The sequence below is a fragment of the Burkholderia sp. AU16482 genome (genome assembly GCF_002223285.1).
Taxonomy (GTDB): domain Bacteria; phylum Pseudomonadota; class Gammaproteobacteria; order Burkholderiales; family Burkholderiaceae; genus Burkholderia; species Burkholderia semiarida.
The window spans coordinates 689,568-747,238 of the sequence record NZ_NKEY01000009.1 but is presented as its reverse complement, the minus strand read 5'-3'; the positions used below and the strand labels follow the sequence as shown (position 1 = coordinate 747,238).

General features: G+C 65.7%; 47 protein-coding genes (2 of these 47 cut by a window edge). 22 read left to right on the top strand and 25 right to left on the bottom strand.

The window, feature by feature from the left end; genetic code table 11:
* On the top strand, nucleotides 1-478 hold the final stretch of the coding sequence (locus CFB35_RS33770) for a YadA-like family protein (protein ID WP_089466229.1). The gene continues 3,761 nt to the left of window position 1, outside the view; only the last 478 of its 4,239 coding nucleotides appear in the window; the start codon falls outside the window, past its left edge; the stop codon is at nucleotides 476-478.
* 124 nt (nucleotides 479-602) lie between these two features.
* Nucleotides 603-1,265: an OmpA family protein gene (locus CFB35_RS33765; RefSeq protein WP_060313971.1), complete on the top strand. Its 663-nt coding sequence runs from the start codon at nucleotides 603-605 to the stop codon at nucleotides 1,263-1,265.
* 204 nt (nucleotides 1,266-1,469) lie between these two features.
* Here the strand turns inward: CFB35_RS33765 and CFB35_RS33760 are convergent, their stop codons facing one another.
* The gene (locus tag CFB35_RS33760; RefSeq protein ID WP_059583815.1) at nucleotides 1,470-1,658 is read right to left on the bottom strand and encodes a hypothetical protein; all 189 of its coding nucleotides are present in this window, start codon (nucleotides 1,656-1,658) and stop codon (nucleotides 1,470-1,472) included.
* 193 nt (nucleotides 1,659-1,851) lie between these two features.
* On the opposite strand from CFB35_RS33760, the gene CFB35_RS33755 reads away from it, so the two are divergent.
* Nucleotides 1,852-2,067, top strand: coding sequence for a DUF3820 family protein (locus CFB35_RS33755; RefSeq protein WP_089466228.1), 216 nt, complete (start codon nucleotides 1,852-1,854; stop codon nucleotides 2,065-2,067).
* A gap of 54 nt (nucleotides 2,068-2,121) precedes the next feature.
* Here the strand turns inward: CFB35_RS33755 and CFB35_RS33750 are convergent, their stop codons facing one another.
* Nucleotides 2,122-2,592 (bottom strand): MaoC family dehydratase, encoded by a 471-nt coding sequence (locus CFB35_RS33750; RefSeq protein WP_089466227.1) that lies wholly within the window; start codon nucleotides 2,590-2,592, stop codon nucleotides 2,122-2,124.
* Nucleotides 2,593-2,652: 60 nt separating this feature from the next.
* Nucleotides 2,653-3,750, bottom strand: a complete 1,098-nt coding sequence (locus CFB35_RS33745) for a carboxymuconolactone decarboxylase family protein (RefSeq protein WP_089466251.1) — start codon at nucleotides 3,748-3,750, stop codon at nucleotides 2,653-2,655.
* 245 nt (nucleotides 3,751-3,995) lie between these two features.
* Here CFB35_RS33745 and CFB35_RS33740 point away from each other — a divergent pair, with 245 nt between their 5' ends.
* From CFB35_RS33740 to CFB35_RS33720, 5 genes are all read left to right on the top strand, one after another.
* Nucleotides 3,996-4,754: an SDR family NAD(P)-dependent oxidoreductase gene (locus tag CFB35_RS33740; protein ID WP_060010714.1), complete on the top strand. Its 759-nt coding sequence runs from the start codon at nucleotides 3,996-3,998 to the stop codon at nucleotides 4,752-4,754.
* A 45-nt stretch (nucleotides 4,755-4,799) separates the two neighbouring features.
* Complete coding sequence (ccrA, locus tag CFB35_RS33735) at nucleotides 4,800-6,077, top strand: crotonyl-CoA carboxylase/reductase (RefSeq protein WP_060010711.1); 1,278 nt, start codon at nucleotides 4,800-4,802, stop codon at nucleotides 6,075-6,077.
* 32 nt (nucleotides 6,078-6,109) lie between these two features.
* Nucleotides 6,110-9,988 carry a type I polyketide synthase gene (locus CFB35_RS33730; RefSeq protein ID WP_089466226.1) on the top strand — a complete coding sequence of 1,293 codons (3,879 nt, stop codon included), beginning with the start codon at nucleotides 6,110-6,112 and terminating at the stop codon, nucleotides 9,986-9,988.
* Between the two features lie 80 nt (nucleotides 9,989-10,068).
* Nucleotides 10,069-10,398, top strand: a complete 330-nt coding sequence (locus CFB35_RS33725; protein WP_060010709.1) for an acyl carrier protein — start codon at nucleotides 10,069-10,071, stop codon at nucleotides 10,396-10,398.
* A gap of 66 nt (nucleotides 10,399-10,464) precedes the next feature.
* Nucleotides 10,465-11,457 carry a beta-ketoacyl-ACP synthase III gene (locus tag CFB35_RS33720; RefSeq protein ID WP_089466225.1) on the top strand — a complete coding sequence of 331 codons (993 nt, stop codon included), beginning with the start codon at nucleotides 10,465-10,467 and terminating at the stop codon, nucleotides 11,455-11,457.
* A gap of 309 nt (nucleotides 11,458-11,766) precedes the next feature.
* Here the strand turns inward: CFB35_RS33720 and CFB35_RS33715 are convergent, their stop codons facing one another.
* Nucleotides 11,767-12,567, bottom strand: coding sequence for an EAL domain-containing protein (locus CFB35_RS33715; protein ID WP_089466224.1), 801 nt, complete (start codon nucleotides 12,565-12,567; stop codon nucleotides 11,767-11,769).
* Between the two features lie 714 nt (nucleotides 12,568-13,281).
* On the opposite strand from CFB35_RS33715, the gene CFB35_RS33710 reads away from it, so the two are divergent.
* Nucleotides 13,282-15,381 carry a sensor histidine kinase KdpD gene (locus CFB35_RS33710; protein WP_089466223.1) on the top strand — a complete coding sequence of 700 codons (2,100 nt, stop codon included), beginning with the start codon at nucleotides 13,282-13,284 and terminating at the stop codon, nucleotides 15,379-15,381.
* Nucleotides 15,382-15,406: 25 nt separating this feature from the next.
* On the opposite strand, the gene CFB35_RS33705 is transcribed toward CFB35_RS33710, so the two are convergent.
* From CFB35_RS33705 to CFB35_RS33690, 4 genes are all read right to left on the bottom strand, one after another.
* Complete coding sequence (locus tag CFB35_RS33705; protein ID WP_179231830.1) at nucleotides 15,407-16,216, bottom strand: NYN domain-containing protein; 810 nt, start codon at nucleotides 16,214-16,216, stop codon at nucleotides 15,407-15,409.
* 278 nt (nucleotides 16,217-16,494) lie between these two features.
* The gene (locus tag CFB35_RS33700; protein ID WP_060010700.1) at nucleotides 16,495-17,289 is read right to left on the bottom strand and encodes an OmpA family protein; all 795 of its coding nucleotides are present in this window, start codon (nucleotides 17,287-17,289) and stop codon (nucleotides 16,495-16,497) included.
* A 106-nt stretch (nucleotides 17,290-17,395) separates the two neighbouring features.
* On the bottom strand, nucleotides 17,396-21,640 hold the full coding sequence (locus tag CFB35_RS33695) for a YadA-like family protein (protein ID WP_089466250.1): 4,245 nt from the start codon (nucleotides 21,638-21,640) through the stop codon (nucleotides 17,396-17,398).
* A gap of 1,068 nt (nucleotides 21,641-22,708) precedes the next feature.
* On the bottom strand, nucleotides 22,709-23,458 hold the full coding sequence (locus CFB35_RS33690) for a response regulator transcription factor (RefSeq protein ID WP_059583773.1): 750 nt from the start codon (nucleotides 23,456-23,458) through the stop codon (nucleotides 22,709-22,711).
* A 449-nt stretch (nucleotides 23,459-23,907) separates the two neighbouring features.
* Here CFB35_RS33690 and uvrA point away from each other — a divergent pair, with 449 nt between their 5' ends.
* Nucleotides 23,908-29,817 carry an excinuclease ABC subunit UvrA gene (gene uvrA / locus CFB35_RS33685; protein WP_089466222.1) on the top strand — a complete coding sequence of 1,970 codons (5,910 nt, stop codon included), beginning with the start codon at nucleotides 23,908-23,910 and terminating at the stop codon, nucleotides 29,815-29,817.
* An 89-nt stretch (nucleotides 29,818-29,906) separates the two neighbouring features.
* On the opposite strand, the gene CFB35_RS33680 is transcribed toward uvrA, so the two are convergent.
* From CFB35_RS33680 to CFB35_RS33635, 10 genes are all read right to left on the bottom strand, one after another.
* Nucleotides 29,907-30,848 (bottom strand): amino acid ABC transporter substrate-binding protein, encoded by a 942-nt coding sequence (locus CFB35_RS33680; protein ID WP_089466221.1) that lies wholly within the window; start codon nucleotides 30,846-30,848, stop codon nucleotides 29,907-29,909.
* A 13-nt stretch (nucleotides 30,849-30,861) separates the two neighbouring features.
* Nucleotides 30,862-32,169 (bottom strand): dicarboxylate/amino acid:cation symporter, encoded by a 1,308-nt coding sequence (locus CFB35_RS33675; protein ID WP_060313941.1) that lies wholly within the window; start codon nucleotides 32,167-32,169, stop codon nucleotides 30,862-30,864.
* 413 nt (nucleotides 32,170-32,582) lie between these two features.
* Nucleotides 32,583-33,317, bottom strand: coding sequence for an ABC transporter substrate-binding protein (locus tag CFB35_RS33670; RefSeq protein ID WP_060010754.1), 735 nt, complete (start codon nucleotides 33,315-33,317; stop codon nucleotides 32,583-32,585).
* 266 nt (nucleotides 33,318-33,583) lie between these two features.
* Nucleotides 33,584-33,925, bottom strand: coding sequence for a hypothetical protein (locus CFB35_RS33665; RefSeq protein WP_059577425.1), 342 nt, complete (start codon nucleotides 33,923-33,925; stop codon nucleotides 33,584-33,586).
* A 46-nt stretch (nucleotides 33,926-33,971) separates the two neighbouring features.
* Nucleotides 33,972-34,178 carry a hypothetical protein gene (locus tag CFB35_RS33660; protein WP_060010687.1) on the bottom strand — a complete coding sequence of 69 codons (207 nt, stop codon included), beginning with the start codon at nucleotides 34,176-34,178 and terminating at the stop codon, nucleotides 33,972-33,974.
* A gap of 9 nt (nucleotides 34,179-34,187) precedes the next feature.
* Nucleotides 34,188-34,400, bottom strand: a complete 213-nt coding sequence (gene rpsU, locus CFB35_RS33655; RefSeq protein ID WP_060010684.1) for a 30S ribosomal protein S21 — start codon at nucleotides 34,398-34,400, stop codon at nucleotides 34,188-34,190.
* Nucleotides 34,401-34,433: 33 nt separating this feature from the next.
* Nucleotides 34,434-34,643, bottom strand: a complete 210-nt coding sequence (locus CFB35_RS33650; RefSeq protein ID WP_059577999.1) for a hypothetical protein — start codon at nucleotides 34,641-34,643, stop codon at nucleotides 34,434-34,436.
* Nucleotides 34,644-34,691: 48 nt separating this feature from the next.
* Nucleotides 34,692-34,976: a hypothetical protein gene (locus CFB35_RS33645; RefSeq protein WP_059578002.1), complete on the bottom strand. Its 285-nt coding sequence runs from the start codon at nucleotides 34,974-34,976 to the stop codon at nucleotides 34,692-34,694.
* A gap of 668 nt (nucleotides 34,977-35,644) precedes the next feature.
* Nucleotides 35,645-35,848 (bottom strand): cold-shock protein, encoded by a 204-nt coding sequence (locus tag CFB35_RS33640; RefSeq protein WP_059637809.1) that lies wholly within the window; start codon nucleotides 35,846-35,848, stop codon nucleotides 35,645-35,647.
* A 267-nt stretch (nucleotides 35,849-36,115) separates the two neighbouring features.
* A complete protein-coding gene (locus CFB35_RS33635) occupies nucleotides 36,116-36,400 on the bottom strand; it encodes a hypothetical protein (protein WP_059577438.1) in 285 nt (94 codons plus the stop codon).
* Nucleotides 36,401-36,741: 341 nt separating this feature from the next.
* On the opposite strand from CFB35_RS33635, the gene CFB35_RS33630 reads away from it, so the two are divergent.
* The 3 genes from CFB35_RS33630 to CFB35_RS33620 are packed head-to-tail and all read left to right on the top strand — an operon-like array spanning nucleotide 36,742 to nucleotide 39,372.
* Nucleotides 36,742-37,704, top strand: coding sequence for a chromate resistance protein ChrB domain-containing protein (locus CFB35_RS33630; protein ID WP_060010681.1), 963 nt, complete (start codon nucleotides 36,742-36,744; stop codon nucleotides 37,702-37,704).
* Nucleotides 37,705-37,723: 19 nt separating this feature from the next.
* Entirely contained in the window at nucleotides 37,724-38,896 is a 1,173-nt protein-coding gene (locus CFB35_RS33625; RefSeq protein WP_060010679.1) for a chromate transporter, read from the top strand.
* Between the two features lie 14 nt (nucleotides 38,897-38,910).
* Nucleotides 38,911-39,372: a chromate resistance protein ChrB domain-containing protein gene (locus CFB35_RS33620; RefSeq protein WP_060010751.1), complete on the top strand. Its 462-nt coding sequence runs from the start codon at nucleotides 38,911-38,913 to the stop codon at nucleotides 39,370-39,372.
* Nucleotides 39,373-39,691: 319 nt separating this feature from the next.
* Here CFB35_RS33620 and CFB35_RS33610 read toward each other — a convergent pair whose 3' ends face one another.
* From CFB35_RS33610 to CFB35_RS33600, 3 genes are all read right to left on the bottom strand, one after another.
* Nucleotides 39,692-40,849, bottom strand: a complete 1,158-nt coding sequence (locus CFB35_RS33610; protein WP_060010676.1) for a DUF4382 domain-containing protein — start codon at nucleotides 40,847-40,849, stop codon at nucleotides 39,692-39,694.
* Between the two features lie 248 nt (nucleotides 40,850-41,097).
* Nucleotides 41,098-41,994 carry an oxidoreductase gene (locus CFB35_RS33605; protein WP_060010747.1) on the bottom strand — a complete coding sequence of 299 codons (897 nt, stop codon included), beginning with the start codon at nucleotides 41,992-41,994 and terminating at the stop codon, nucleotides 41,098-41,100.
* A gap of 5 nt (nucleotides 41,995-41,999) precedes the next feature.
* Nucleotides 42,000-43,211 (bottom strand): MFS transporter, encoded by a 1,212-nt coding sequence (locus CFB35_RS33600; RefSeq protein ID WP_060010749.1) that lies wholly within the window; start codon nucleotides 43,209-43,211, stop codon nucleotides 42,000-42,002.
* A 138-nt stretch (nucleotides 43,212-43,349) separates the two neighbouring features.
* Between CFB35_RS33600 and gcvA the strand changes: the two genes are divergently transcribed.
* Nucleotides 43,350-44,282: a transcriptional regulator GcvA gene (gene gcvA / locus CFB35_RS33595; RefSeq protein ID WP_059577454.1), complete on the top strand. Its 933-nt coding sequence runs from the start codon at nucleotides 43,350-43,352 to the stop codon at nucleotides 44,280-44,282.
* Nucleotides 44,283-44,353: 71 nt separating this feature from the next.
* Here gcvA and CFB35_RS33590 read toward each other — a convergent pair whose 3' ends face one another.
* Entirely contained in the window at nucleotides 44,354-45,520 is a 1,167-nt protein-coding gene (locus CFB35_RS33590; RefSeq protein WP_060010745.1) for a porin, read from the bottom strand.
* Between the two features lie 701 nt (nucleotides 45,521-46,221).
* A complete protein-coding gene (locus CFB35_RS33580; RefSeq protein WP_060010670.1) occupies nucleotides 46,222-46,686 on the bottom strand; it encodes a GNAT family N-acetyltransferase in 465 nt (154 codons plus the stop codon).
* 149 nt (nucleotides 46,687-46,835) lie between these two features.
* Here CFB35_RS33580 and CFB35_RS33575 point away from each other — a divergent pair, with 149 nt between their 5' ends.
* The 6 genes from CFB35_RS33575 to CFB35_RS33550 all read left to right on the top strand — a co-directional run bounded on the left by CFB35_RS33575 (nucleotide 46,836) and on the right by CFB35_RS33550 (nucleotide 53,574).
* Nucleotides 46,836-47,498, top strand: coding sequence for a GntR family transcriptional regulator (locus CFB35_RS33575; RefSeq protein ID WP_059577463.1), 663 nt, complete (start codon nucleotides 46,836-46,838; stop codon nucleotides 47,496-47,498).
* Nucleotides 47,482-48,720 carry a dicarboxylate/amino acid:cation symporter gene (locus CFB35_RS33570; protein ID WP_060010667.1) on the top strand — a complete coding sequence of 413 codons (1,239 nt, stop codon included), beginning with the start codon at nucleotides 47,482-47,484 and terminating at the stop codon, nucleotides 48,718-48,720. Before CFB35_RS33575 ends, CFB35_RS33570 begins: the two co-directional genes overlap by 17 nt.
* A gap of 174 nt (nucleotides 48,721-48,894) precedes the next feature.
* Complete coding sequence (locus CFB35_RS33565) at nucleotides 48,895-49,296, top strand: hypothetical protein (RefSeq protein WP_089466249.1); 402 nt, start codon at nucleotides 48,895-48,897, stop codon at nucleotides 49,294-49,296.
* 450 nt (nucleotides 49,297-49,746) lie between these two features.
* Complete coding sequence (locus tag CFB35_RS33560; protein WP_089466218.1) at nucleotides 49,747-50,196, top strand: GNAT family N-acetyltransferase; 450 nt, start codon at nucleotides 49,747-49,749, stop codon at nucleotides 50,194-50,196.
* A 121-nt stretch (nucleotides 50,197-50,317) separates the two neighbouring features.
* Nucleotides 50,318-51,721 carry an HD domain-containing phosphohydrolase gene (locus CFB35_RS33555; protein WP_089466217.1) on the top strand — a complete coding sequence of 468 codons (1,404 nt, stop codon included), beginning with the start codon at nucleotides 50,318-50,320 and terminating at the stop codon, nucleotides 51,719-51,721.
* A gap of 83 nt (nucleotides 51,722-51,804) precedes the next feature.
* The gene (locus CFB35_RS33550; RefSeq protein WP_060010653.1) at nucleotides 51,805-53,574 is read left to right on the top strand and encodes a histidine kinase; all 1,770 of its coding nucleotides are present in this window, start codon (nucleotides 51,805-51,807) and stop codon (nucleotides 53,572-53,574) included.
* A 33-nt stretch (nucleotides 53,575-53,607) separates the two neighbouring features.
* Here CFB35_RS33550 and CFB35_RS33545 read toward each other — a convergent pair whose 3' ends face one another.
* Nucleotides 53,608-54,723, bottom strand: a complete 1,116-nt coding sequence (locus CFB35_RS33545; protein WP_060010650.1) for a PHB depolymerase family esterase — start codon at nucleotides 54,721-54,723, stop codon at nucleotides 53,608-53,610.
* Nucleotides 54,724-55,028: 305 nt separating this feature from the next.
* Here CFB35_RS33545 and CFB35_RS33540 point away from each other — a divergent pair, with 305 nt between their 5' ends.
* A complete protein-coding gene (locus tag CFB35_RS33540) occupies nucleotides 55,029-56,150 on the top strand; it encodes a sensor histidine kinase (protein ID WP_060010647.1) in 1,122 nt (373 codons plus the stop codon).
* Nucleotides 56,151-56,555: 405 nt separating this feature from the next.
* Nucleotides 56,556-57,296 (top strand): hypothetical protein, encoded by a 741-nt coding sequence (locus CFB35_RS33535; RefSeq protein WP_060010644.1) that lies wholly within the window; start codon nucleotides 56,556-56,558, stop codon nucleotides 57,294-57,296.
* Nucleotides 57,297-57,566: 270 nt separating this feature from the next.
* On the opposite strand, the gene CFB35_RS33530 is transcribed toward CFB35_RS33535, so the two are convergent.
* Nucleotides 57,567-57,671, bottom strand: partial view of an ABC transporter substrate-binding protein gene (locus tag CFB35_RS33530; protein WP_060967145.1) — the final stretch only. Its footprint extends 918 nt past the window's final position; only the last 105 of its 1,023 coding nucleotides appear in the window; its start codon lies off the right edge, out of view — the gene reads right to left on this strand; it ends in the stop codon at nucleotides 57,567-57,569.

Below are 57,671 nucleotides of genomic sequence, written 5' to 3'. Positions count from 1 at the left end.
CTCGACCGCGTCGGGCAACAACTCGACGGCGATCGGCACGGGCAGCAACGACGGCGGGCGCTCGAACGTGGTCGCGGTCGGCTCGGCGGATTCGGCGCGGCAGGTCGTGAACGTCGCGGCGGGCACGCAGGGCACCGACGCGGTGAACGTGAACCAGTTGAACGCGGTATCGAACCAGTTCACGCAGTCGCTGAACACGGTCAACAACCAGCTCACGCAGATGCAGCAGCAGATCCAGCAGACCGATTCGATGGCCCGCGAGGGGATCGCCGCGACCGCCGCGATGGCGTCGATCCCGCACATGGACCGCGATTCGAACTTCGCGATGGGGGTCGGCACGGCGACGTTCCAGGGCCAGAAGGCCATGGCGGTCGGTGTGCAGGCGCGCGTCACGGAGAACCTGAAGGCGACGCTGAACGGCGGTTTCGCCGGCAGCCAGCGCGTGGTCGGCGCGGGCATGCTGTACCAGTGGAAGTGATCGCGCGCAGCGGTTCGTTCCGGCACGCGTTGCCGGAGCGGGCCGCGCCGAACGCAAACACGCGCGGATGCGTCGCGACATCGCGCCGCACGCGCCGTGCTCATCGCATTCTCGGAGTCATCAAGTGAAAAACATCCATCTTGCCCTGCTGGCGTCCGTCGTTTCCCTCGCGGCCTGTTCGAGTGCGTCGGGGCCGACGTACAACGCGTACGAACTGCAGCCGCGAAACGGCATCCGGACGTTCCAGGTCGACTGCCACGGCATCCTGTCGAGCGCGAAGACCTGCATGAAGGTCGCGACGCGCATGTGCGGCAACGAGGCCGTGCGCCTCGTCGACACCACCACGCCGTACCGCGACGGCGCCGATGCGCATTCGATCGTGTTCCAGTGCGGCGCGGCGCCCGCGCCGGCCGCCGAGGCCGTTACGCCGGCGCCCGTGCCGGCCGAAAAGGTGAGCCTGACCGGCGATGCATATTTCGCGACCGACTCGGCCGTGCTGACGCCTGCCGCGACCGCCGCGCTCGACACGCTGCTGAGCCGGCAGGGCGACAAGCATTTCGCGCGCGTGGAAGTGGACGGCTATACCGACGCGACCGGCTCGGATGCGCACAATCAGGCGCTGTCGAAGCGCCGGGCGGATGCCGTCGCCGGCTATCTGCGCGAGCACGGGCTGAAGGCCGATGCGTTTGCCGCGGTCGGCCACGGGGAGGCGAACCCGGCGGCATCGAACGATACCGCCGAAGGACGCGCGCGCAATCGTCGCGTGGAAATCTCGCTGCAGAAGTAGGACGCTGCAAGCCGGTTGCCGCAAGCGTGGCCGTCGAAGCCGGACGGCTCGCTTGCGGCAATGATGCTTGGCGTGGACGACGCGTGGCGCGAACCGCCCGTCCGCGGCGTGCGAACGCCGGGTCCGTCGCATCGACGCCGCCGACGCGCGGCGACTGGCGTCCGGCACGCGGATCGCCCTGCGCACCGGGCCGCGGATCGGCGCTCAGTGCCTGATCATGCAGACGGCCACGATCTCGTACCCGGGGTCGGCATGCGCGCTCGCGGCTTTCTCCGCTTCGTCGTACGAACCGAAGGAGGCCGCGTCTTCGATGGCCGGCGCCATGCCGATATCGCCGTCCTCGGCGGTGCAGAGGAACTGCTCGCCGGTCTTCACGACATAGATGGACATCATGATTCCCTCCATGGTTTGCAGGGGGAAGTTCCAGTCTAGCAGGCGCGAAGCAAGCCGGCGGCTGACGTGAATCCCGATTGTCAATCGGGGCCGGTTGGTTGATTCATCCCGCCGCGAAGGGTCGGATTCGCGGCCTTGGGCCGCAGCCGGGCCGTGACGCGCGCGGCTGCGCAAAGCCGTGCACAATACGCGCATGCGCACCCCAGATCTTGAATCCCTCGTCGCCGTCACCATGCCCTTCGGAAAATACAAAGGGCGACTCCTTGCCGACCTGCCCGGGCCTTACCTCAACTGGCTGGCGCGTGAAGGCTTCCCGCGCGGCGAAATCGGCCGGCAGCTCGCGCTGATGCACGAGATCGACCATAACGGCCTGAGGCGCCTGCTCGAGCCGCTGCGCAAACCCGCGTAGCGCGACCGCGGGTCGCACGCCCGACAACGCCGGCAGTCGCGCTTCGGGCGGCCGTCAAACCGCCTGATCCTGCACGGTCGCCGCTGCTTTCCGGCGCGCCGCTGCATTCGTGGGCATCACCACCGCCGTGCCCTCCACGACGACGAGGCCGTCGACTTCGCAGCGCGTTTCCAGCACGACCCGACGCCGGCTCGCGAGAATCTCCTTGACCGTCACCGTCGCGCAGACCGTTTCGCCCAGCTTGACCGGGCGGCGGAATTGCAGATCCTGCGACAGATAGATCGAGCCGGGCCCTGGCAGATGCGTCGCGATCGCCGCCGATATCACGGAGGCGGACAACATGCCGTGCGCGATGCGGCCGCCGAAAAATGTTCGCTGCGCATAGGCCTCGTCGAGATGCACGGGGTTCCGGTCGCCGGTCGCGTTCGCGAACAGCAGCACGTCGTGCTCGGAAAGGGTTTTCGAAAAGCACGCGTTCATGCCGGGCATGAGATCCTCGAGATCGTATCCGCCTTCGTCGTTCATCGTCGTTTCCTGTGTCGTTCGTGCCGCATGGTGTGGGAGAGAGGTGGAACGCGGTCGTCTTCATGCCTGCACGTCGTCGTGCTCGCGCGCCGCATGCGGAGCCGCCGAGGCGAACGAACGGCTCGCCTCGGCGAGCGCCCATTGCACGGCCAGCACGCCGGCATGAGGCAACGCGGCGACGATGGCCTCGACGATCTCGGGTCGCGATGCGCCCGACCGGCGTGCGTCGCGGATGTGCGCGGCGAGCGCGTCGGCGTCGGCATTGCGCGCGAGGCAGGTCAGGCACGCGATTGCCGTCAGGTGGCGCGCCTTCGCCTGCTCGACCGGCTCATCGCCCGATGCCGCGCTGGCCAGCCGATCGATGCCACGCTCGATCGCGGACGACATGTCCACAAAGCCGCCTACCGCGTCCGACGGATACAGGTCGCGTTGCAGCGCATGCCGCTCGGCCGGTGCATCGGCCTGGATTCCCGCCGAGTCGTCCGGCGCCCCATTGAGCGCACTGAACGCATCGAACGCGTCGAGCACGATGCGCGACACGGGCAGTACGAGCGGCCAGCCGATGTAGCCGGTCAGTTGAATCAATACCTCCGTCAGTTCGCCGCGCGTCCAGCCCGCGTGCAGGCAGTCGTTCACGTGTACGCGAACCGCATCGTGCCGGTTTTCGCGTGCGATGACGATGGCAAGCCCGGCGAGCCGGCGCTCTTTCGGCGTCAGCGCATCGAACGGCCGTTGCCGGCGCTCAAGCAACGTGGCGATCGTCGCTTCGGGATCCTCGAAAAAATCGACGTCGACGTCGACGTCGATATCGATGGCACGTTCGCGCAACAACCCGGCGATGTGGCGTATCGCGGCCGCGGCCACCGGCACGCCTGCGTAATGGAGCGTCTCGAACGCCGTGTCGAGCACCGCGTGCGGCGTCCAGCCGGTATTCAACATGCCGCCCGCATGGTATTTCAGTGCGCCATCCGCATTGCCCATCGTCGCGAGTACCGCGACCGTCACGAGTTCCCGGTGCTTCAGCGAGAGGTTGGGGCGGGCGATGATGTCGGCATATGCGCCCTCGACGAGCAATCGCTTGAAATCGGGGTCGAGACGGTCGAGTGCCGCGCTCAGCCCGACGAAGCCTTCGTCGCCGATCGCGTGTATGACGGACATGCCGAGTTCATGCCGGGAGATCGTATTCGTACGCATGGAAGGCCGATGGTTGAACGCGGAGTGTCGTGACGTCAGCGATGATATTCGTCCGTTCGACAATCAAATTTGAACTTTTTTCACTTTTCATCGGCGCACGCTTTTCGCCGTCTAGAATCCATCCGGTCAAGAACCGACGATTCATTTTCGATCTGAAAAATCGGGATGGTGATGACGGGGCCTGCATATCAATGCGACTGGAGAATACGATGCTGAAGCTTCATGAAAAAGTCGCCCTCGTGACCGGGGGAAGTTCGGGTATCGGCCGGACCACGGCGTTGTTGTTTGCCAGGGAAGGCGCACGGGTCGCGATCGCGTCGCGCCGCATCGACGAAGGTCTGGCCGTCGTCGAGGAGATCCGCCGCGCGGGCGGCGAAGCGCTGTTCGTGAAGACCGATGTATCGAGCGCGGAGGATTGCGCGCGGATGGTCGCGCAGACCGTGCACGAATTCGGCAGGCTCGATATTGCGTTCAACAACGCCGGCGTGGAGGCATTCGGCAAAGCCGTGGCCGATACCGACGAGGCGAGCTGGGATTACGTGATGAATATCAATCTGAAAGGGATGTTCCTTTCGATGAAATACGAAATTCCCGAAATGCTGAAAGCGGGCAGCGGTGCGATCGTCAATATGTCGTCCACTTATGGCCTCGTGGCGTCTGCATTCGGCGGCTGCAGTTATCACGCGTCGAAGGCCGGGATTCTCGGGCTGACGAAAGCGGCCGCGCTCGAATACGCGAAGCAGAATATCCGTGTCAATGCGATCTGCCCGGCGTTCGTGGCGACGGCGATGGTGGAGAAGTTTCTCGATGAAACCGGCATGACCGACCAGATCAAGGCGTTTCATCCGGTCGGCCGGCTGGGCACCGAACAGGAAATCGCCGAGGCGGTCACGTTCCTCGCGAGCGACGCGTCTTCGTTCATGACCGGTACCGCACTGTCGGTGGACGGCGGGATGGCCGCGGCCTAGCACGAGTGCAACTTATCCCGGATCAACTCTTTCACGAGTATTGTTATGGATACCAAAACGATCGATTTCGCTGTAGAAACGAGAAGGAACCCGCCGGAACTGTTCGACATCGGCAGCGCGATTCCGCTGGGCGTCGTGCCGAGGAAAATGCACGCGTGGACGATTCGTCGCGAGAACCACGGGGAGCCGCAGCACGCGTTCACGAACGAAATCGTCGACGTGCCCTCGCTCGGCCCGGACGACGTGCTGATTCTCGTGATGGCGGCCGGCGTCAACTACAACGGCGTGTGGGCGGCGCTCGGCCAGCCGTTCTCGGTGCTGGACCTGCATGACGATCCGTATCACATCACGGGCTCGGATGCGGCCGGCATCGTATGGGCCGTCGGCTCGAACGTGAAGAAATGGAAGGTCGGCGACGAGGTGGTCGCACACTGCTCCCAGGTCGATGGCGACGACGAGGAATGCAACGGCGGCGATCCGATGCTGTCCCCGTCGCAGCGGATCTGGGGTTATGAAACGTCGCATGGCTCGTTCGCGCAGTTCGCGCGCGTGCAGTCGACGCAGCTGATGCCGCGCCCGAAGCACCTCACGTGGGCCGCCAGCGCCTGCTATACGCTCACGCTCGCGACCGCATACCGGATGCTGTTCGGCCACAAGCCACACGTGCTTTCCGCCGGGCAATCGGTGCTCGTGTGGGGCGCGGCGGGCGGGCTCGGAACGATGGCGATCCAGCTCGCGGCGCTCGCGGGCGCGCGCCCCGTCGCCGTGGTCTCCGACGCGTCGAAGGCCGAATTCGTCAAACGGCTCGGCGCGGTGGGCGTGATCAACCGTTCGGATTTCTCGTGCTGGGGCGCGCCGCCGCCCGTCGATGCGAAGGCCGAGTACGCGGCCTACGTCGATGAAGTCAAGCGCTTCGGAAAGGCGATCTGGGGTGCGCTCGGCGAAAAGCGCGACGTCGACATGGTGTTCGAGCACCCGGGCCGCAATACGTTCGCCCCGTCCTGCTACGTCGTGAAGCGCGGCGGCATGGTCGTGTTCTGCGCGGCGACGAGCGGCTACGACCTGACCTGCGATGCGCGCTACGTGTGGATGCGCCAGAAACGCATTCAGGGCAGCCACTTCGCCAACCTCAAGGAAGCGTCGCAGGCGAACCGGCTCGTGATGAGCGGCAAGATCGACCCGTGCCTGTCGGAAGTGTTTCCGTGGAGCCGCCTGCCGGACGCGCACGCGAAGATCCGCGAGAACCGGCACCTGCCCGGCAACATGGCCGTGCTCGTCCAGGCGAGCAGCAGCGACGATCTCGCCGCGGCGAGCCGCCACTAGGCCGGATGAACGCTTTCCGCCGCGAGGACGGTATGAACCAGTCAAACACGCAAGCGCAGCGCGTCGCCATCATCGGCATGTCGTGCCGGTTCCCCGGCGGCGCGTCCTGTGCGTCGAGCTATTGGACGCTGCTGAATTCCGGGCGCACGGCGATCCGCGAAACGCCGCGCGAACGCTTCGATATCGACGCGTTCTACTCGCCGGATACCGACGAGCCCGGCACCACGTATTCGCGCGTGGCCGGCTATGTCGAAGATCCGTTCCGCTTCGACCGCAAGCTGTTCCGGACCTCGGCGGCCGAGGCGATGGAGATGGATCCGCAGCAGCGCTGGATGCTCGAACTCGCATGGGCGGCGCTCGAGAACGCGGGCATCGCGCCGGGCCGGCTGCGCGGCAGGAACGTCGGGGTCTTCATGACGATCGGCGAGGCGGACTATGGCCGGCGCACCGTCTGGTCCGGCGATCCGTCGCGCATCACCACCTATTCGAAGCTCGGCAACCTGCGCGCGATGGCCCCCGGGCGCGTCGCGCACATACTCGGTTTGAGCGGGCCCGCGATCTTCGTCGATACGACCTGTTCGTCGTCGCTAGTCGCGATCCATCTTGCCGCGCAGAGCCTGCAGGCCGGCGAGTGCGACGTCGCGATCGCCGGCGGCGTGAACCTGATCCTCGGGCCGGAGGAAACGATCGGCATCGCGCGGCTCCAGGCGATGTCCGCCTCCGGGCAATGCCGTCCTTTCGACGCGAGCGCCGACGGCTATATTCGCGGCGAAGGTGGCGGCGTGATCGTGATGAAGCGGCACGACGACGCGCTCGCGCACGGCGATCGCATCGATGCGGTGCTGATCGGGTCGGCCGTCAACAGCGACGGCGCGAGTAACGGCCTCACCGCGCCCAACGGCGCGGCGCAGGAAGCCGTCATTCGCCGGGCAATGATGCGCGCCGGCGTTCGGCCGGAAGCAGTCGCCTACGTGGAAGCGCATGGCACGGGCACGGCGCTGGGCGATCCGATCGAGCTTTCCGCGTTGCGTAACGTCTATACGCGCGCCGTCGCACGCGACAAGCCGATCCTCGTCGGCTCCGTGAAGTCCCAGCTCGGGCATCTGGAGGGCGCCGCGGGCGTGGCCGGCTTCATCAAGGCGATGCTGATCCTGCGGCACCGCCACGTACCCGCGCAGGTGAACTTCGAGACGCCGAACCCGCGCTTTCACTGGGAAGGCGCGCAACTCGCCATTCCACGCGAGGGTACGCCGCTCGACGAAGGCGAGACGCTGGTCGGCGTGAGCGGTTTCGGCATCACCGGGACCAACGTCCACCTGATTCTGTCCGCGCCGGCGCCCGTGCCGGACACCGGTGCGCCGATCGACCGCGAACGCGTATTGACGCTGTCCGGGCGCTCGCCGGACGCACGGCGGCGTGTCGCGTCGGCATGGCGGGCCTGGCTCGCGGGCACGTCCGTGCCGCTGCGCGATGCGTGTCATACGTCGAACGTGCGACGCGATCATTTCGATCATCGTGTCGCGCTGGTCGGCACGACGAAAGCGGATTTCATCGACGCGCTCGACGCGTTTCTCGCGGACAATCCGTCCGGCAACTGGCATGCGGGCGAGCCGCCGCGCAAGCCCCGCGTCGCGTTTCTCGTGCCAGGGCAAGGGGCGTGGCAGCCGGGCGTCGGCGGAAACCTCTACCACGGCAACGGGCTGTTCCGCAAGCACGCGGACGCGTGTCTGCGCCTGCTGGGTAGCGAAACGGCGCGCGACGTGCTCGATGCGATCGTCGGCCGTGGCGCGCAAGCGGTGCGCCATCATCCGGGGCAACTGGCTCACTTCGTCGTGTGCTACGCACTTTCACGTACCTGGATGGAGCTCGGCGTGCAGCCGGATCTGCTGATCGGGCATTCGCTCGGCGAGCACGTGGCCGCCGTGATCGGCGGCGTGATGTCGCTCGGCGACGGTCTCAAGGCGGTGGAGGCGCGCGGCCGACTGTTCGATACCGCGACGCCGGCCGGCGCGATGCTCGCGGTGGCCGCCGCGGCCGACGAACTCGCCGCGCGGTTCGCGTTCGGCGAGGATCTGTTCGTCGCCGGCATCAACGGGCCGGGGCAGACCGTCGTCAGCGGCACGCCGGAAGCGGTGGCGCGCGTGCACGACGCGATGGTCGCGGCGGGCAAGCGTGTGTCGCTGCTCAAGACCTACGGCACGCCGGGCCATTCGCCGATGTTACGTTCGATGCGCGAAGCGTTCCGGCGCGCGCTCGAACCGCTGACGTTCGCGCCGCCGTCGATTCCGATCGTCTCCACCCTCACGGGCGCCGTCGCGACCGATGCGATCGCCGGCGTCGAGCACTGGCTCGATCTCGTCGAGCAGCCGGTGCGTTTTCATGACGCGTTGCTGGCGGTGTCGGACGGCAAGACGCTCTTCGTCGAAGTGGGGCCCGGCGCGGCGCTCGCCAAGCTCGCGCGCGCCGCCGCCGGCGGCGACTGGACGTGCGCGATCGCGTCGCTCGCCGACGGCCCGGAAGGCGATGAGGAAACCGAATCGACAGGCTTCGCCCACGGCTGCGCACGCCTTTACGGCGAAGGGCAGAAGATCGCGTGGCACAAGCTGTACGGCAATGCGCCGCGGCCTGCCGAAGCGCCGGGCTACGCGTTCGACACCGAGCGTTTCGAGCTGCCGTTTCCCGATCTCGCCGAAGCGGCGCATGGTGCGGTGCGCCAACGAAGCGATGGCGCATCGAATGCGGAAGCCCGGCCGCCGCGCTCGATCGAGGTGGATCGCGCCGACGTGGCACCGGCGGGCGCGGCGCAGATGCTCGCGACGTTGCGCACGATCGCGGCAGCGGTCGCGCCGGATACCGTCGTGCTCGACGATGGGCTGTCGCTCGTCGGCCAGGGGCTCGACTCGCTGGCGTTGACGGAGCTGCGGGTGCGGTTGCATCAGCGGCTCGGCAAGATGCCGCCGATCGCCATGCTGGCGCGCGGCGCGTCGCTCCAGACGCTGGCCGCGTGGTTCGGCACGACGAACGGTGACGCGTCCGTTCGCGAAGTCGTGGCGGCCGATCCCCGGCAACCGGCCGAAACGGGCGGCGACGTCGGCCTGGTCGTGACGCTGCGCGACGGGGCCGGGCCGCTCGTTGCGCTCGTGCATCCGGTCGGCGGAAACGTGCTGTGTTATCAGGAACTGGCCGCGGCATGGCCGGGCGACCCGACGGTCGTCGCGATCCGTCATCCGTACGCGGATCAGGGCCACGCGCCCGCGTATCTTTCGATCGCGCAACTGGCGTCGCGCTACTGCGCGGCGCTGCTCGCGACGCACGGCAGGCAGCCCGACCTGCTTGGCGGCTGGTCGTTCGGCGGGATCGTCGCGCACGAAATGGCCGCGCAGTGGGAGTCGGAGGGCGGGAGCGCGCCGCCGTTGATGGTCGTCGACAGCCCGCTCCACGACGGCGAATTCGCCACGCGGTTGCGCGCACTGGCCGCTGATCTCGCGCCGGATGACGGTATGCAGGCAGTCGAGCGATGGCTGGCCGACCCGCGTTTCGATGCGATGCTCGATCAGGACTTCTATCTCGCCGACGTGCGCCGCCGCGCCCAGCCTGAGATGTTCGACCACATCGCGCGGCTGCATGCCGCGAGCGCGGTGGCACTCGCCTGTCACCAGCCGCGGCAGGTGCAAACGCACATCGGATACGCGCTCGCCGCGCGCGACAAGCGCGGGATGTCGAGCGTGCTGGCGGAGCAGCAATTGCGCCGTTTCGGGCGCGGCGGCATCACGGTCGACGTGTTCGACGACGACCACAACTCCATCGTGCGTGCACCTTCCGTGCGGCGTCTCGCGCACTTTCTCGGCGGACGCGCTGCCGATGCACCGCACGCCGATCCGGAACCGCTGATGCGCGCGACACCCGCATAGGCGCTGCCTTTCCGTTTCCCGGGCGCGGCGTCGCCGCCGCGCCTTCACCGTCCTCAATCCGACTTCAAGGAATCGATGCCATGAACGATCAACTTCAAGCTGCAGCCGTCAACGGGCCGACGGTCACCGCGGAAACCATTCTTGCGTGGATCCAGGAGTGGACCGAAGCGAACAACCTGAAGGTGCCGACCGATCTCGAACAGACCTTCGCCGACGCCGGCTTCGACTCGATGCATTCCGTCGAACTCGCGTTCTTCCTCGAAGAGCGGCTCAACATCAAGATCGACGATACGGTCCTTTACGACTATCCGACCTTCAATGCGCTGGCCGAGCATCTCGTCTCGCTGCAACCGCAGGGCACGAGCGCCGCCGCGGAGCCGGGCCAGGACGCGGGCGTCGGAAGCTGGTAACGCCAGGGCGCCGGTTCGAGACATCGGGCGGCCGGCGCGTTATCGACTTTGATCGGAGTACCGAAGATGGTGGAAATCAATCGCGTGGACCACTGGATGTCGCGCGTCGTCGGCTGCGGTTCCGCGTTGCCCGAGCACCGCATGACGAATCATGACATCGCACTGAAGGTCGACACCACGGACGAGTGGATCACGCAGCGCACCGGCATCAAGGAGCGCAGGATCGCGGCGCCCGGCGAGAACACGTCCGATCTCGCGATCGGCGCGGCCCGGGCCGCGCTGAGTCACGCAGGGATCGCCGCGGCCGACGTCGATCTCATCGTGCTCGCGACCTGCACGCCCGATCGCACGATGCCCGCGACGGCCGTCCGCGTTCAGGAAGCGATCGGCATGCCGCGCGGCGCCGCGTTCGACGTGCAGGCCGTCTGTTCGGGCTTCGTGTTCGCGCTCTCGGTCGCCGACAACATGATCCGGCTCGGGCAGGCGCGCACCGCGCTGGTGATCGGCGCGGAAACGATGTCGCGTATCGTGGACTGGCAGGACCGCAATAGCTGCGTGCTGTTCGGCGACGGCGCGGGCGCGCTGGTGCTGCGCGGCGAACGGCGCGAAGGCGACAGGCCGCGCGGTGTGCTGTCCACGCATCTGCATTCGGATGGACGGTACTGGGACAAGATTCACACGGACGGCGGGGTATCGTCGACGCAAAGCGCCGGCAAGATGCATCTGGAGGGCCGCGACGTATTTCTGCATGCGGTCGTCAATCTCGCCGACGCGTCGCAGGAAGCGCTCGATGCGCACGGGCTGACCCGGGACGACGTCGACTGGATCGTTCCGCATCAGGCAAACCAGCGCATCGTGCAAACCGTCGGCACGAAGTTGAATCTGCCGATGGAGAAGGTCGTGCTCACCGTCGGCAAACACGGCAACACGTCGGCGGCGTCGATTCCGCTCGCGCTCGGCGAAGCCGTATCCGACGGACGCATCAAGGAGAACGATCTCGTCCTGACGCCTGCAATGGGCTCGGGCTTCACGTGGGGCTCGGCGTTGATTCGCTGGTAATTCACGGGCGAGGCACCGGCGCACGTCGGTGCCCGACGGATCGGCATTTTCCCGGAATGTGGGAGCCCTGTGGAAATGCTCGTGAAAGTGACAAAAGTTCACTTTGAGCGCTCGGGCCGCCGTTCTATGCTGGCTGCACGTCGCACACGGCGGCGTGAACAAACAGCCCGATCGGAGCGTAGATGGCACCCGATATTCCGGATGAATCCTGGGATGCGGCGGCGTCCGGCATGCCGACCCGACGCATGAAGCACGCGGCCTCGCGCTTGAAGCACGGATGGCGCCTACTCGCCTACGGCGCGCGCGGGGCTACGACAGGATCCGCGCATGGCAATCGGCGATGAACGTCTGGACCGCCGCTTCGCGCAGCGGCTCGCCGAGATAGAAACCCTGGCCGTCGACGTCCGGCAGCGTGCTGGCCCATTCGAACTGCGCGGCGGTTTCGATGCCCGTCATCACGATGTGCTTGCCATGGCTTTGCGCGATGTGCACCAGGGTCTCAACGACCCGCATGGATTCGTTGTTTTGCAGGACATCGCGGATCAGCGAGCGATCGAACTTGACGATATCCACCGGCAACTGTTGCAACAGCGTCAGCGAATTGAAGCCTGCGCCGAAGTCGTCCAATGCGACGCGCACGCCGATTGCCTGCGCCGCATGGATGGCCTCCACCAGCCAGTCGAGCCGGGCAGGCGGAACGACATCGGTCAGCTCGATTTCGACGCGAGCCGGCTCGAGCCCGAGCGACGTCAGCAGTGCGGAAAGCTGCGCCGGAAAATCCGCGTGCCCCAGCTCCGACGGAGACAGATTGATCGCGAGCGACAGCTTGCCGTAACCGGCCGCCTTCCACTGCGCCAGCATGTGCGCCGCTCTTCGGGTGAGCAGTTCGGTGAAGCGCGTGGCCAGACATGAATCCTCGATCAGGCTGATGAACGACGCGGGCTCCAGGATGCCGCGCGCCGGATGGCGCCAGCGCATCAGACATTCGAAACCGGCCAGACGGATTCCCTGGAGCGCGAACTTGGGTTGCAGGAGGAAAAAGAACTCGCCCTGACGAAGTCCGCGTTCGGCATCGTCGAGCGGATCGTTTGATGCAAAGGGGAAATTCATGAATGTCCGGGTACGCCGATTAAATGTCGGCAGCATGTTGCTGATCGATCGATTCTATTGAGTGGAATGCAAAATTTCAACTCATGGAAAATAAACAAATGTAAATTTGTTTATTGTTTTGTATATTGTGGCTCGATTTTTGAGAATGAGATTCATGGAAATCGTATTGTGATATTGGGGCTGCATATTGAAAGCTGAATTGATTTTCGTTTTGTGTGATGATTCGGCTTTTAATGCACCGATTTTTTGGGTGGAGCGAGCGGTGCGCGTGCTTTGGATGAGGAATGATGTCGCCTGGAAGTGATGGTTTATTCTGAAAAATATCAGGATAGAGTTTGAATTAAATGTTAATTTAATTGTAATTAAATTGTGTGATTAATTTGTGTGGAAATTGAAGTACAATTGGCGCATATTAAATTACGGATCGCTGCTTGGAGGTCGTTTGGCCGGGTACGTCCGAGCGCGTATGTACAGGGCGGGCGATCGGCACGTGAAGGGGGGTGACCGGCTGCTGCGTCTCCGGTCAATGCTGCTTGAAGTGGGGTGCGGTGTTTGACGCAGGCATGTCAGATGCCGATCAATGCGATATCGATGGAGCATCATCTGATCGACATGTTCGGAAGATTTTTGGGGCTGGGGCGGCGCCGTTCATGTGATGAAGGCAGGCAGATGGCGGGGAGCGCGTCCTCGTATTGCGCCACGGAGTGGATACGCATGACGTTTGCGCTGGTGCTGGTCTGTGCGGTGCTCACGGCGACACATGCGCTGCAACGCGTCGACCGCGCGTGGTTCGGGTTCGTGTCACGGTCGGCCCACGGCGGGCCCGTCAAGCCGCTGGCGATGATCGTGGTCGACGAACGTACGACCGCGCGTCTGGGCAACTGGCCGTTCAGCATCGAAACCCGTGAGCGGATGATGGAGCGGCTTGCCGGAAGCGGCGTCGCAGTCGTCAGTATCGACCTGACCGGCTTGCGGGACGTCGCGCGCGCACGTGCCGGGCACCGCGGTGGCGAGGCGGCAAGTCGCGGCGGCGCACGAACGGAGGCCGGGAGCGGCAACCTCGGCAATTCCGGCAACGCCGATCAAGCCTGCGCGCGCGACGCTGCGTTTCACTGGAACGGACCTTGCGAGCGCTACTCGTACGTCAACGTGCTGGACGGCGCGGTGCCGTCGAACCGGCTGAGCGGCCGCGCGGTCCTGATTCGCGCGGCTGCCGACCTCGGGCATGGCCGGCCCGGCGTGTCGTCGGCCGGCGTGCGGCCGATCGGAGACGATGCCGCGGCAATCGTTGCATCGCCTGCGCCGGCCGCGGCGGCACCGCTTCAACAGGCCGGTCTTGCGTGGGCGCTGCTGTTCAACGAGGCCGTCGTGTGCGTGATCTGTGCGTTGCTCTACCGGCTCGGTCCTGGTGCCGGCCTCGTTGCATCGTTCGTCGTCGCAGGAGCGGTTGCTGCGATCGCGTATGCCGTGTTCGTGGTCGGCGGCGAGGCGCTGCCGCCCGCCACCGGCATGCTGATGTGCGTGCTCGCCTGCGTGCTGGTGTTCTGGCGGCGTACCGAAGTGTTGCTGCGCTTCATCGGTCTCCTCGGCGACCGCATGGCGACCGACCCGTTGCTGCATGCGGAGTCGGCGAGCGTCGTGCGACACGTCGACCCGGTTCGGCGGCAACTGGACAGGACTGCGAATCTGGATGCGCGAGTACGTCGCTATCGTGCGCTCATCGACGCATGGGTCGACAGTCTGCCGGAAGCGACGCTGATTGCGTCGGCCGACGGTGTCGTGCTGCTGGCGAACCGGCGGATCGCCGCGTGGTGCGCGGAGCCCGACGAGCATCCGGATGCCGGGCGGGCGCCGGTGGGCCGGCCGGTTTCGGACGTGCTGTTTCAGATCACCGCATCGCATCGGGCGAATGAATTCGTCGCGCAGGCGTTGACGTCGCTCGATCACTGGCCTGACGGCGACGCGCTGTCGGCACAGACGAAATCGCAGCTCGACCAGGGAATCGAGATCGCCAATGCACGGTGCGGTCGTTCGCTGCTGATCAAGTGCGCACCGATCCGCCCGTCCGTCTATGGCGAGCGCGCGCTGGTCTTTCATGTCGCGGACGTCTCGTCCGTGCGGATGGCCGAGCGGCAGCGGGACATGGCGCTGCGATTCCTGTCGCACGACATGCGGTCGCCGCAGGCGTCGATTCTCGCGCTCGTTTCGCAGATCCGGCGGGATCCGTCGCGGTACACGCCGCAGCGCTTCGCCGAACTGGTATCACAGTATGCGACGCGCGCGCTGACCCTCTCCGACGATTTCCTCTTTCTTGCCAGGGCCGAGAATCTGCCGCCGAAGCTGGCCGCGGTCGATCCCGCACTGGTGCTCGGCGATGCCGTCGACGATCTGCTGCCGCAGGCGAGTGCGAAATCGACGATCGTCAACCTGACGGCGGAGCCCGGGCTCAGTACGATCGCCGATGTGCAATTGCTGCGGCGGGCATTCGTCAATCTGATCGGCAACGCGATCAAGTTCGGTCGCGAAGCCTCCACGGTCGACGTGGAGTTGTCGGCCACGGATCGGCACGTGAAGATCGCCGTGACCGATTACGGAACCGGCATATCCGAGCGCGACCAGGAAAAGCTGTTTCGCGAATTCACGCAACTGGACGGCGGCGCGTCGATGTCCGGGCATGGTTTGGGCCTGGCATTCGTCAAGACGGTCGTCGATTCGCTCGGCGGAAAGCTGCAGGTCCGCTCGAAGCTGGGGGAAGGGACGACCTTCCTCATGTTCCTGTCGAAGCACGATCACGACGCGGCGCTCGGGCGCTGATCGGGCTGCCGCGATGCCTTGATGGCTAGGCGCTGGAAACGACCTGAATCCGGCGCGCCTCAGGGGCGCCCGTGTGTTTCGCGGGCATCGCGAGGTCGAATTCGAGAATCGTGCTTCGAGACGGCAACCGCGCGACGATCGACGGATCCTGCAAACTGCTGCCGCGAAAGTAGGCGGGGCTCGTCTCGGCCGCCGCGAGCAGCGGCGTATCGGGCAACGCGGCCCAGAACGCGATGAAGCCATATCCGTCGTCCGGCTCGAACCGGTTGCACACGCCGCGCACGCGTGAGCCGACCTGGCCCCAGGCAGGCGAGCCGGAGGCCGCATCGCGAACCGGCAGCAGGCCCGGCACCAGATAGCCGCTGATGAACTGGTCGGCCGCATCGCGTAATTCGAGCGGCACGTTGTCGAACCCGAGGACTTCGACCCGGCATCCCTTCTTCTGCAACGCTCGTACGACTTCGACGAAATCGCCGTCGCTGGTGGCGACGAGCACGGTGTCGAGCCGGTCCGATTCGGACAGCGCGTCGATGGCCATGCCCAGATCCGAATTCGATTTGACGGTTTCGGTGCCATCCTCGTCGGCGATGTGTCTGAGCGGCTTGACCGTGACGCGGAATCCCTTGTCGCGCAGTGCCGCCTGATAGCCCTTGATCCGCGCGTCGTAATCGGCGGAGCGTGCCGCGCGGCGTGCGTCGAAACTCAGATACGCGTGCAGCCGCTGAATCGTGGCGCCGGCCCGACCGGCGAGCGCGCGCAGCACGTCGTATCGCATCAGATGGCCGCCATTCGCGTCGATGCTGCTGCCATCCACATACACCCCGACCCTTCTCATCGTCGTCATCCGGATTGCTGGTAGCTGGTCGCTCAGGCGTTCGAATCAAGCGCCGTCGTGCCGCGTCGCGCGCTTTCCGCACGGGTAGGGCGCGGCGCGGGCGCTCGGTCGTTCCGGCCCGGCGCCGATACGGCGGCAAACGCGATGCCGCCGGCGATGCCGGCAAGCCCGAGGCGCGCGTTACCGCCCACAGGGGCGCGATGCCGGTTTGCCGGTCGTTCGATGTGGCGCCCGCCACGCGGGCGAAGCGTGAATGACGCCACCGGCGTCGCGGCAGGTCAGTCGCGGCCGCTGACCGCGATCGAGACCCGGCGATCGGGCTGCAGGCACGCGATCACGGCGCGGCTCTGGCCGGGCGGGCAATGCGCGACGGGCTCGCGCGATCCCACGCCGTCCGCCTCGATGACGTTTCCGTCCAGGCCATGCGCGATCAGATAGCGGCGGACCGTTTGCGCCCGCGCGCGCGACAGCGGGTCGTTCACCGCGGGGGTGCCGATCCGGTCGGTGTGCCCGACGACGACGATCCGCGTGATCGTCTTGTGGCGCTTGATCCGCTCGACCGCATCGTCGAGCTGCGCCTTGCCGCCCGGCTGCATCGATTCGAGGCTCGATTGGCCGAACGCGAACAGCGCGTCGCTTTGCAGCGTGAATTGCTCGATCGGCGCGGCCGGCGGCTCTGCCGCGGCCGCCGGCGCGGCGGATTGCGTGCGCACGAAGTCCGCGCATGCGGGGTCGCGCCAGTACGTATTGCTCACCTTCATGTGCTCGTCGTAGCGCACCTGGTACTGGCACGAGACGACTTCGTTGCCGCGGCGGAAGTCGAACAGGTAGTTCCACACGTGGCTGCCGACGAACCACTCGTTGAAGTGAGGAGGACCGAGCAGGTCGAACATCTGGTCCTTGTTCAGGCCGGGCCCGACGTTACGCAGGTTGGCCACGTTCACGAACGTGCCGCCCTTCGGGCTGGCGGATTGCGGATCCGGGAAGCGGGGCGGCCCGTCGGCCGCACAGCCTGCCAGGGATGCAACGGAAAGCACACTGACGGACAGCGCAAGTGCCCATTGGATTTTCATGATCAGTCTCTCATCGTATAAGGAGCCGCGTATCCGGCGCCGCGGCAACGATCGATCGTTGCGCGCGGCCGCCGCGTGTCGCTGCAGGACAGCCGTTTTTCCGCCGTCACCACTGGTAACCCGCGCCGATCACGGCGCCGTAGTCGTTGCGCGTGTTGGTCGTGATGGCGGCCTTATAGATCCAGTGATTGTTCTCGGAGATCGTCGAGATGCCGATCGCCTGCCCCGACTGGCTGCGATAGACGCTGCCGGCGATCGCCACCATGCTCTTGCCGGGGCCGGACGGTTGCGGCAGGCCCGCGACGGCCATCGCACTGGCGGTGCCGCCGTCCGCATCGCGTCGCAGCGACTGGATCTTCGCGTCGGTGTACGCGTTTGCGTTGCCCACCGCGGCATTCAGTTGCTGGACATTGACGCCATCGGTGGGCGCGGTGCCGGCGGCGACGTTCGTGAGTTGCCGCGTCGAAGTCGCCGTGCCGATCGACACGACGTTGTTGCGCCCGCCGTCGTTGCTGCCCGAGCCGATCGCCACGGAGCCGTTGCCGGACGACGTCGCGCCCGAGCCGATCGTCGTCGAGCCGGTACCCGATGCGGTCGAGCCGTTGCCGACCGCCGTGCTGTTCGAGCCGGACGCCACCGCGCCGTTGCCGCCTGCCGACGAGTTCGAGCCCGTCGATGCGGGCGGCGTCGACGAGCCCGGGGTCGAAGGGAAGCCGCCGTTACCGTTGGTACTGCTGATGTTCTGGATCAGCGTCGTCAGGTTCTGGTTGACGGCCTCGAGCTGGCTGACGTTGACCGCGTCGGTGCCGGCCGAGCCGGCGGCGAGACCGGTGATTTTGCGGTTGCCGACGTTGATTTCGCCGGCAGACGACTGCGGGCTGCTCAAGCCGTACGCAATGTAGTTCGACTGCGCGCCGACCGTCGTGACCGAGCCGGCGCCGAGCGCGATGCTGTTCGCGAAGCTCGCGCTGGCGCCCGAGCCCAACGCGATGGCGTCGGCTGCGCTGCTGTTCGCGCCGGAGCCGATCGCGATGCCGCCCGACGTGCCGGCAACGGCGTTCGCGCCTTGTGCGATCGATTGCGGCCCCGTCGCATTCGCGCCGCTGCCCAGCGCGATGGCATCGGCCTGCCCCGAGTTCGCGGCCTGGCCGATGGCCACGCCGCCGGGCGCCGTCTGCTGCACGATCGCACCGTTGCCGATCCCGACGCCGTTGTCTCCATTGACGACGGTGGTCGGCCCCACCGCGATCGATTCGGCGCCTACCGCGAGCGAATCGGCGGCGGTCGAGTTGGCGTGGAAGTACATCGTCGGCGTGACGGCGAACGATTGCAGGGCGCCGGTCAACTGCCGGACCGTGACCGCATCGTGCGCGTCGGTCCCGTCGGCGACGTTGATCAGTTGCCGGTACGTGTTGCCCGATGCACTGCCGAACGACACGGCGCCCAGCAGGGTCGCGTCGGACGTATTGAACGGTACGGTGTGGCTGCCGGCCGGGATCGTGCCGCTGCCGGCCGCGATGGCGCGATCCGATACGGCGCCCGAGCCGATCGCGACGCCGCCGGCTATCGAAACGGCCGTCTGCGCACCGAGCGCCACGCCGCTCGCCGCGCTCGATTGCGCGCCGGTGCCGGCGGCCAGGCTGCCGGCCGCGCTCGCGACTGCCTGAGGGCCGACGGCAATGCTGTCCGTCCCGGTCGCCTGACTGTCGGCCAACGTCGAGTTCGCGTGGAAGTATTTGATGCCGGCGCCATTGTTGATGTTCGAGATGGCCGTCGTGTTGGCCGTCACCTGCTCGTTGGTCGCGAACAATTGCGAACCGTTGACCGCATCGGTGCTGGTGCCGCTCAACTGGCCGGCCGCGACGTTCTGGATCTGGCGTTCCGCGCCAGGTGCGCCGACGCTCACGACGCCGGCGGGGGCCGCGCCCGCGAAGTTGTAGGTCACGCCGCCGATGACCGCGCTCGAGGTTGGGGTGGCCGCGGTGGTGGTCGCGTTCGCGCCGAGCGCGACAGAATTCGCGACCGTCGCTTGCGCGTTTCCGCCGATCGCGATGGCATCGGCGCCGGTCGCCGACGAATCGGGCGCAGTCGAATTCGCGTGGAAGTACTTGATGCCCGCGCCGTTGTTGATGTTCGATATCGCGGTCGTGTTTGCCGTTACTTGCTGGTTGGTCGCGAACAACTGCGACCCGTTGACCGCGTCGGTGCTGGCGCCGCTCAACTGGCCGGCCGCAACGTTCTGGATCTGGCGCTCCGCGCCCGGCGCACCGACGCTCACGACGCCGGCCGGTGCCGCGCCCGCGAAGTTGTAGGTCACGCCGCCAATGACCGCGCTCGAAGTCGGCGTGGCGGCGACCGTCGCTGAATTCGCGCCGAGCGCGACGCTGTTGGCCACGCTCGCAGTCGCACCCGAGCCGAGCGCGACGCCACCGGTGGCAGCGGCCTGGACGTTGGCCGCATCGCCGATCGCGATCGCGCCCGCGACATTGGCCTGCGACGCGTTGCCGAGCGCGACGGAACCCTGCCCGGTCGCGACGTTCGTATTGCCCAGCGCGACCGCGCCATTGCCGTTCGCAGTGTTGTTGGCGCCCATGGCCACGGCGCCGTTGCCGGTAGCCGTGTTCGGATCGCCGATCGCCACCGCGCCGTTGCCGTTCGCGGTTTGGCCTTCGCCGAGTGCGATCGCACCGGTGCCGCCGGTCACCTGCGAGTTGTGACCGCCGGCGATCGAACCCGCGCCCGCGGCTGCGGCCACCGTGCTGGTGTCGCCGAATGCGACCGTCGAGCCGGCCAGCGCTTGCGAGCCGGTGCCGATCGCGACGCCGCCGTATGCCGATACCCCGGCATTCACGCCAAGCGCCACCGAGTTGTCGGCGCCTGCGGTAGCACCCGCGCCGAGCGCGACGCCGGAAATGCCGGATGCGGTCGCCAGGTTGCCGAGGGCGATGCCGAACAGGGTGGACGCCGTGGCGGTGTTGCCGATGGCGATCGAGCTCGTGCCGCTCGCCGTCGCCTGGCTGCCGAATGCCTGCGCGTAGGTATTGCTGGCGAGCGCGTTGTAGCCGATGGACACGGCCTGCGCGCCCGTCGCCTGCGTGCCGGAACCGGGGACGCCCGCCGTGCCGCCCGGGCCGAGCGCGACCGCGTTGACACCCGACGCCCCGCTGTTGACGCCGATCGCGACGCCGGACGCGCCGCTGACCGATGCGCCGGAACCCAGTGCGATGCCGGCGTCGGCGGTGTTGGTGGTGATCGACTTGAAGCCCGCGGCGATCGAGTAGCTGCCGGCCGCGGTCGCGAGCGTCGCCAGCGCGGTCGAGTGGTCGCCCGATGCGGTACCGCCGGCGCCGAGCGTCGTCGCGGAATTGTTGGAGGCAACCGACGCGTTGCCGAGGGAAATCGATGAAACGCCGGACGCCGCTGCATTCAATCCACCGGACAGCGCGTTGTCTGCGCTCGACCGTGCACCCGCACCCAACGCCGTGCTGCCGATTCCGGATGCCGTGGAGAAATCGCCGAGCGCACTGGCGTTCTCGGCGGTCGCGGCGGCAGAGGCGCCGAACGAGGAAGCGTTGGTGCCGGTCGCGAGTGCCTGATGGCCGATCGCGCTCGCACCGATTCCGCTGGCTGTCGTGTTGCCGCCGATGGCAGTCGAACTGCTACTGGAGGCTGTGGCGGCTTGCCCGAAAGCGCTGGCGCCGGTGTCGCTCGCGACGGCGCTCGAGCCGATCGCCGTCGCCGCGGTGTTGGTTGCAGACGCCAAGACGCCCAAGGCAACAGAGTTTGCAGCGGTTGCCAATGAATTGGGGCCGACCGCAGTTGACGTGATGCCCAACGCAAGGGCTGCGGGACCGAGAGCGGTGCTGGTTTGCCCGGACGCAGTCGCGTTCACGCCGATCGAGAGCGCATTCCCTCCGGTAGCGAGTGCATTTGCTCCCATCGAGATTGCGCCGGCGGCGGACGAATGGGCATTCGTGCCCAGCGCTACTGCATTCAGTCCGGAGGTAGATGCTTGGCTGCCGATGGCAATTCCAAGTCCACCGCTTGCGGTTGCGGCTACGCCGCCGGCGCCTGAGATCGCGACATCTCCGGTCCCCGTGGCACTGCCGTTGCCAGCGGAATACTGGGCGTGTGCGATCTGCCAGGATGCACCGAGGCAAACCGGGATCGCCAAGCCGAGAAGGATTCGAATGGTCCGTTGCCGTCCGATCGCCGAGTGTGATCCCGCCAGCCGGTCGTCGCACGAGACGTCCGAGCCGGAGTCGCCCTTGCCGCGCGCCTTGCCGAGCTCCGATGCTGCGACGAACGTGCCGCGAGACTTGCTCCATATGACCTTGTACACTCTATTCATCTTGATCACCCCTATGAAGGAATAAATCTTTATCGGATACGATTGGGTAGTGGTGCTAAATGCCTTGTGACAATAAAATTTGCGTCATGGGCGGTTGATCGAGATCTTGCGCTGTCCATGGAGGACGATGCGAGGTGTCGTCCATGGCGCTGCAAGCGGGTCTTGAGCGGGAGCGTCGCTCGGCGACTTCGACGGCGCACGGCCGTCGAAATATCGGAATGGAATGATCGGGTGCGACCACGACAGTGTGTCGGGTCTCGAATGGGATTGGGGCGGGGCGGGTAAGTCGATCGCGTGACAACGCCGCGCGGTCGCGGTGATCACCGATCGCTTCATGAGGTTTTCCATTTCTGTATCTCGGCATGAAAAAATCGTGCTCGACGGCAGGCCGCCGTTACTGTAAATGGGATAGTCGGAACAACTGCCAATTCAATATGCGATCTTGATTTTTGGACGAGTAAATTCGTCTTCGAGAATAGTTCTGGTCGGGTACTTTGCGATGACTTTTATAGATTGGTGAATGCCGATTTCCGTGCGGAGAATCGATCATTTTAAAAATGATATAAACGTATTTAATTGCATGATCCTTGTGATGCTAGATATTAGGGGAGAACATTCGAATCAGAAAGCAAACATTTGTCACGCATTGAATGATTGTTAACGTGTGACGACGCTGCCATCATTGCGATGGATCGGATGGGGCGCACGTAGACGGTTCGGGCTGACTTGCACCACGCGTCGGTGTCAAAACGTCGAGAGGCATCGGAGATCCGATGGTCAGGTGTTCCGAAATGAATAGGAGTTCAAAGCGAACGCGGGGCGGTCATTACGTCGGCGTGCGGCGCAAGGGAATCCGGCGCGTCGGCCGGCGCATATCAGGCGCCGTGCGGATGCGGTTCGTCGCGGTGCAGAATGCGACGATCAGCATCGGCAATGCCGTTGCGGCGCCCGCGCGAGATTCGAGATGGCCAGTGCCGCGGAAGCCCGTCTCGTTGCGTGACGAAGCGCCGGCGCATGCCGGGAGCCCCGCCTCCTGCCCGAGACACGGCTACCTACCTGCAACGAAACTCACGCGCGGCTTTCCATCAGCATGCCTACGTCGCGACGAACGTCGGCCGACGCTTCGGCGGCGGGCTTGATCTGATCGAGTCGATAACCGAGCGTATAGATGGCGGAAAGGCGCAAGCCGTTCTCGATCCCGAGTTTCAGTTTCTGCCGAATCCGGTAGATATGCGTATCGAGCGAACGCGACTCCGTTCCCAGTTCCCGCCCCCACGCCGTGGTCGCCAGCAACTCGCGCGACATGATCTTGCCGAGATTGTGAAACAGGCACGCGACGAGTTGAAATTCCTTCGTCGTCAATTCGATCTTGGTATCGCGAAGCCGGACCGCGCGCTCCACCGGGTCCAGCACGTACGCGCCCGCCCGGATCGGCTCGTCGCGCTTCACGTTGCGCGCAACGCGGCGCAACAGCGCGTTGACCCGCGCGGCGAGCTCCTCGGCGCGGAACGGCTTGCTCAGATAGTCGTCGGCGCCGGCCTCCAGCGCCCTGACGACATCGAGTTCCTCGACGCGGCTGGTGAGGAACAGCACGCCGTATTCGACATCCGCACGTGTCCGAATCCAGTTCAGGACTTCGATGCCGGTCAGGCTGGGCAAGTGCCAGTCGAGCACGACGGCGTCGACGGATTCGGACCGCAGGTAGCGCAGCGCCTGCTCTCCATCGACGACGACCTTGATCGTGTGGCAATAAGGGGAAAGTGCGCTTTGCACTTCCTCCGCCTGAACGGGATCGTCCTCCACAACCAATATGCGCATTCGTGCCCCCGGGTATCGTGATCGGCCTGCTCGACTGAAACGGAAAACATGGCTGTGCGAGCAGGCAAACGTTTGCTTTTTGATGCAATTGAAACAAACGGTTAAGGAATATAAATCATCGGTAATGAGCAAGATTGTGACATTTTGTGAATTCGTCGTATGAATGACGCGGCCAGTAAAAAGAGACGGAACCCATCTTTTTCGAAGGAATTTTTTACTTGCCCGGGGAGCGCGCCGATAAATGGAATCGCGATTTCGGGCCATCGGCGCGCGCGGTGTCGTGGCCAGGCGGCGGTCGTGCGGATGGCAGCAGCCGTCAATGGAAAACTGTATGAATGTACAGTATAGTATCCGTCGAACTCGACCGGCGCGGGCATCGCCCGTGCGACATCCGCCGCGGCGCGGCGGCACAGTGAATTCCGGCTAACTCATCCAGACGGGCAGGCAAATTGTCATCCAGCAATCTGATCCGCATTCGCGGAGCACGTCAGCACAACCTCAAGAATCTCGATCTCGACCTGCGCACCGGCGAAATGACGGTCGTCACCGGCCCGTCCGGCTCCGGCAAGTCGAGTCTCGTGTTCGACACGCTGTACGCGGAAGGCCAGCGGCGCTACGTCGAGACCTTCAGTGCCTACGCGCGGCAGTTCCTCGACCGGATGGATCGCCCGCAGGTCGAGCGCGTCGACGGCGTGCCGCCCGCGATCGCGATCGACCAGACCAACCCGGTCCGCAGTTCGCGCTCGACCGTCGGCACGATGACCGAGCTGAACGACCACCTGAAGCTGCTGTACGCGCGCGCGGCCGAGCTGTTCGACCGCAAGACCGCGCGGCAGGTACGGCACGACACGCCGGAGACGATCTACGCGGAGCTCGTCGCGCGCACGCAGGCCGACGATCCGCGCGTGGTCGTCACGTTCCCGGTCGAATTGCCGGAAGCGGTGTCCGACGAGGAAATCGCGCAGTGGCTGTCGGCGAGCGGCTACACGCGCGTGCAGGCGCAGCGCGAAGTCGCGTCGCCCACCGGGCCGCGCAAGATGCTCGACGTGGTGGCCGACCGCTTCCGCGTGCAGCAGGCCGACAAGGTGCGGGTGGTCGAGGCGATCGAGGCATCGCTGAAGCGCGGCGGCGGCCGCGTGAACGTGTACGTGCTGGCGGCGGACGCGGAAAACGCGACGGCCGAGCCGCAGGTGTGGCGCTTCTCCACCGGGCTCCACGATCCCGATAGCGACCTGCGTTACGCGGAGCCGCAAGCGGCGCTGTTCTCGTTCAACTCGGCATACGGCGCGTGCGAAACCTGCCGCGGCTTCGGTCGCGTGATCGGCGTCGATCTCGGGCTCGTGATTCCCGATGCGCGCAAGACGCTGCGCGGCGGCGCGATCAAGCCGATGCAGACGCCCGCGTGGAAAGAGTGCCAGGACGACCTCATGCGCTACGCGGCGAAGGCCGGCATCCGGCGCGACGTGCCGTGGTCCGAGCTGACGGACGCCGAGCGCGACTGGGTCGTCAACGGTTCGCCGGACTGGAACGGCAAGTGGCAGAGCCAGTGGTACGGCGTGAAGCGCTTCTTCGGCTACCTCGAATCGAAAGCGTACAAGATGCACATCCGCGTGCTGCTGTCGAAATACCGCAGCTATACGCCGTGCGACGTGTGCGGTGGCGCGCGCCTGAAGACGGAATCGCTGCAATGGCGGCTCGGCTCGAAGGAGAATGCCGACGCCGTGCTCGCGCCGGCCGACCGCTTCATGCCGCGCGGCGTCGAATGGAGCCGCGCGCAGCTCGAAGCGCTGCCCGGCCTGACGGTGCACGATCTGATGCTGCTGCCGATCGAGCGCATCCGGCGCTTCTTCGACGAAATCGTGCTGCCGAGCGCGCTGCTCGACGACGCATTGAAGCTGCTGCTCGCCGAAGTGCGCACGCGCCTGAAATACCTGTGCGACGTCGGGCTCGGCTACCTGACGCTCGACCGGCAGAGCCGCACGCTGTCGGGCGGCGAGGTGCAGCGGATCAATCTGACCACCGCGCTCGGCACGTCGCTCACGAAAACCCTGTTCGTGCTCGACGAGCCGAGCATCGGGCTGCATCCGCGCGATCTCACGCGGATCGTCGAGGCGATGCAGCGGTTGCGCGACGCGGGCAACACGCTGGTCGTCGTCGAGCACGATCCGTCGGTGATGCTCGCGGCCGATCGATTGATCGACATGGGGCCGGGCCCGGGCGAGCGCGGCGGCACGATCGTGTACGACGGCACGCCGTCCGACATCCGTTCCGCGCACACGCTGACGGGCGAGTATCTCGGTGGCCGCAAGCAGGTCGCGCATGCGTCGAACTGGGCGCGCCGCGCGGTCGACGCGAACACGCCGCGCATCGTGCTCGAAGGCGCGACCGAGCACAACCTGCGCGACGTCACGGTCGAAATTCCGCTGCAGCGGCTCGTGTGCGTGACGGGTGTGTCCGGCTCCGGCAAATCCACGCTGCTGCAGGACGTGCTGTATCCGGCGATGGCGCGGCACCACGGCAAGGCGACCGAATCGCCGGGTGCGTACCGCAGCCTGACGGGCGCCGACCAGGTCGGCGACGTCGTGTTCGTCGACCAGTCGCCGATCGGCAAGACCACGCGCTCGAACCCGGCGAGCTACGTCGGCGCGTTCGACGAAATCCGCAAGCTGTTCGCGAAGGCGCCGCTCGCGTTGCAGCGCGGCTACGGCGCGGGCACGTTCAGCTTCAACTCGGGCGACGGCCGTTGCCCGACCTGCGGCGGCTCGGGTTTCGAGCACATCGAGATGCAGTTCCTGAGCGACGTCTACCTGCGCTGCCCGGATTGCGACGGCAGCCGCTACCGTGCCGAAATCCTCGAAGTGCGAATCGAGCGCGACGGCCGCGCGCTGAACATCGCCGACGTGCTCGACCTGACCGTCAGCGAAGCGGCCGCGTTCTTCGCGACCGATGCCGAGGTGCTGCGCGTGCTGCAGCCGATCGTCGACGTCGGCCTCGAATACGTGAAGCTCGGCCAGCCGGTGCCGACGCTGTCGGGCGGCGAGGCGCAGCGCCTGAAGCTCGCCGGCTTCCTCGCCGAGTCGGCGGCGGCGGCGGGCGGGCGTCGGGTCGCGACGGAAGAGGCGCGCATCGCACGCGCGAAACTGTTCATGTTCGACGAGCCGACCACCGGGCTGCACTTCGACGACATCGCGAAACTGATGCAGGCATTCGGCAAGCTGCTCGCGGCCGGCCATTCGCTGATCGTGATCGAGCACAACCTCGACGTGATCCGCGCGGCCGACTGGCTGATCGATCTCGGCCCGGAAGGCGGCGACGGCGGCGGCCTCGTGCTGTGCGCGGGCACGCCCGACGACGTGAAGGCCTGCGCCGAATCGCATACCGGCGTGGCGCTGCTGCAGTACGACCGCGCGATGGATGTCGGCGCGGTGCATACCGGCGCGGTGCATGCCGACGGAGGCAAGCCGTTGCAGGCCGTGCTGAACGCGGCGCGCGCGCGCCGGGCGATCGAAGGCGAGGACGTCGTGCGCATCGTCAATGCGCGCGAGCACAACCTGAAGGCGCTCGACGTCGACATCCCGCACGGCAAGTTCAACGTGATCACCGGCGTGTCGGGTTCCGGCAAGTCGACGCTCGCGTTCGACATCCTGTTCCACGAGGGCCAGCGTCGTTACCTCGAATCGCTGAACGCGTATGCGCGCTCGATCGTGCAGCCGGCCGGCCGCCCCGAGGTCGACGCCGTGTACGGCATTCCGCCGACCGTCGCGATCGAGCAGCGGCTGTCGCGCGGCGGGCGCAAGAGCACGGTCGCGACCACGTCCGAGGTGTGGCATTTCCTGCGGCTGCTGTACGTGAAGCTCGGGCTGCAACACTGCATCCATGACGGCACGCCGGTCACGTCGCAATCCGTCGAATCGATCGCCGCGCAACTGCTGCGCGACCATCGCGGCGAACACGTCGGGTTGCTCGCGCCGCTCGTCGTCAATCGCAAGGGCGTGTATACGGATCTCGCGAAGTGGGCGAAGGCGCGCGGCAGCACGCATCTGCGCGTCGACGGCGAGTTCGTCACGGTCGACCCGTGGCCGAAGCTCGACCGCTTCCGCGAGCACACGATCGAATTGCCGGTGGCCGATATCGTCGTGTCGCCGGACAACGAAGCCGAGTTGCGGCGCAGGCTCGACGAGACGCTCGAGCTCGGCAAGGGCGTGATGCACCTGCTCGCGCCGCTCGACGGGCTGCACGATGCGATGCGCAACGATCGTTCGACCGCCCGGGTCGGCGCGGTCAAGGTGCTGTCGGTCAAGCGTGCGTGCCCGGTATGCGGCACGAGCTATCCGGAGCTCGACCCGCGGATGTTCTCGTACAACAGCAAGCACGGCTGGTGCACGACCTGCGTCGGCACCGGCGTCACGCTCACGCGCGAACAGCGCGCCGCATACGACGACACGGTGCTCGCCGGCGACGATCGCGGCCGCGAGCAAACCTTGCCGTCGGACGAGCAGGAACCGGAAGGCGTCGGCAACGAGCCGTGCCCCGATTGCCACGGCACGCGGCTGAATCCGTCCGCGCGCGCGGTCACGTTCGACGCGCATCCGATCGTCGAGGTCGCGCAATGGACGGTGTCGGACACGCGCCGCTGGATCGACGCGCTGGAACTCACGGGGCGCGATGCGCAGATCGCGCGCGACATCGTCAGCGAGATCGGCAGCCGCCTCGCGTTTCTCGAGGAAGTCGGGCTCGGCTACTTGAGCCTCGATCGTGCGGCGCCGAGCCTGTCGGGCGGCGAAGCGCAGCGCATCCGGCTCGCCGCGCAGCTCGGCAGCAACCTGCAGGGCGTCTGCTACGTGCTCGACGAGCCGACGATCGGCCTGCATCCGCGCGACAACCAGATCCTGCTCGACGCATTGCGCAAGCTCGGCGACAAGGGCAATACGCTGGTCGTCGTCGAGCATGACGAGGACACGATCCGCCGCGCGGATCACATCATCGACATCGGCCCGGGCGCGGGCAAGCGCGGCGGCACGCTGGTCGCCGAGGGCGCGGTCGCCGATCTGGCCGCGCAGCCGGATTCGGTCACGGGCCGATTGCTCGCGCAGCCGATGACGCACCCGCTGCAGCCGCGCCGCGGCGTGAGCCTGCCGGGCAAGAAGGGCGGCGACGCCGTGCCGGAAGCCTGGCTGACCGTGCATGGCGCGACGCTGCACAACCTGCGCGACGTCACGGTCGGCATTCCGCTCGCGCGGCTCGTCGCAGTGACGGGCGTGAGCGGCTCCGGCAAGTCGACGCTCGCGCGCGACGTGCTGATGACGAACCTGCTGGACGCGGTCGGCCGCTCGGTGCTGTCGTCGCCGGCCACGCGGCGTGCGCGCAAGGCGGCGCAGCAGGACGCACCGGCCACGAACCGCCGTTCGAGCGTGCTCGCGCGCAGCGCACCGCGGCCGTCGCTGAACGTCACGCATGCATGGCAGGGCTGCGAGTCGCTGAGCGGCTGGGAGCAGATCGATCGCGTGCTCGAGGTCGACCAGACGCCGATCGGCAAGACGCCGCGCTCGTGCCCGGCCACCTATATCGGCGTGTGGGACACGATCCGCAAGCTGTTCGCCGATACGCTCGAAGCGCGCGCACGCGGCTATACGGCGTCGCGTTTCTCGTTCAACACCGGCGACGGGCGCTGCCCGGCCTGCGAAGGGCAAGGCGTGCGCACGATCGGCATGAGCTTCCTGCCCGACGTGAAGGTGCCGTGCGACGTGTGCCACGGGCAGCGCTTCAATCCGGAAACGCTCGCCGTCACGTGGCGCGGCCGGAACATCGGCGACGTGTTGACGATGGAGATCGACGAGGCGGTCGAATTCTTCGCGCCGATCTCGAACATCGCGCATCCGCTGCAGTTGATGAAGGACGTCGGGCTCGGCTACCTGACGCTCGGCCAGCCGTCGCCGACGCTGTCCGGCGGCGAGGCGCAGCGCATCAAGCTCGTCACCGAGCTGACGAAGGTGCGCGACGACATCACGCGGCGCGGCCAGAAGGCGCCGCACACGCTGTACGTGCTCGACGAGCCGACGGTCGGCCTGCACATGGCCGACGTCGCGAAGCTGATTCGCGTGCTGCACCGGCTCGTCGATGCGGGGCATAGCGTCGTCGTGATCGAGCACGATCTCGACGTGATCGCGGAAGCCGACTGGATCATCGATCTCGGGCCGGAAGGCGGCGTCGGCGGCGGCACGATCGTCGCGGCGGCGCCGCCGGAAGCGCTCGCGAAGGTGAGTGCGAGCCATACGGGGCAGGCATTGAAGCCCGTACTGGCGCGAACGGCATCGCCCGACGGCGAAACCGAGCGGCAAGGCGAAGCGCGCGTCGGTTGAATGCGGTGCTTGTCGCAAGCGGCCCCGGTGTCAGGCGAGACACCGGGGCCGCTTGCCCATGCGCCCGTGCGATCGGCTCGCCGCCGCGCTCATTCGCCCTTGATGCCGATCGTCTCGATGATGGTTTCCAGTTGCGGGCTCATCGGCAGGTTGAGACTCAGGCCCGACGGAAGCGGGCGCAGGAACCAGCGCTTGTACTGGCGTGCGATCTCGCCGTCGGCGGCCAGTTCCACGAAGGTGTTCTTCACGACCTGCGCGAGCTGCGGATCGTCCTTGCGGAACATGATGCCGTACGGGTCGTACGACAGGTAATCGCCCACCACGTCGTACTGGCCGCCCTTGTCCGCATTCTCGGCAATCAGGCCGTACAGCAGCACGTCGTCCGTCGCGAACGCGTCGGCGCCGCCGTTCGCGACGAGCGCGAAGCCTTGCGCATGGTCCGGTACCACCTGCAGCTGGATCCCGAGCCTGAACCGCTGGTCCAGGTCGCGCAACGCTTTCTCGTTGGTCGTGCCGGCCGTCACCGCGACTTTCTTGCCCGCGAGATCGCGGAACGAGCGGATCGGCGCGCCGCGCTTCACCATCACCTTCGTGCCGGCCACGAAGATAATCGGCGAGAACGCCACGCGCTTCTGGCGCTCGAGGTTGCTCGTCGTGGAGCCGCATTCGAGATCGACCTGGCCGTTGACCACCGCGTCGATGCGGTTGTCCGACGTGACGGGCACCCAGCGGATCGTCAGGCTCTTGTTGACCGCATCCTCGATCGACGACACGAGCGCCTTGCACAGCTCGATCGAATAGCCGATCGGCTGGCGGCGCGCATTCAGGTACGAGAACGGTATCGACGCGTCGCGATAGCCGAGCGCGATCGTGCCGGTGCCGCGCACCTTCGCGAGCGTGCCGGTCAGTTGCGCCGGCGCGAACGGCTCGACGCGCGGCGGCGGGGAGGGCAGATCGTCCGCGCGCGCGGACGCGCTGGCGGCGAGCAGGCTCGCGAGCGCGAGCGCAAGCCGGAATCGCTGCATCTTCATCGGCGGGCCTCCGTCAGACTTCCGTCGGATGTGCGATCGTCGCTTCCTGTTCCGCTTCGATGCGCGCCGCGTTGGCCTCGGCTTCCGCCTCCGACATCAGTTGTCCTTCCCATTTCGCGACTACCGCGCTCGCGATCGAGTTGCCGACCGCGTTCGTGGCCGAGCGGCCCATGTCGAGGAACGTGTCGACGCCGAGGATCAGCAGTAGCCCGGCTTCCGGCAGCCCGAACTGGTGCAGCGTCGCGGCGATCACCACGAGCGACGCGCGCGGCACGCCGGCCATTCCCTTCGACGTGAGCATCAGCACGAGCAGCATCGTGATCTGCGTGCCGAGCGACAGATGGACGTTGTACGCCTGCGCGATGAACAGCGACGCGAACGTGCAGTACATCATCGAGCCGTCGAGGTTGAACGAATAGCCCATCGGCATCACGAAGCTCGAGATCTTGCGGCGCACACCGAAACGATCGAGCGCGTCGAGGATTTTCGGGTATGCGGCTTCGGAGCTCGCCGTCGCGAACGACAGCATGAACGCTTCCTTGATCAGCACCAGCAGCTTGAACACGCGCGGCCCGAGAAACAGCAACCCGGCGCAGACGAGCAATGCCCAGAGCAGGAACAGGCTCAGATAGAAATCGCCCATGAACACCGCGAACTTCAGCAGCACCGACAGCCCGTTCACCGCGACGGTCGCGGCCATCGCGGCCAATACGGCGAGCGGCGCGAGCTTCATCACGTAGCCGGTGATCTTCAGCATCACGTGCGACAGTTGATCGATCGCGGCCACGAGGATCTTGCCGCGTTCGCCGAGCGCGGCGAGCGCCACGCCGAAGAACATCGAGAACACGACGATCTGCAGGATTTCGTTGTTCGCCATCGCCTCGGCGATCGACTTCGGCACCATGTGGCCGACGAAATCCTTCAACGTGAACTTGGAGGTCGCGAGGTTCGCCGATGCGCCGATGTCCGGCAGCGGCAGGCCGAGGTTGTCGCCGGGCCGCAGCAGGTTCGCCATCAGCAGCCCGAGCAGCAGCGAGACCAGCGACGCGGTGATGAACCAGCCGAACGCTTTCGCGAACACGCGCCCGACCGAGGCCGCGTCGCCCATGTGCGCGATGCCGACGACCAGCGTCGAGAACACCAGCGGCCCGATCACCATCTTGATCAGCCGCAGGAACACGTCGGACACGAGCGAGATGTAGCCGGCGATTTCGGTCGCGGCCTTTTTGTCGGGAAAGCTCGTGAAGACCATGTAGCCGATTGCGATGCCTGCGAGCATCGCGATCAGGATCCAGACGGCTGCAGCATTCTTTTTTCGCATCGAGAGCCTCCCATGCACCGGTTTCGCAATCGGGGATGGAAGGACGATACAGGACCACAATGACGATGAACAGTGCAACCGGGTCCGGGTTTGCGCTAGCGCGGGGACGAGGCCGATCGGGCTCGGCGATTGCGCCGGTGGCGCTTCGTGCCCGAAGCCGGCGCGATCCGCAACGGGTTTGTGCGGAGCAGCACATTGCCCCATTCGGCGGTCGCGGGGTCGCGACGTCCGGCGCCGCTTCGCCATTTGCGCGTGTCCTGTGCCCGGCGATGCTGCGTTGCCGCGATTCCGTACGCGTCATGCGCGCGAGGACCGAGCCGGCGCGTGCTGAAATCGCATGCCCGAGCCGCGAGCCGGAAGATGCCGTCGATCAGCGGATGGGCGCGTTCGGCGCGTCGCCGCGCGGCTGTCGATCAGCCAGCCGGCGCGACCGATGCGCCCGTGATGCCGTGCCGGCGCAGCGAATCGGCGACGAAGCCCGACGCCTTCATCTCCTCGACGAACGCGTTCAGCACCGCGGCCGCCGCGTCGCCGCGGCTCTTCGGCACGCCCATCGCCTGCCGGATCACCATGAAGCGCTCCTCGAGCAGGCGCAGGCCCGGCGTTTTCGCGGCGTCGGCTTCGAGCTGCTGCTTCACGCCGGCCGCCACTTCGAGCTTTTGCTCGACGAACGTCGACACGACCGCTTGCGACGTCGGCGCGCGCACGATCCGCGCGGCTTTCAGTTCGCGGGTGAGGAACAGGTCGTATGCGCTGCCGTTGCCGACGGCCACGCGGTTGTGCGGCTGGTCGACGTCCGCATGGGTGCGGATCGGCGACGCGTCGGGCACGAGATAGAAACCTTCGATCAGCACGTACGGCGCGGTGAACGCGACGGTTTCGCCGCGCAGCGGATCGATCGCGAAGAAGCCGAAATCGGCGCGTTCGTCGGTCAGCGCCTGCACCGATTTGCCGGCGGCGTCGAACACCACGAGTTCCAGGTCGGCCGACAGGCGCTCGGCGAATGCACGGGCGAGGTCGATCGAGACGCCGAACGGTTCGCCCGTTGCCGGGTCGCGGTTCGCGAGGATCGGGTTGCCGAGGTTGATCGATGCGCGGAGCTTGCCGGTGGGGGTGAAGGCGGAGACGACAGCAGGAGCGATGGGCATGAGCGGACTCGCGGGAGGCTTGGGGTCGGTCGGGTGACGGGTGCGCGACAGCGCGTCGATGCCGAGCTTATCATCGGGACGCCCGATGTAGCATGCCGCGGGCATGGCAGCGTCGAAACGCCGAGCCGGCACGCGGCTTTATTAATCGGTCGTGACCCGATATGTCGGCACGAACGCCAACCCGCTCGCATGTCGCTCACGCATCGACCCGCGCCTGTCGGTCGCCGTTGCCGGATTGCATGTCGTCCCGTCAACGGGGATCAAGGTCAGACATGTTCGCGAAGGTAACGGATGCACGCCATTCGCAGGCCCGCCCGATCCGTTGAAGCGTCCGGAGAAGCGGGCGCCGGCGCCGGTTCGGCATGCGCGAGCGGTTGCGCGAGTGCGGCGCTGTCGGCCGGGCCGGCCGATTTCGCGATCTGAAGCGAAGCGTGGCCTATCCAGACGCGATCGCGCCACTCGCATTTCGCACGATGGATGACCAGCCACGCCTGCAGCGATTCGGCGAGCTGGAACGGCGAAAGCCACGCGCGCGTCTGCCTGCGGGTGACGAGTTGCATGACAACGAGGAAGTAGAGCAGATCGACGTACTGGGTCCGGCCGCGCATGGTCCGTTTTGTGGTTGTCGGTGCTGGCGAGTGCGCCGGTGTCGGATCACTGCCGAACGGCGAGCGCCTTCTCGATCGCGGCAATCAGCTTGAACGCATCGCTACGCCCGATCAGAAGCCCGCGGCTGGTGTACTCGCACCCGAATGCGTAGAAGCTCGGCAGCAGTGTCACCATGTCGTTCTGCTGATCGAAGTCGACTTCGCATTTCGTCAGCGGGAAGAACGGAGGCGCCTCGGCCGGCATGTTGTGCACGATGTCCTCCTAGTACATTTTTCGGGGCGGCAACATGCGCTTGGCCCGCAGGCGCTGCCTGGCAACGGCGCTGGCCTTCTTGCGCTTGCGCGCCGTCGTGGGCTTCTCGTAGCCGGTGCGGGCGCGCAATTCGCGAATCAGCCCGGTTTTCTCGATGCCGCGCCGGAATCGCCGCAGCGCGACATCGATCGGTTCGTTGAGCTTCAGCGTAATTGTCGTCATGTAGATCCTGTCGGGAAAGGCTGGAACGGAAAGCTAACCGAGCCGCGTCATGACGGCGCTGGCTATCTCGTCGGATTCGAATTCCGAATATCCTGCTCCGATCGAGAGCGCACGTACCGCCATGAACATGTGCAGCTCGGGTTGGTGGCACATCGCTGAATCGGCGATTCTGGCGGGAACGACGGTGTCGATCCGGGTGACTTCATGCCGTTCGATCAAGCCGAGCAGTTCGTCGATGATCATTTCGTCCTCCAAAATACCGAAAAATTGCGTTGTGCCGACGAGCGCGCGTCAGCGCGCGCTGGAAAAGAAGCCCTGTTTGTCCCGATTGTCGTCGATGATGTTCTCGGCAAAGCGCACCGACGCACGACGTGCGTCGCCGGCATTGTCGAATGGGGAGATGTCGTGCAATCGGAAGGTCTGGCTCTGCGTCAGCGTATCGGTGGTGCCGCGCAGGCAAATCTTGACGGCCGCGTCGAACCCGGCGTCGTAGTTGTGCGGGCAGCCATGCGGCGCGGCCACGTGAGGGTAAATCAGCGGATAAATCTCGAATCCACGATAGACGTGCATGCTCATGACGAACTCCTGGCGTTCGGCCACGGCGAGTCGCATGGGCGAACACGTTCGGCCAGTATTCCCATTGCAGGGCGGGCCGGTGGGTGAAGGGGACAACGTTGCAGCGCGAAGGAGGGGCGATGCAGCAAGCGGGCGGGTGGAGGGGCGAACCGTCGGAGGGCGGCCGATCGTTCGGATGAGCCCATCATACGCGCATCCTTCGTCGAACGTCCAACTTATTCCGGGTTGGCGCACGCACTTCGTCGAGGACGTCGCCCGGTTTCAGGCGGGTTATTGTGGAGCAGGCGGGCGTTTCTTCGCGCGCGATTTCGTGACCGCGGGCGGTTTGGGCGGAACCCAGTTCAATGCGGTGCCCAGCTTCGGCAAAGTGATGGCCTGGCTGGCACGCGGAGGCGCCTTGTTGCGGCGAGGCTGGTTTCGGGTCATGCGGGTTCTCCTGCTGCACCGCTTGCGCGGTTCGGTGAGCATGACGTGCGCCGCTCGCGCGCGCGCGGTCGGCCGTGCGGCGCGGCGAGTGAGGGTCGGGTGTCGGCATACGCACCGGCCGACGGCCAGATGCGAAATGGATGACCGTGTCTGCGTCGAGTCTCGTTACCTGCGACGGAGGGCGCGGCACGTGAAGCGGCAGCGATGTGCCGCTTCGCGAACAGGGGCTGACGGTTCAGCGATTACAGCGGGGTGATGTTCGACGCCTGCAGGCCTTTGGGGCCCGTCTTCGTTTCGAAGCTGACCTTCTGGCCTTCCGCGAGGGTCTTGAAGCCATCGCCGCGGATCTCCGAGAAGTGGGCGAACAGATCGTCGCTGCCGTTGTCGGGGGTGATGAAGCCGAAGCCCTTGCTGTCGTTGAACCACTTGACGGTACCGGTATCCATGTTGGATCTCCTGAAAATGAACGAGCGCATATGCCTCGTATGGACGAGGAAAAGGAATCAAGGAGGGAGAGGACAACGAATACCGCAGGCTGCGGTCGATGATGAGCAGCAATCGCGCTTCTTGAATACTTCCGCGGCCGACAGTACGCGTCGTCGCGAAGCGTGTCAAGCGCTATCGGCAGGGGCGGAACGCGTGACGCCTGGGTCACGATCGGTCCCTTGCCGGCACGCCTGTCGCCCGTGCGATACGCCGTCCCGGCGACGACGTCAGAGGGTCGTCAGCAAATGCAACTGGCGTTCGGTCTCGTTTCCCGCGACCAACGAAAAGAACCCGGTCTCGCGACGCTCGACTATCGTGAGCCCCTCGCTGTCGGAGAAGACGTTCCAGGCGATGCCGTCGACATGGGCGATCGCTCCGCGCGTTCGCGCGAATGCCAGCAAGAGCCGACTCGCCTGGCGGCGAAGCACCTGACGATCCGCATTCAGCACATAAGGGGGACAGCCCGCACGCAGGACGAGATAGTGAGGAATGACGCTGGGATCAATTTTCATGGGGCGGCTTCATGTGCGGGCCTGCGTTTGCCGTTCAGTTGCAGTCTGCGCGGCGTCGGGGAAAAGCGTTCGATCGCTCGACGGCAGCCTGCCGTGGCGTGCTTTCAGTTTATGCGCAGAACCGCCCGATTCGCAGGATATCGTCACGATGTCCCGCGGCGTCGATCGCATATCGGGCCTGCATCGGGTTGCGCGGCCGGCGATGAGGCGGCCCGTGCGTGTTTGACGGTCGTTGTTTTCGCCTTCCTGTTCCACGCGTCGAGCATGGCTGCCTGCCGTCGAAATGGTGTAGCGATATCTACCGAATTGCAGTGTTCGTGACAGCCACCTATGCTGCCGTCATGAATGCCGTCCCGACTTCCTGGCGCCTGTTGATCGTCAGTCTGCCGACCTCCGGCGCGACTGCCCGCATGCGCATCTGGCGTACCGTCAAGGCGCTCGGCTGTGGTGCACTGCGGGACGGCGCCTATCTGCTGCCTGCGCATGCCGAGCAGGCGGCGCAGTTGCGTGAGCTCGCCGACGAGGCGCGCAACGGCGAAGGGCAGGCGTGGTTGCTGGATGTCCGGGCGGACGATCCTGCCGACGAAGACGCGTACCAGTCGCTGTTCGATCGCGCGGGCGATTACGCAGGCTGGCTCGCCGAGCTTTCGGCGGCCCGCAGCACGCTGCCCGATCTGGCGGTCGCCGAGCTCAACCGCCTGCAACGCCGCCATGCTCGCACGTACGAGGCGATTCGAAGCATCGATTTCTTTCCCGGCGAAACTTCGCTGCGCGCGCAGGCGCAATGGCGGGATTTCACCGCCGCGGTCGAAGCGTTGCGCTCGCCCGGCGAGCCGCATGCCGCCCAGCGCGGCATTCCGCGTCGCGACCGTGCGCAGTATCAGGGCAGGCTGTGGGCGACGCGCCGTCACCTGTGGGTCGATCGCGTCGCCAGCGCGTGGCTGATTCAGCGTTTCATCGATCCGCATGCCCGCTTCGTGTGGCTGGACAATCTCGCCGATTGCCCGGCCGACGCGCTCGGCTTCGACTTCGACGGCGCGCCGTTCACGCATGTGGGCGATCGCGTGTCGTTCGAGGTGCTGGTCGCCAGCTTCGGGCTGGGCGACAACGACGGACTCGCCCGGCTGGGCGCCATGGTGCATGCGCTGGATGTGGGCGGCGCCACCGTGCCGGAAGCCGGCGGATTCGAGGCCATTCTCGCCGGCGCCCGAAAGCGCGTCGCCGACGATGACGCATTGCTGACGGAGATCGGCACCGTACTCGATTCGTTGTATGTGCATTTCCGCGGCAACCGCCAACCCTGACCATGCTGCTCGCGCCAACATGAATACACATCGCGACCGCCCGGCCTATACGCTGTGGCAACTGATCGGGTACTTCGCGCGGCTCGGCGCGACGGGGTTCGGCGGGCCGGTCGCGCTCGCCGGCTACATGCATCGGGATCTCGTGGATACGCGCCGATGGATCGCGGACGCGGACTACAAGGAGGGCCTGGCGCTCGCGCAACTCGCCCCCGGCCCGCTCGCCGCGCAACTGGCGATCTATCTCGGCTACGTGCATTACCGCATCGTCGGCGCCACGATGGTCGGGATCGCGTTCGTGCTGCCGTCGTTTGTGATGGTGGTGCTGCTCGGCTACGCGTACACGCGATTCGGCGGCCTGACGTGGATGCAGTCGGTGTTCTACGGCGTCGGCGCGGCGGTGATCGGCATCATCGCGATCAGCGCGCGCAAGCTGACCGCGAAAAGCATCGGCCGCGACACGCTGCTGTGGGCGATCTATCTCGCGCTGGTGGCCGTGACGGTGATCACCGAATCGGAAGTGGCGTGGCTGTTTCTCGCGGCGGGTGTGCTCGTCTGGCTCACGCGCGCGCCGCCCCGGTGGTTACGCCAGCGGCGCGTCGATGCGGTCGTGGCGTGGCCCGTTTCCGCCACGGGCGCATGGCTCGGTATCGTCGACTGGCCGCAGCTCGTGCAACTGGCCGTCTTCTTCGCGAAGGCCGGCGCGTTCGTGTTCGGCTCGGGGCTCGCGATCGTGCCGTTCCTTTATGGGGGCGTGGTCACCGAGCACCATTGGCTCAGCGAGAAGCAGTTCGTCGACGCCGTGGCGGTCGCGATGATCACGCCGGGCCCGGTCGTCATCACGGTCGGCTTCATCGGCTATCTGGTGGCGGGGTTGCCCGGCGCGTGCGTGGCGGCGGCCGGTACGTTCCTGCCGTGCTATCTGTTCACGGTGTTGCCGGCCCCGTACTTCAAGAAATACGGCAGGCTGCCGGCGATCCTGGCGTTCGTCGACGGCGTGACGGCCGCGGCCGTCGGCGCGATCACGGGGTCGGTGATCGTGCTGGCCCGACGCTCGATCGTCGACGTGCCGACCGCATTGGTAGCGCTCGCGACGATCGTGCTGCTGGTCAGGTTCAAGAAGCTGTCGGAGCCGGTGGTCGTCGGTGGAGCCGCCGTGATGGGCCTGATCGTGTATCCGCTGTTGCATCACTGACCGTGGAGGCCGCCATGCAATGGATTACTCGCCAACGTCCGAAAATCGACCGGGTAGCGTGTCCCTGGCTCATTGCCCGTTTTATCGACGAGACGCCCGAATTTCTCTATGTTGCGCCGGGCGACGTGCTGCGCATCGCCGGCGAGACCGGCGCGATCCCGTACGACATTCCCGGCGTGGAATTGACGCACGTCGGCGAGCAATGCAGCTTCGACGCGTTTCTCGACAAGTACGGTCTGGCCGACGATCAGGCGTTGCAGCACATGGCCCGCATCATCCGCGGCGCGGATACGTCGCGGCTCGACCTGACGCCGCAGTCGAGCGGGCTTCATGCGATTTCGCTCGGACTGTCGGACATGTTTCCCGACGATCACGCCATGCTGGAACACGGTCTCGTCATGTACGACGCGCTGTATGCGTGGTGCAGGCATTGTCAGGCCGAAGGCCATGCGTGGCCGCCGAAGATGGCGGAGTGACGCGGCGGGGAACGGGGATTCGCCGAGCCGTCGGGCATGGGCGCCGGCTGGCTCGCGCGATGGATGAAAAAAAGCCCGCGGCTGCCGCGGGCTTTACATCAACAATTGCCTTTCTTGGCCTGTCCCGGCGGACAGAATCCATTCCCCGGCCCGCCTTGCGGCGCGACCACGACCGGTGCGCCAGGAACATAGGCGACGCACCCGCCGAGCGCGCCCGCCATGCTCGCCGCTGCGAGCAACGCGATCATCCCTTTTTTCACTTCGTTCTCCCGTTGGAAGGAAAGGGCCGTTCGGCCCTTTCGATGATGCCGTCAGCGCGTCAGAAACTGAAGTTGACGTTGGACTGACTGGTCGTTGCGTTGACGTTTGCCGATTGGGTCGCCCCCGATGCCGCGTCGGCCTCGATCGTGTATTGGCCTGCGGCGGCCGGCGCCGCGGCCAGCGCGACCGGCAGCGAACCCGAGTAGGTGCCGACGATCGGCGCGGCCGTGGGCACGGACAGCGAATAGGCGCCGGTGTCCATGTTCGCGTTGATCGACGTGATCTCGTACGCGTTCGCATCGATCGTCTGCAGCGCGCGCACGAAGGCGTTCGCGCTGGCCGTGACCGTACCGCTGACGGTGCTCATCGTCGACGCAGGCAGCGTGATCGGTGCGGTCGACGCCGACACCGCCGTGGTCGTGTTCACCACCACCGGCACCGAGCGGACGATACCCGACGCGAAGTTGTTCTTCACGATCACGACGTCGTAGTTGCCCTGCGTCGAGCTCTGGATCAGCGGCGACAGCACGAACTTGCCGGAACTGTCGGCCACCGTGCCGCGGACGACCTTGCCGCCCTGTTCGGCATAGACGGTCGAGCCGGCTTCGGCCGATGCGACGTAACCGGCGATCGCGCCGCTCACGACGGTCGGGATCGCGGTGACGACCGGCTTCAGCGCATACGAGCCGTTGCCGCGCTGGACGATCGACTTGCATGCATTGAAGTCGAGCACGAGATCGACGAGCGTGTTGGGCTGGACCGTGAACGGCTGGATGATCTTGTAGCCGCTTTGCGTCGCGCTCGGCGTGGCGAGCGCCTGTTCCGAGCCGCCGGTCGGGACGACCGAGTTCGCGAGGTTGTTGCCTTGATTCTGCGCGAGCACCAGCCGGACTTGCTGATACTGGCCGGCGGGCAGCGCGGTCTGGCCCAGATCGGCGAGCACGCCGTTGGTCAGCGACAGCAGGTCGATCTTCTGCGGCGTCGCGAGGGAAACGGTCGACCAGCCGGCATCGTTGTCGGAGGCATTCGCGTTGGCGTTGACGCGGACCTGCGAGACGGTGACGTACACATGGTCGAAGCCGCAGGAAGGCGCGTCCGTCATCGCGACGTGCAGCGTACCGGTTTGCGTGCCGCCGCCGTCGTCGCCGCCGCCGCAACCAGCGAGTACGAACGGCACGAAGGCGGCGCACAGGGCGCTCTTGATGATGGTGTTCATATGTCACCCCCAGATGGGATCGTTATTGTGGGTGACGGAAGAATAGCCGGACGGCAACTCACTATCTGGGCATCTTTGAAACGAACGGTAACTTTTTGTTCGGCCGGTCAATTTTTACCGGAATTGACCTCGCATCGGCGCGCGCCGGGCGGGTGGCGACGGCGATTGATTCGTACGGAGCGGCAGCAAGCATCTTTTGTCAGACGTTAGCGCTGCCTTTGGCGCAGAGTATTTGTGGCGGTCCGGCATCAGCCCGGCCCGTCGCTCGCGGCCGCGAGCAGCGGCACGACCAGATCGCTGATCGGCGTCGGAATGCCGTGCGTTCGTCCGTATCGCTGCACGACGCCATTGCGGCAGTCCCATTCGAGCGGGCGGTTGCCCTGCCGGTCGGCCAGAATGGACGTTCCCAAATCGGGCGGAAAGCCGTGGAATCCATCGATGATCTCCTGCGGCACTTCATCGCCCAGCTTCGCGCCCTCCGCACGCGCGACCGCGAGACATTCCCGCAGGTAGGCGAGCGACAGTTCGGTGATGTCGCTTCGCGAGAACATGCCGGCGCGGCGACCGGTCAGCACCATGAGCCCCGCCACCGCGTTCTGCAAAAGCTTTCGCCACGCGAGCGAGACGAAATCCTCCGCCACCTCGGGCGAGCAGCGCGTGCCGCGCAACGCCGAGGCCACCACGTTGCCGGCCGGCGTATCGGGCAGGGTGAGCCGGGGCCTGCCGCGCAGCCACACCGACTCGCCCGATTCGCGTTGCGCGGGAAACCAGACGACCGATGGCACGACCGCGGCGCCGGCCGCATACGGTGCGAACGCGGCCTGTTGCTCGACGCCGTTTTGCAGCACGCAGACGACGGTATTCGCGTCGCATAGCGCGGAGACCCAGGGCGCCGCGCTCGCTATCTGTGTCGACTTGACCGCAATGAACACGAGATCGAACCGGCCCTCGATCGCTTGCGGATCGGTCAGCACGGGCCCGGGCACGACGATTTCGCCGCCGTCGAAGCGCAACTTCAATTGCGCGTGCGCCGAGCGGCCGCAGATCACCGGCGTGCGGCCGGCTTCATGAAGGGCCGCGGCGACGGTCGTTCCGATTGCGCCCGGACCGACGAGGGCGACGGTCGGGTAGTCAGGTTTCGTCATGGTGTTCATCCTGTCGAGTCGTCCGCCAGATGCGGGCGCAGCGCGAGGGCGAGCGGAAAAATCGCGAGGGCCGTCAACGCGGTCGCATAGGTGGCGCCGTGCACGCCGATCCAGTCGCCCAGGAAGCCGTAGAGCACGGGCGACAGCGCGCCCGACGCGATCGTCCCGGTATAGAAGATCGCGAACGCGCGCTCGGTGCGTTCGGGCGCGGACATCTCCGGCACGGTTCCGTACAGCACCGACGAAGTGCCGTTGAGCATCATACCCAGAATGGGCAGCAGCACCATGGTCGGCGCCAACGGGAGAGACATCACCGCGATGATGCACGCCGCTGTCCCGCCCTCCGTGAGCAGCACCGTCCTGACCATGCCCATGCGCGCGCCGAGCCAGCCGCACATGAATTTGCCGGCCGCGCCGCCGATGAAAACGAGCGCAAGGGCCGTGCCCAGCAGTTGCGGCGAGACGCCCTTGGCCTTGAGCAGGAACGGCAGAAAGGTAAGCAGTCCCATGCGTACGGCCGTATCGAGCACGCCGATCGAAAACAGCGCGGAGAATCCGCTTCGCCCGGTGCCGCTGCGTTGAGTGGACGCCTGGCCTTTGACCGTCATGTTCGCGGCGGCGCGTGGCACGGCCGGAAACCAGAGCGCGATGACGGCGGCCACGACACCGCCCAATCCGGCGACGATCCATAGCGCATGACGCCACGGCATCATCGTCACGAGCAGCGAAATGGCGGCCGGCAGCGCGGATTTCCCCAGATCGCCGGAAAAGTTGTAGATGCTCAGCGGGCCTCTCGCGTCGCGCCCATAGACGCGAGAGACGGCGCCCGACGCGATCGGATGCTGCGTGCTGGAGCCGCCCCCCGAAATCGCGAGCGCGACGCCCAAGCCGAGCAGGCCGCCCGACATGCCCGCGATCGCATAGCCGAGCGCGGCGAGCAGCGTGCCGATTGCGAGGGTCGAGCGGCTGCCCAGGCGTTGCGCGAGGCGCCCGGCCGACAATTGCAGCGTCGCCATCGTGCCGGCATAGACGCCGCGCAGGATGGCGAGGGCCGCGAAGTCGAGCCCGAATTCCGACTGCCACACGGGAAGCAGCGCGTAGATCATGTCCGTATAGCCGTCGTGCATGGCATGCGCAATGCACGATAGCCACAGCACGCGCCGTCGGGGTGGCGCAGTCTCCTGCATCGCGGGAGGGGAAAAAACCGGCAGGCGCATCGTCATTCGCTCCGTGCGAGCGGGGGAGGGGAGCCGCTTGTGGCATCGCTTTCACGCTCGATGCGTCGATTTTATGGCCGACGCGACAGCCATTTCAATTGAGCTAAAATCGCGTCAATCGGGAGAAAAAGTCACGTCATGAACGAAAGCCGGGATGCCGCGAAGCACCGGGGCGAGTTGCCCCCGCTCAATGCGCTGCGCGCCTTCGATGCGGTCGCGCGGCACGGTAGCTTTGCGGCTGCCGCGGCGGAATTGCACGTGACCCACTGGGCCGTGGGCAAGCAGATCAGGTTGCTGGAGGACTGGTTCGGGCTGCCGCTGTTCGACCGTCGTCCGCGCGGCGTCGTGCTGACCGACGAAGGGGCCGCGTTGCTGAACGACGTCAGCCACGCGTTCGAGCGCCTCGGTACCGCGGTGGGGCGGCTGCGCCACAACCCGTTCACGCACCGGATATCAGGCGTCGTGCGGGTGAATGTGCCGATGAGCTTCGCGCTTTGCTGGCTGCTGCCGCGGCTCGCCGATTTTCATTCGCGGTACCCCGACATCGACGTGAGGGTGTCGACGACGTCGCGCAAACTGCGCTATGTCGCCGACGCGTTCGATATCGGTGTCCGCTCCGGTCCCGAGCAGGGCGCGGGCGTCGTGTCGCGCTCGTTGATGCCTGATCTGCGCGTGCCGGCCTGCAATCCCGCCTTGCTGCGGCAGCATCCGATCCAGAGCGTGGCCGACCTGCGCCATCACGTCCTGCTGCATTCGGCCACGACGCGCTCCGCGTGGTCGCACTGGTTGAAGGAAGCGGGCGCTTCCGATCTGCGGGCCGCGCGCCATGTCGAATTCGATCACGTGAATCTGCAGTTGGGCGCGGCCATCGAGGGGCTCGGCGTGGCGCTGGCCTCGCTGCCGCTGATCGGCCGCGATCTCGCCGAGGGGCGCCTCGTGTGTCCCATCGCGGCGCCGGTATGGCGTGCCGACGACTACATGCTGGTGACGAACGCCGATCGCGCCGACGATGCCGCCGTGTCCGCGTTCGAGGAATGGATGGAGCGCATGGCGAGTCAGGAGGGCGGCTAGGTCCGCCGGTCAGGCCGGGCGGCACGACGCCGGGGTCGTGCCGCCACTGCGCCGGTGTTGCCGGTCGGCGATCAGAAGCCGTGGAACATGCCGATGTTGACCTGAACCTGGTTGCCGCCCGACGAGGTGTTGCCGAAGTCGGCGGCCGAGGCCTGCGCGCCCTTCGCATGCACGTAGGCGCCCATCGCGTACAGCGCGGTACTCTTCGACAGCGAGTACGTTGCCCCCAGCGACAGCTGGTTGATCGAGGCCATCGTGCGACCTTCGGCGGCTTGCGCGGGCGTGGCCGCGGAACCGTAGACATACGTGTAGCCGGTCGCGAGCGACAGCGCCGGCGTGACCCGGTACTGCAGCAGCGCGCCGAGCACGTTGAAGTGGATCGACGGCTGGCCATCGTTGCCCTTGTACTGGGCGTTCGAGTAGCGCAGGCCAGCCGTGTACGGCCCCACCTCGTATTGCGCGGCCACTTGCGCGATGCCCGCGCTCTTGAACGCATTGCCACCGTTGTAGCCCGAACTCGGATAGCCCAGCGCGCCGCCGAAACTCGGTTGTGCCGTTGCGTTCAGCCAGCCGTTCTCGCCCTGGTTGACCGCACGAAAGTAGCCGCCGGCGACCGTCAGGCCGCCTTGCGCGTAGGTCGCGGCCGCCGACCACGACTGACCCGAGCCCGTTGCGCCGGCCACGCCGCCGAACGAGTACGCGGCTTCGGCCTGGAAGCCGTGGATGATCGGCGAAATGTACTTCACCGCGTTGTTCTGGTTCGTCGTGTTGTCGTTGTTGTCGACGTCGCCGGGGGTCGAGAAGGTCGACGCCGAAATGGCGTCGCCCGTCAGGACCTGGACCATTTCCGTCACGGCGTCGAGCTGGCGCCCCAAGCGCAAGGCGCCGTACTGATTGGACGCGAGGCCCACGTAAGCCTGGCGGTTGAACAGCGAACGCGTGTTACCGATGGGCCCCTGGCCGCCTATGCCGCCCGTCCCAATACTGAAACCGTTCTCGATCTTGAATACCGCCTGGAGGCCGCCGCCGAGATCCTCCTGCCCCCTGAGGCCCCACTTGTTCGAACCGGCGGCGCCGCCATCGAGGCCGTACCTGCTGTGGCCATTGATGTTCGACGTGTAGCCGATACCGGCATCGAGCATGCCATACAGGGTGACCGACGACTGTGCCATTGCTGCCGACGATGCTGCGAAGGCGGCAACGGCGATAACGCTGATGTTGATCTTCTTGTTTTTCATCTGCATTTCACTGTGAGGAGAAGTTTCGGGACGGATTGAAACGGCTTGTGTCGCATTCGAATGCAGATGACGACGCACGGCCTGTGCGTCGTTCCGGTCGCGCCGGCCGGCGTCGTATATTCGCTCGGTCCGATCGGCATGCCACATTCGACCATTTCGTTATCCTTACAATTTGATGCGGGGAACGCGACGCTGCTCGACCTGTCCTGCACCCCCGATCAGAACGATCGCGGCGCCCCAACCTGAACGAAAGCGACTTCCTTGCTTTCGTTGCCGCTCCAGCTATCCTGTGTCGTCGCGCTTTGCAGGCGGAAAGACCATATCAGGAACATAAATTCCCGTCAAAATTAGTTTGATATAAGTTAATCTCGTTTGATAACGTCGCGCCGTACGGGTTTTCCCTTATAGGAACCGGCGTCCACGGAGGTGTGTCGAGGTGCGCGCCGTCGCGCCGCCGAATGTCGACAACGACAAGCGAAGGCGGAGAAGGGAGGTGAACGCGATATTCGGTTGCGGGCCGCCACGACGATCAGCCATCAGGAGGGAAAGTACCGGTCGCCAGGGTCATTCTGGATAACCGTTCCATTTTCTCCCCGATTGCAATAATTGAAATGGAGGAGGCGATCGTTGAATATCTGTCCGGGCCGGCCGGCGCCGGACACTGACGCCGACCGAGATCGAGCGTCAGCCGCGGACGAAACTCAGCGCTCGATCCGGCGCTGCATTAGATAAAATTTCATGTCGTCGCGTCCGCGCATTGAAATCGGAATCGGATCGCGATCGAAGCCGAGGATTTCATAGAACCGGTATGCCGATTCGCGCGCCGTGCACCAGAGCAGAATGCCGCATTGTTCGCGCACATGGCGAATGGACAGATTGACCAGCAGGCGTCCGAATCCCAGGCCGCGTACCGACGGATGGACGGCCATGCCGCGCAGGCGCCACGCGTCGGCGTCCGAAACGCCGGCGTGTCCTTCCTTGCAAACCGATGCGACGGCGACGATGGCGTCGTGGTCGCGAACGGCAAAGTGCATGGTGGTGGGGGCGAGGTCGCCATGCAGGGCGCTTCCCTCCTCGTCTCCCGCCATCAGGATTGCGGCTCTGAGGGGATAGGTTTCTTCCGCACGGACGGCACAGATGGTAAAGCGCACATCTTGTGAAATCATATAATTATCGGCTCTCTTCGTGACGCGGATTTTCTTCCGTTTCTCTTTCGGTATACCCACTCGCAAAATTAGCAGTTGCCGTGCGTTATGAGTAAGGGTAATTTCCTATCCGCGACTTCTTTTCAATCATACGCTAACTGCGATCACAGATGACGTCGAAAGTCTCGACAGATGCAGAGCTCGCCTACGACGAGATCCGATCGAGGATCTTTGACGGCCGGCTTGCGCCTGGACAGAAAGTATCTCATCGAGGCCTGTCGGATGAACTGGGTTTCGGCCAGATGCCGGTGCGCAGCGCATTGCATTTGCTCGAGTCCGAAGGGCTGGTCGTCGTGATCGAAAAGAGCGGCACCTACGTCGCTTCGCCGACCACGAGCGATCTCCGCGAAATTTTTGAAATGCGCCTGGCGCTGGAGAGTACCGCGGCGTTTCTTGCAGCGAGGTCGGGCGCAACGGCAGGGCTTCGCGAGGCCGCGGTAAAAATGCAGGAACTGGTTGAGCGGGACGTCTCGGACATCATGCTCGAACAACGTATCGGCTGGGTGTTTCATCAAGAGTTGTTCGCTGCCGCACGGAACGTCCGGATCTCGTCGGCGTATGGTCTGTTGCGGGCCCAGACCCTGGCCCTGAACGAACTCCCGCGCGGCGACGCCGAAACCGTTCGGCGCGGCACGATCGAGCACCTGCACATCTTTCACGCAATCGAAGCGAACGACGGCGAGCTTGCACGTCAGCATATGTGGAATCACATCGTTGACGGTACGCCGGCACGGATCAAACTGTTAAAGGCACGGCATGAACACGAAAAATAAGGGGCTTTCCCTCCCGATGCAGATGCTTGGCGGACTCGTCCTGGGCGCCGCGTGCGGCGTGTTTGCTCCGGGCTTTGCCGCGAAGCTCGGCTTTCTGAGCGCGATGTTCGGCCACGCGATCAAGATGGTCGTCATGCCGCTGATCTTCCTGTCGGTCACGGTCGGAGTCTTTCGGGCCGGCAGACTTCGCGAGCGGCTCGGAAAGGTCGCCCTGTCCAGTATCGGCTTCTTCGTGTTGATGACGGGCCTGGCCGCGTCGCTCGGCCTGCTGCTCAACCTTGCATTTCGACCGGGCCTCGGTGCGAGCATGACGCAATCTGGATCGATGCCCGCGGCGCTCGCGTCGAGCATCGACTGGACGAAATTTCTCGTTGATCTGATTCCCGCAAACATCGTCGCTGCGCTCGCGGCGGGAAATTCGCTGCCGGTGCTCGTCTTCGGCGTCATTTTCGGTGCGGCATTGGCGGCGGCCCCCGAGCGCGCCGAGCCTGCGATCGCCGTGTTCGAGGCGCTGCTGTCGGGGCTGTTCAAGATGGTCCAGTGGGTGATCGCATGGTCGCCGCTCGCGATCTTCGCCGCGATCGCGCAGTTGCTGTCAGCCAAGGGCTTTGCGGGCGCGCACTCGCTTATCGAGCTTCTGGGCGTCGCCTATCTCGGCATGGCGATTCTCGCGGTTGTACTCACGGCCGTCATTCGCGTCGCCGGTCAGTCGCCTCTGGCCGTGCTCAGGAAGGTGAGGGAACCGCTGATCCTCGGCTTCACGACGCGCTCTTCCGAAATTACCTACCCGCTGCATCTGAAGAAACTCGTTGAACTGGGCGTTCCGTACGGCGTGGCGTCGACGATCTTGCCTCTCGCCTATATTTTCAACCGCGACGGCGCGGTGCTCTACACGGCTCTTGCGGTCGGCTATCTGGCCGACGCCTATCACCTTGCGTGGTCCTGGCCGCTCGCGATCACGATTCTGATCTTGACGATCATCACCATCGACGGCGCAGCCAACGTGCCCTCCGGGGCGATCGTCGCCATCACCATCGTTCTGACGTCGATCGGGTTGCCGGCCGATGCGGTGCTGCTGCTCCTGGGCGTCGACGCGTTTTTCGACATGGGGAGAACCGCCCTCAACGTCTACGGGAGCACGGCGGCAGCCGCTGTTGCGGTGAGACTTTCCGGTTCCGACAGTATCGCCGCCGAACCCGTCACGGGTCAGGCAAGCGTGTAGGTGCTTCGGAAGCGACGGACGCCGCGCGTGGCGATGTTGAGCCCCGCCGATTACCAGGCGCTGGCGCACGTCCGTTCGAGCATTCAGGCAGGGCGAAGGGAACAGGTTGGATGGATGTGCGTTCCGATCAAGCTTCAGTGGGTGGAACGACGTATTTTTTGCCGGAGAAACAGGATGATTGGTTCAGAGTCCGCTGATTTTTTCATGCTGCGCCTGGGTACGCCGCATCCGTCGTGGATGTTTACCGACGACAGCAACATGCTTGGCATCGGCGATTGCGACGGGGTGATGAGCACCATGTTCGAGCTGGATCGCAACCAGGTCGCACGGATCAGAAAACTGGGCCGATCGGTGGAGAGGATTCGGTGCACGTGCGAGCGCGCTGGCCGGGAGCTGCACTTTTATCTCCATGGCAGGCAGGTATCCCAAGGCGTATGGGTCGGGGTCGCGTCGGCCGATCCCGACTATCTTCCGACCGACGAGATGATCGCGACATGGGAAGTACCGACGCCCGACGATGCGTTCAGGTTCGCGGGCGTGAGCGCAAACCGGGACGCATCGGTTAGCCTGGCCTGAACTGCGATCACAGATTATTGCGCGGGTTCGAGCGGGCAACGCTCCGATCGGCCTCGTCGATCGTATGACATGCCTGCCCGTTACACCGCGCGCCGTTCAATGCATGTGGTTCTGGCACACACCAACCTCGGATCGCCAGGACCTTTTTGCTGGCCGGTTCACCGGCCAGCGCTTTTTATTCCATTGAGCCGATTGCATCGGTTCGTTTGCTTCGCGCTCACCGACCAGAGGGTGACGTGCCGCGCCGAAGCCCGCGTCGAACGAAGACGTCCGGGCTCGGTTGGCCTCATTCGTCGGTGAAGCGCGAGATAATCGGCGAAGGATTTCCGGCCACGCGAGCGCGACGCAGCGAGGCGCACGGGCGACGTCGTGCGTCGTCGATGCCCCGGTGGCGCGGCGCCGCCAGGCCGGGCGCTTGCTTCTCCGTGCATCCTTCGCCAGCCAAAGACAATGTCCCTGACCTTCGTCCCCGTCACGCACGCCGACGCCGACACGCTCGTCGCGATCCGCATCGCCGCGATGCGCGACAGCCTCGAGCGCATCGGCCGTTTCGATCCGCAGCGTGCGCGCGACCGGTTTCTCGCGTCGTTCGACCCCGCGCAATGCCGTTTCATCGAAGCCGGCCATTTGCGTGCGGGCTTCTACACGCTTCGCCCGATGGCGGACCACTGGTTGCTCGACCACCTGTACATCCTGCCCGCGCATCAGCGCAAGGGCATCGGCGCCGCCGTGCTGCGCCGGATCCTCGCCGAAGCCGACGAACACCGGATGCCCGTTCGCGTCGGCGCATTGCGCGGCAGCGACTCGAACCGCTTCTACGAACGGCACGGTTTCGTGCGAACCGCCGAAGCGCAATGGGACATCTACTACCGGCGCGGACCGGGCACGGCGGCGACGTAGCGTTCGCGCGATGCATGCCGGTTGAAATCGACGCGCACGTATTAGCGTTTCCCCCGATGTGGAAAACGCGGAGCCGGCCGATGTTGCAGAGAGGGCGTAAACAATTGATCCGAGGCCGATTATGACGACATCTGCAACAAACGGCGTGAATGCCGTGCCGCCCGAAACGTCCGACACCGCGGCGGCATCCGGCGTAGCGGCGTCGATCCTGCTGGTCGACGACGAACCGAACGTGTTGTCCGCGCTCAGGCGCGTATTCCGGCCCACCGGCTACGACATCGTGACCGCCGATAGCGGCGAGGCCGCGCTCGACATCCTCGCGTCGACCGACATCGACCTGATCGTGTCCGACATGCGGATGCCGCACATGAGCGGCGCGGAATTCCTGGCGCGCGCGCGGGCGCTGTACCCGGACACGATGCGCATTTTGCTGACCGGCTATGCGGAGATCGCGTCGGTCGTGCAGGCCGTCAACGAAGGCGGCGTCTATCGCTACCTGAACAAGCCGTGGGACGATCACGACCTGCTGCTGACCATCGAGCAGGCGCTGGAGCAGCGCCGTCTGCGTCGCGAAGCGGCGCGGCTCGCGGCGCTGACGGAGGCGCAGAACGAAGCGCTGCGCCGTTTCAATACGGACCTCGAAACGCAGGTTCGCGCGCGCACCGAGGAGCTCGGCCAGACGGTGATGTTCCTCGAAGCGGCGCAAGGCGACCTGAAAAGCAGCTTCACGGCGATGGTTCAGGTGTGCGCGAGCATGATCGAGCTGCGCTGCGGGGCCGCGAGCGGGCATGCGATGCGCGTCGGCGAGATCGCGCGGCGGCTCGCGCTGGCCGCTGGAATGAGCGAACTGCACGCGCAGGACGTCTATTTCGCGGGGCTGTTGCACGGCATCGGCAAGCTGTCGCTGCCGGACGAATTGCTGCACAAGCCGCTCGCGAAGATGACCACGGACGAGCACCGCGTGTTCCAGGAGCATCCGTTGCGGGCGCAGATGGTGCTGACGCCGGTCGCCCAGTTGCACAAGGTCGCGTCGATCGTGCTGCACCAGTACGAGCGCTTCAACGGCCGCGGCACGCCGGACGGGCTGGTCGGCGACGCGATCCCGATCGGGTCGCGGATCGTCGCGATCGCGCGCGATTTCGAAGGCCTGCGCCACGGCGAAATCGGCGCACCGCATTCGATCGAGCAGGCAATCGACGTGTTGCGCTCGCAGGCGAGCGTGCGGTACGACCCGCAACTGGTTGCCGACTTCATCGAGTTGATGCGGGATCCGGCGAGTCTCGGCATCGCGGCGTCCGTCGCGGAAATCCGGTCGGCTCAACTGCGCGAAGGGATGGAGCTCGCCGACGATTTGCGCACGCATCGCGGCGTGTTGTTGATGACGAAGGGAAGCGTGATGTCCGCGCACCAGATCGAGCTCGTGCGCCGCTTCGAGACGCGGGAGGGCACGCCGTTCGACATTCTCGTGCTGGCGCGTCCGGCCGGCCAGACGCACGCTCCCAACGCAGGCGCGCCGCCGGCCTGACATCGAACGTCGGCCTGACGGCCGCGGGGCGGGCGACCGCCCGCGCCGCGGCGATGCATTCAACCCGTTCCGGGCGTCCGATCATGCATGGCATCTACAATCTTCCGCTCGTCCTGCTGTCGCTCGCGATCGCGACGCTGGCCTCCTATACGACGCTCGATCTCGCCGCGTTCATTTCGCTGCTCGACAATCCGAAGCTCAAGCGCGCATGGCTCGGCGGCGGGGCCGCGGCGATGGGCACCGGAATCTGGTCGATGCATTTCGTCGGCATGCTCGCGTTTTCGCTGCCGGTGCCGCTCGGCTACGCATGGCAGGAAACCGGCGCCTCGCTGGCGATCGCGGTGCTCGTGTCGTACTTCGCGCTGAACGTCGTCACGCGCGCACGGCTGGGCTGGCGGCGGCTGTGCGCGGGCGGCGTGCTGATGGGCGGCGGGATCGCCGGCATGCACTACACGGGGATGGCCGCGATGCACATGCAGCCCGGCATTCGCTACGACGCCGCGCTGTTCGCCGCGTCGATCGGAATCGCGGTGATCGCGTCGACGGCCGCGCTGTGGATCGCGCAGGCGTTGCGCATGCGGCAGGCGCATCACGCGACCGCGCAACGCATCGGCGCGGCCGTCATCATGGGCGTCGCGATTACCGGCATGCACTACACGGCGATGGCGGCCGCGCACTTCGCGCCGGATGCGCGGTGCGGCGCCGCGAACGGCGTCGACGCGCCGTGGCTCGCGACGACCGTCGCGTTGTTTACGATGGCGACGCTGGTCGTCACGCTGCTGGTGTGCCGTTTCGATGCGCGCACAACTTTCCTGCGCGGGATGACCGATACGCTCGAACGGCTCGTGCGGTTGCGAACCGGCGAACTCGAACGCGCGCTGCACAGCTACGAGCAGACGACGCGGATGCTGCAACGCACGCGCGAGAACATGGCGACCGAGATCGACGAACGCAAGGCCGCGCACGCGCTGCTCGAACAGGAGAAGGACGAACAGCGGCGCCTGCTGCATGCGCTCGAGGAAACGCACGAACAGTTGCTGCAATCGGAGAAGCTCGCGTCGATCGGTCAGCTCGCGGCCGGCGTCGCACACGAGATCAACAATCCGATCGGCTTCGTCAGCGCGAACCTCAACACGTTGAAGACGTGGGTGCGCAGCCTGCTCGACGTGGTCGCCGCGCATGAAGCCGCGCTGCCGCAACTCGATCCGGCCACCCGCGACGCGCTGACGGCCGTGCACCGTGCCGCGGATCTCGACTACGTCCGCGGCGAGATCGCGCCGCTGATCGACGAGTCGATCGACGGCGCATTGCGCGTGCGTCGCATCGTGCAGGACTTGCGCGATTTCTCGCGCCCGGCCAGCGACGAATGGAGCGTGGTCGATCTGCATGCGGGCCTCGAGAGCACGCTCAACGTCGTCCATAACGAGCTCAAGTACAAGGCCGACATCGTGCGCGATTACGGCGATCTCCCGCACGTCGAATGCCTGCCGTCGCAGTTGAACCAGGTTTTCATGAATCTGCTGGTCAACGCGGCGCAGGCGATTGCCGAGCGCGGCGTGATCACGATCCGCACGTCGAGCGACGGCGATCAGGTGTCGATCGAGATCAGCGATACCGGTGCGGGCATGACGCCCGACGTCGTCCGGCGGATCTTCGATCCGTTCTTCACCACGAAGCCGGTCGGGCAGGGCACGGGGCTCGGGTTGTCGGTCTCGCACGGCATCGTCGAGCGTCACCGCGGCACGATCGACGTGACCAGCGAGCCGGGGCGCGGCACGACCTTCCGGATACGGTTGCCGGTTCGGCGCGCCGGCGACCGCGCGGGCGCGGCCGCGCTGGAGCAGCGGGCGTGACGACGTGATGGCCGGCGGCGCGGGTGTCGTGCGTCACGCCAGTCGTTTGCGGCGCTGACGACGGAAGAATTGCCAGAACATCGCCGTCGCGTCCGGCCCCTTGGCGGAATGGAACGGCTCGCCGGGATCTCCGCCGCTCCAGGCATGCGGCAGCCCGCGCACGATGCACACCCGGACGATCAACCGTCCACCCTTCAGATAATCGATAAAGTCCGCATCGCCCTGCGCGTAGCTGCGTTGCTCGCCGACGCGGATCGCACCATGTTCGTCGACGAGCCGGTTGAGCCGCGCGAACGCGATGCCGAGCTGCGTTGCGTTCCGGTCGGTCACGACCGTATCGAGCGCGCCGTGCACGACGAGCGCCGGCATGCCGGGATAGGAGGCGACGTCGGCGCACACGTCGAGCGCGTGGATCGGATCGTCGCGGATGCCGCGACGCATCAGGCTCATCGCGGCCATCGTCGACGACGGCGGCGCGATGGCCGGGCCGGAATGCAGTCCGACGGCCGCGAAGCGGTCGGGATACCGTAGCGCCAGCGCCGCGGCGAGCCCGGCGCCGGCGGACAGGCCGGCCACGTAGATTCGGTCGCGATCGAAGCCGTGGCGTTTCACGATCGCGTCGACGAGCGATGCGACGGCCGCGGCTTCGGACTGCGTCGCGTCGCCGTGCCAGTGCCAGCAGCGATGAGCATGGGCCGTCTTGGCCTGCTCGGGAAACAGCACGGCGAAACCGGACCGCTCGGCGAGACGGCAGATGCGCGTGCCCGCGGCGAACGATTCGGCCGTCTGCTTGCAGCCGTGCAGCATGACGACGGCCGGCATGTCCACTGTGCTGGCAGGTGCCGCGGGGAGGTACAGCGCATACGCAAGATGATTCACGAGCCGGCCGGCGCTCGGGCCGGCGGAATGAAACGAGCGGAGCCAGGTGCCGGCCGGCCGGGCCGACGGAGCGCGGACGGCGGGCACGATGCCCGTCCGTTTGGCGGCAGGGGCGGCGACGGTCGGCTTGCCGGTTCGTTGAACGACCTTCCTGGCGGCCTTTTTTGCGGCCGGCCGCGGCTTGCCGGCCCGTTTCTTCGGACGCGCGCCGGCCGCAGCGGAAAACAGTTCAAGATGCCGCAACCAGATGCTGGATTTTTTCCTGGGCATGTGCAATCTCGTAGCGGCGGCCGGATCCGCCGCAGGGTGAAAGTCGAATGGGGGCGGGGAGCAAGGTTCGTGCTGCGCCGCCCTGCAAAACGGGGTTGACGCGTGTCCGTTATCGGCGATGCCGGGTTGATCGAAGTACGCCGCTGGTGCGACTCGACTGGTACGCACGTTGCAGTGGGCTTCCCCTTTCCCGTCCCGGCTGGCGATTCCCCGTGGAGGCGAAGATCGAATCGCCCGCCGGGCTTCACGTGATATCGTGCGGTTCGACAGCAGCATCCACCGTTCATTCCATTGTGAGGGGCGACATGCGCCTAGCTGACTTCATCATACGAAACATGGAGCCGATACTGGTCCAGTGGGAGGCGTTTGCCGCCACGCTGTTACCGGCTGCGCGGCACATGAACTCGCATGGGCTGCGCGATCACGCGCGCGAGATCCTGACCGCCGTAGCCCAGGACATCGCCGTTCCGCAAACGCGGGAGGCACAACACGAAAAATCCTTGGGGCGCGCGGCCGAGCCGGCGAATGCCGCGGAGACGGCCGCGCAGACGCATGCCGTGCTGCGTGCGCGGCGCGGCTTCAACATCAACCAGTTGGTGGCCGAGTATCGCGCACTGCGCGCCAGCGTGCTGCGCTTGTGGATCGACGCATGTCAGCCGAGCCCGCCTCATCTGGACGACATGATTCGCTTCAATGAGGCGATCGATCAGGCGGTGGCGGAATCGGTCGCCTTTTTTACCGAACAGGTCGAGCAGTCGCGTAACTTGCTGCTGGGTATGCTGGGCCACGACATGCGCACGCCGTTGCAGACGATTCAGGTCACGGCGTCGTATCTCTCCGCACTCAATGCGGGCGAGGAAGTGTCCGAGGCTGCCGGCCGGTTGATCAGGAGCGGCGGTCGCATGCAGGGCCTTCTCGACGATCTTTGCGATTTCAACCGGACGCAGCTCGGACTCGGCATCAACGTCGTTCCTCGCCATGTCGATCTCGCACACGTGCTCGCCAATGTGGTGGACGAACTGCGGGCGGGGCACCCTGATCGCGATATCGACGTCGATATACGTGGCGACCTCCGCGGCGATTGGGACGATCAGCGAATGCAGCAGTTGCTGAGCAATCTGGTGGGCAATGCCGTGAAGTACGGAACGCCCGGGACGCCGGTGCGGGTGACGGCCGCGGCGAACGATTCGGAAGTGTTCGTCGAGGTCGGCAATCGCGGGCCGGTGATCGATCGGCTCACGCTGGACCGTATCTTCGATCCGCTGCAGCGTGGCGAGGACCGTCCGGACAGGAAGCGTGACGATGGCGGCCTGGGGCTCGGTTTGTTCATCGCCAACGAAATCGCGAAGGCGCATCGCGGCTGGATCGATGCGCGGTCCGACCGGACGGAAACGGTATTCACGGTGCGGTTGCCGAGAGGCGGGTGAAGTGGGGGAGCTGGGGAGACGCGGCTTCAGGCGGCTCGCCATCCAGCTTGCGGCCGGCGGTGGCGACAGGCCGTCACCGGCCAGTTTCAGACGCTCGTTGTTGGGCGAGCCTAGACTTTCAAGCGGCTGGTCCTCCTCAACAAGGGGCCGCTCCGCCTGAGCGGCTGGAGAGGGACAGCAAATCACCGTCCAGGTTGCATATCCGGTTCGCCTCGGTTCAGGAGCGAAACCTATTTCAAATGTAGTCCCAAGGGCTCCGCAGCTAAGCGCGTTATCGTCGGTTCGTTGAAATGACTCCAAGGCGGATCTTGGGAGATATGCCAGCCAAAGACGATTACTCTCCTCAGAAAAAGCGAAAATTCGGGCAAAATTCAAGCTTCCGAAACTGAGCGATGGCACCTTTCCATGTTCGATCCATATATGTCTGTTATCGCTTCGTTGCTGAAAGCTTGGCAACGGGGGGGAGCAAAGTCGCGTGCAGCGATGACGTTGGCAGTGCTCTTGGGTTTTGCTGCAGGAGTCATCGGCGCGCTCGGGCAAGACTCGACTATCGATCCAAAAGTTGCCACACCTATCGCGGTAGGCGCCGCCATTGTCGCGTTCATAACTCTTCTTGTGGTGTTAGCGTACGAGAGCGTTGCGGAACAGCTGGCCCGTGAGCAGCAGATTGAAAGCGTCGAGGAGCGGATTAGAGAGCATCCCGAGAAACCCCAGTTCGCTTGGGATTTAGCCCGCACAAAGCTCGAAAACTATCTGGATCGGAACTTGGCCCAAGTACGTTCGATCTATTGGCTGACACTTTTGGTTACGTTATGCGGTTTTGGCTTTGTGATGTATGGTCTGTTTCAAGCGTCGAAGTATCCCGACAAACTCCCGGTTTCCGTCATCGCATCTGCATCCGGAGTCTTGATTAGCTTTATCGGTGGTTCCTTCCTGCTTATCTATCGCTCGATACTGGCTCAGTCCAAAGAATATGTAACTGTGCTTGAGCGCATTAACGCCGTAGGGATGGCCGTACAGGTGATCGCCAGTATTCCGGATGCCAACGGGGACCTCAAGCACGGTACCACCGCGGAACTGGCGAAGCAGCTGTTGGGACTTTACGCGACCCGACGAAACGATGCAGAAGGCGAAGAAAGAAAATAGCGATTATTGACGTCGCGCCGTCGCCTACGGCCGTTCGTTAGCAGAGAGCGGCCATTGACGTGGCTCCACGTTCAACGGCGGCTAAGGGTCGCAAACAGCCATTCGCCTCTCGCCGCAACGGTCATTCAGCGTCGCCGCCATTCAGCCGGACACACGGCGACAAGCCAGGCAGCCAGACAATTAGCACTCCAGTCCGCAACCTGCGACCACCGGCATAGCCCACCGGCGCGTCGCACCGCGTCGCCGCGCGCGCCGGCAAGCCTCCCGCCATCAATGCGCGTCGATGAACCGCGAATCGATATACGCGTCGACGTCCTGCGACTGCTTGTACACCGCATTACGCACATTGAACGCATTCGCGTTGCGCGTCGAGCC

Excerpts from the sequence above, each read along its gene's own strand:
- CFB35_RS33760 (WP_059583815.1), bottom strand. The coding sequence starts at position 1,658 with ATGATGTCCATCTATGTCGTGAAGACCGGCGAGCAGTTCCTCTGCACC.
- CFB35_RS33755 (WP_089466228.1), top strand. The coding sequence starts at position 1,852 with ATGCGCACCCCAGATCTTGAATCCCTCGTCGCCGTCACCATGCCCTTC.
- CFB35_RS33750 (WP_089466227.1), bottom strand. The coding sequence starts at position 2,592 with ATGAACGACGAAGGCGGATACGATCTCGAGGATCTCATGCCCGGCATG.
- CFB35_RS33745 (WP_089466251.1), bottom strand. The coding sequence starts at position 3,750 with ATGTCCGTCATACACGCGATCGGCGACGAAGGCTTCGTCGGGCTGAGC.
- CFB35_RS33740 (WP_060010714.1), top strand. The coding sequence starts at position 3,996 with ATGCTGAAGCTTCATGAAAAAGTCGCCCTCGTGACCGGGGGAAGTTCG.
- ccrA (WP_060010711.1), top strand. The coding sequence starts at position 4,800 with ATGGATACCAAAACGATCGATTTCGCTGTAGAAACGAGAAGGAACCCG.
- CFB35_RS33730 (WP_089466226.1), top strand. The coding sequence starts at position 6,110 with ATGAACCAGTCAAACACGCAAGCGCAGCGCGTCGCCATCATCGGCATG.
- CFB35_RS33725 (WP_060010709.1), top strand. The coding sequence starts at position 10,069 with ATGAACGATCAACTTCAAGCTGCAGCCGTCAACGGGCCGACGGTCACC.
- CFB35_RS33720 (WP_089466225.1), top strand. The coding sequence starts at position 10,465 with ATGGTGGAAATCAATCGCGTGGACCACTGGATGTCGCGCGTCGTCGGC.
- CFB35_RS33715 (WP_089466224.1), bottom strand. The coding sequence starts at position 12,567 with ATGAATTTCCCCTTTGCATCAAACGATCCGCTCGACGATGCCGAACGC.
- CFB35_RS33710 (WP_089466223.1), top strand. The coding sequence starts at position 13,282 with ATGACGTTTGCGCTGGTGCTGGTCTGTGCGGTGCTCACGGCGACACAT.
- CFB35_RS33705 (WP_179231830.1), bottom strand. The coding sequence starts at position 16,216 with ATGAGAAGGGTCGGGGTGTATGTGGATGGCAGCAGCATCGACGCGAAT.
- CFB35_RS33700 (WP_060010700.1), bottom strand. The coding sequence starts at position 17,289 with ATGAAAATCCAATGGGCACTTGCGCTGTCCGTCAGTGTGCTTTCCGTT.
- CFB35_RS33695 (WP_089466250.1), bottom strand. The coding sequence starts at position 21,640 with ATGAATAGAGTGTACAAGGTCATATGGAGCAAGTCTCGCGGCACGTTC.
- CFB35_RS33690 (WP_059583773.1), bottom strand. The coding sequence starts at position 23,458 with ATGCGCATATTGGTTGTGGAGGACGATCCCGTTCAGGCGGAGGAAGTG.
- CFB35_RS33680 (WP_089466221.1), bottom strand. The coding sequence starts at position 30,848 with ATGAAGATGCAGCGATTCCGGCTTGCGCTCGCGCTCGCGAGCCTGCTC.
- CFB35_RS33675 (WP_060313941.1), bottom strand. The coding sequence starts at position 32,169 with ATGCGAAAAAAGAATGCTGCAGCCGTCTGGATCCTGATCGCGATGCTC.
- CFB35_RS33670 (WP_060010754.1), bottom strand. The coding sequence starts at position 33,317 with ATGCCCATCGCTCCTGCTGTCGTCTCCGCCTTCACCCCCACCGGCAAG.
- CFB35_RS33665 (WP_059577425.1), bottom strand. The coding sequence starts at position 33,925 with ATGCGCGGCCGGACCCAGTACGTCGATCTGCTCTACTTCCTCGTTGTC.
- rpsU (WP_060010684.1), bottom strand. The coding sequence starts at position 34,400 with ATGACGACAATTACGCTGAAGCTCAACGAACCGATCGATGTCGCGCTG.
- CFB35_RS33650 (WP_059577999.1), bottom strand. The coding sequence starts at position 34,643 with ATGATCATCGACGAACTGCTCGGCTTGATCGAACGGCATGAAGTCACC.
- CFB35_RS33645 (WP_059578002.1), bottom strand. The coding sequence starts at position 34,976 with ATGAGCATGCACGTCTATCGTGGATTCGAGATTTATCCGCTGATTTAC.
- CFB35_RS33640 (WP_059637809.1), bottom strand. The coding sequence starts at position 35,848 with ATGGATACCGGTACCGTCAAGTGGTTCAACGACAGCAAGGGCTTCGGC.
- CFB35_RS33635 (WP_059577438.1), bottom strand. The coding sequence starts at position 36,400 with ATGAAAATTGATCCCAGCGTCATTCCTCACTATCTCGTCCTGCGTGCG.
- CFB35_RS33630 (WP_060010681.1), top strand. The coding sequence starts at position 36,742 with ATGAATGCCGTCCCGACTTCCTGGCGCCTGTTGATCGTCAGTCTGCCG.
- CFB35_RS33625 (WP_060010679.1), top strand. The coding sequence starts at position 37,724 with ATGAATACACATCGCGACCGCCCGGCCTATACGCTGTGGCAACTGATC.
- CFB35_RS33620 (WP_060010751.1), top strand. The coding sequence starts at position 38,911 with ATGCAATGGATTACTCGCCAACGTCCGAAAATCGACCGGGTAGCGTGT.
- CFB35_RS33610 (WP_060010676.1), bottom strand. The coding sequence starts at position 40,849 with ATGAACACCATCATCAAGAGCGCCCTGTGCGCCGCCTTCGTGCCGTTC.
- CFB35_RS33605 (WP_060010747.1), bottom strand. The coding sequence starts at position 41,994 with ATGACGAAACCTGACTACCCGACCGTCGCCCTCGTCGGTCCGGGCGCA.
- CFB35_RS33600 (WP_060010749.1), bottom strand. The coding sequence starts at position 43,211 with ATGCGCCTGCCGGTTTTTTCCCCTCCCGCGATGCAGGAGACTGCGCCA.
- gcvA (WP_059577454.1), top strand. The coding sequence starts at position 43,350 with ATGAACGAAAGCCGGGATGCCGCGAAGCACCGGGGCGAGTTGCCCCCG.
- CFB35_RS33590 (WP_060010745.1), bottom strand. The coding sequence starts at position 45,520 with ATGAAAAACAAGAAGATCAACATCAGCGTTATCGCCGTTGCCGCCTTC.
- CFB35_RS33580 (WP_060010670.1), bottom strand. The coding sequence starts at position 46,686 with ATGATTTCACAAGATGTGCGCTTTACCATCTGTGCCGTCCGTGCGGAA.
- CFB35_RS33575 (WP_059577463.1), top strand. The coding sequence starts at position 46,836 with ATGACGTCGAAAGTCTCGACAGATGCAGAGCTCGCCTACGACGAGATC.
- CFB35_RS33570 (WP_060010667.1), top strand. The coding sequence starts at position 47,482 with ATGAACACGAAAAATAAGGGGCTTTCCCTCCCGATGCAGATGCTTGGC.
- CFB35_RS33565 (WP_089466249.1), top strand. The coding sequence starts at position 48,895 with ATGATTGGTTCAGAGTCCGCTGATTTTTTCATGCTGCGCCTGGGTACG.
- CFB35_RS33560 (WP_089466218.1), top strand. The coding sequence starts at position 49,747 with ATGTCCCTGACCTTCGTCCCCGTCACGCACGCCGACGCCGACACGCTC.
- CFB35_RS33555 (WP_089466217.1), top strand. The coding sequence starts at position 50,318 with ATGACGACATCTGCAACAAACGGCGTGAATGCCGTGCCGCCCGAAACG.
- CFB35_RS33550 (WP_060010653.1), top strand. The coding sequence starts at position 51,805 with ATGCATGGCATCTACAATCTTCCGCTCGTCCTGCTGTCGCTCGCGATC.
- CFB35_RS33545 (WP_060010650.1), bottom strand. The coding sequence starts at position 54,723 with ATGCCCAGGAAAAAATCCAGCATCTGGTTGCGGCATCTTGAACTGTTT.
- CFB35_RS33540 (WP_060010647.1), top strand. The coding sequence starts at position 55,029 with ATGCGCCTAGCTGACTTCATCATACGAAACATGGAGCCGATACTGGTC.
- CFB35_RS33535 (WP_060010644.1), top strand. The coding sequence starts at position 56,556 with ATGTTCGATCCATATATGTCTGTTATCGCTTCGTTGCTGAAAGCTTGG.